This window comes from Streptomyces sp. RK62 (assembly GCF_018070255.1).
GTDB lineage: Bacteria > Actinomycetota > Actinomycetes > Streptomycetales > Streptomycetaceae > Streptomyces > Streptomyces nigra.
This window is the reverse complement of the sequence record NZ_JAGPYD010000006.1, coordinates 57672-115342: the sequence shown is the minus strand read 5'-3', so window position 1 is coordinate 115342 and position 57671 is coordinate 57672. Positions and strand designations below refer to the sequence as shown.

Sequence of the window (57671 nt, the reverse complement as noted above, 5' to 3'; positions counted from 1 at the left end):
GCCCGCCGGGGCAGCCGCCTCGAACTCGTCGTCACCGTGACCGCCCAGGACGTGCCCAACTGGGGCATGTTCCTGCCCCGGCTGAACCGGGTCGACCTGATCCGCGGCGCGGTGGACGTCTCCCACGCGACGTCTGATCGCGACAAGCTGACGGCGCCGGCCACCAAGGTAGTCAAGCAGACCGACACGTCGGGTCGCACCGGCACGTACACCCTGCGGTACGACCTGGGCACGCTGGACGAGCCGTTCTACGTCCGCCTGCGCGGCACCGACGGCAACCGGCAGCAGCCCGGCTACTACGGTGCGGCGATCGACCCGGCCGGTCCGGCGATCGACGTGGCCGGTGACGCCGACCCGTGGCGGGACCTGTGGTTCTACACGAACCCGATCTGGGTGCTACCGAGCCGATGACCGCGGAACCGACACCCGCCGCGTCCACGACCGCCCACGCGGTGGCCGTGGACACGGCAGCCCCGGGGCTCGCCGCCATCGAGCACCTGGTGCACCGAATCGACGAGGCGCTGACGGGTCTGCTCACGGAGGACGGCGCCGAGGGCTACGTCCTCAGCACCCATGTCGCCCGGGACCCGGCCGCCCGCTTCGCGGCCGTCGTGAGCTGGCGCGGCGGCCCGGAGCCGGAGCAGGTCACGGCCCGGCTCCTCACCGCCCTCCCAGAGCTGATCACAGTGGATGGGGCGCTGGTCACCGAGGCGGCGCTGGCATCCGGCGCACATGCCGCGGCCGAGGAGGCCCTGCGGCGGTCGGCGGGCAGGCTGGCCCGCTACCCCGGCCGGACCGCGGTCGAGCGGCGCACAACGCCCGCCGCCGCGGTAGCCGCGAGCTGCCTCGACGCCGTCAAGGGCCTGGCCGGAGTCCCGCTCACCCCGGACGCCGTCCTGGACGCGACCGGCTTCGCCCGCCCCACCTGGGGGGACGGCCGCTGCACGCTGCTGGTGCAGCAGGGCACGGGCGGCGTTCTGGTGCCGTTCGAGGTCCGCGACCAGATCGCGTGCTGCTCGTCCCACTGAGGCGACTGCCCGGCACTGGATCCGGCTGGAAGGAGGCGCGTGCCCTCCTTCCGGCCGGTCTCCACCGTCGTCCGGACGAAGTCCCGTCCGGCGAGCAGCAGCAGATCATGGGATCCGACAGGCACGGTCCAGCCGGCCAGAGCTGAGCCAGTGGCTTGGCTCGGATGGTTGACCCGGTAATTGATCGGCTGTCGGTCTGCGGGCAGGCTGCTCCAGGGCTTGATCTTGGAGGTGGTTGTGGGGGCGTCGTCCGGAAGTGTTCGTCCGGGGACTTGCGGCACCAGGGTGGAAGGATCGCGGAGGAGAACCGAGCATGAGGCGCGTCACACGGCACGGCCGAGCCCCCCCCGGCCCACGGCCGGGGGCCCGCGGGTAGGTGCGGCGTTACGAGGTGGTGCGGTAGGCCCGGTGGATCGTCTGCTTCAGCGTGTTCCCGTCCGCGTCCGTGAGCGCGACGCGCAGCGAGACGGTACCGGGGCCGGCGGGGTGGCGCAGTTCGAGCCGCTTGCGGTCGGTGTTCGCCATGTTCGAGATCTCGGGTTTCCTGCCCCTGGAATCGATCGACCCGATCCGTATCCGCGAGGGGTACTACCTCGCTCCCGACGGGCAGGTGGCCTCGAAACCGTACAAGCTGCTGGTCGAAGCCCTGGGCAGGTCATCGAAGGTGGCGGTCGCGCGCTATGCCTGGTCGGGCCGCGAGCGTCTCGGCCTCGTACGGGTGCGCGGCGACGTCCTGGTCCCGCATGCCGTGCGCTGGCCCGACGAAATCCGCTCACCGCAAGAGCTGCTGCCCCCGCCCGTCGAGGTCACCGACGAGGAGATCGAGGGCGCGGTCGCGCTGATGGAGTCGATGAGCCGGGACGACCTCGAAGGCGCCGAGTTCCGCGACACCTGCACGGACGCCCTCGCCGAGGACGTGCCGGTCGGCGAGAAGGTCATCCCGGCCGGCGACGAGCTGATCGTGTCGTACGGCGCCCTCGGTCGCGACGAGGAGGCGCACGGGCCGAGCGCCGGGGAGTTCGACATCACGCGGGAGACCAAAAACCGTCACATCTGCTTCGGTCACGGCCCGCACGTCTGCCCCGGCGCGGCACTGTCCCGGCTGGAGGCGGGGGTGGCGCTGCCCGCGCTGTACGCCCGTTTCCCGCACCTGGACCTGGCGGTCCCGGCGGCCGAGCTGCGCCACAAGCCGGTGGTCACCCAGAACGACCTGTTCGAGCTTCCGGTCCGCCTGAACGGGTGACTTGACTTCGAGCGCGCTTCAGCTCGTAGCGTCGCAGGCGCTTCGATGCCCGGTGTCCCTCACGGGATGCCGGGCGGCCAGATCCGTCGCTAGATGGATGAAGGGGCCCGAAGTCGTCCGACGTGACGATCGAGTGCGAGCGAAAGGCTGGAACAGCACATGCGACAGCGCAGTCTGCGGGACCTGCAAGTGTCGGCGATCGGCCTGGGTTGTATGGGCATGTCGGCTTTCTACGGGACGGCGGACCAGGACGAGGGCGTGGAGACCATCCGGCGCGCCCGCGAGCTGGGCATCAACTTCCTCGACACGGCCCAGATGTACGGGCCGCTCACCAACGAGTCCCTGGTCGGCGAGGCGATCCGGGGCCACCGTGACGAGTACGTGCTGGCCACCAAGTTCAACTACCGGATGGACGACGCGGTACCGGGCGACATGTCCAGCGTGGGCCCTCAGGACGGCTCCGCCGAGCATGTCCGGGCCTCGGTGGAGGGCTCGCTCCAGCGGCTCGGCACCGACCACATCGACCTGTACTACCAGCACCGGGTCGACCCGGACGTGCCGATCGAGGAGACGGTGGGCGCGATGGCCGAGCTGGTCGCCGAGGGCAAGATCGGGCACATCGGGCTGAGCGAGGCGAGCGCGGAGACGCTGCGCCGGGGCAACGCGGTCCACCCGATCACGGCCGTGCAGAGCGAGTACTCGCTGTGGTCGCGGGACGTGGAGGCGGAGGTGCTGCCGACCTGCCGTGAGCTGGGCATCGGCTTCGTCGCCTACTCGCCGCTGGGCCGGGGCTTCCTCGCCGGCCGCTTCTCCTCCCCCGACGAGCTGGACGAGAACGACTACCGCCGCAACAGCCCTCGCTTCACCGACGAGCACCTGAAGGCCAACCTGCGCCTGGCGGCCAAGGTCAAGGAGATCGCCGAGAGGAAGGGCGTCACCCCCGCCCAGCTCGCGCTCGCCTGGGTCCTCGCCCAGGGCGACCACATCGTCCCCATCCCCGGCACCAAGCGCCGCTCCTACCTCGAACAGAACGCCGCCGCGGTGGACATCGTCCTCACCCCTGAGGAACTCTCCCAGATCGACGCGGAACTGCCCGAGGTCTCGGGCGAACGCTACGACGAGGCGGGCATGCGAGCCGTGAACCGCTGACCCGACTGCCCCGGTCGGGGTCCGCGCCGCATGCCGGGTCCCGGCCGGACGACGTCAGGGCGCGCCGTCCGGCGAGGGTGAGGTCGGCATGGGCGCGGTGCATGAACTCGGCCACGGGCCGTTCGCGGTTCCAGGGAGTCAGGGCAACGGTGACGTCTACGACAGGGAGCCCGGGTCACCATGGTGTCGCCGCGGTCCCCGAAGCGACAGGAGCCGCATCGTGCACAAGAATCAAGACCCGGACATCTCGCTCGCCGACCCGCGCAGCGCGTTCGTCACCGAGGTCATCGCCCTTGCCAGGAAGCACAGGAACGCCGTCCGGGCCCAGGCCGTCACGAAGAGCGGCCACACCGTGCTGCTCACCGGCATGTGGGGGAAAGCGTCGGCGCGATCGACATCACCGCCCCGGACGGCTTCGAGGTCCGCCGCGCCGACGACTGGAAGATCAGCAAGACCGCGGAGGTTGCCGCGTTCCTGTGGGACGTGATGGAGCAGGATAGGTCCAGGGCAGCCGAGCGCGCACACCTGCCGGGACCCGGCCCGGAGAACAGCAACGGCCGGTACATGCCATTGACCCCGCGGATGGCAGCACAGACGCAGCAGGCACTTCAGGCAGCCAGCGACTGGCGGCTGGAGCACGACGCCGACATCGCTCTGTGGCCCACCAACAGAGAGCGGATGCGCCCTCCGGGATCTTCCGGCGGATGTCACTCAGGGCCCCCTTCGTGTCGCAGAGGGGCGACGCTTCTAAGGGTGGCCCAGGAGGCCTGGTGGCGGGCATTTGGCCTGTATGGGTGGGGTGTTGAGGGCCGAGCCGGTGTGGGTGGAGACGTTCACCGGGTTGCACATGGGGCGGTTCGAGAAGCTGCTGCGCGTGGTGCGCGAGCGGGGCGGAAAGGGCCCCGGTGGTGGCCGGCCGTGGTGCCTTCCGCTGGCCGAGCGGGTGCTGACGGTGGCCGTGTACTACCGGACGAACCTCACCATGCGGCAGCTCGCTCCGCTCTTCGGTTGCTCACCTGCCACCGTCTGCCGGGTCATCCAGCGCCTGGGTCCGCTGCTTGCACTGGAGTCGGCGCCCAGCTCGGTCCCGGGCGCCGACCGGCTATGGATCGTGGACGGCACCCTGATCCCGGTCCGTGACCGCAAGGTCGCGGCCTCTTCACGCAACTACCGATTCTCGGCGAACGTGCAGGTCATCATCGATGCCGACACCCGCCTGGTGGTGGCATCCGCCCGGCCGACACCCGGCAACAAGGCAGACGCACACGTCTGGCGCGAATCGGACCTGCCGACCCTGACCGCCGGAACGACGGTGATCGCGGACGGCGCCTACCTGGGCACCGGCCTGATCGTCCCGCACCGCAGACGAGCCGGACGGCCCCTCCTGCGCGGTCAGGAGGAAGACAACGCCCAACACCGGCGCGTCCGTGCCCGCGTCGAGCACACCTTCGCCCGGATGAAGAACTGGAAGATCCTGCGCGACTGCCGCCAGAGGGGCGACGGCCTCCACCACGCCGTCCAAGCGGTGGCCACCATGCACAACCTCGCCATGGCCAGGTGAAACAGCAGGTCAGCGATCACCCAGACACGCCGCCACCAGGCCTTCTGCAACACCCTTTAGACGCCGTTTCAGTTGGTGAGTCGGCGGTAGCTGATGAGGGCTGCGGCGATGCCGACAAAGGCCAGGAAGTGCTCGGCCTTTCGCTCATAGCGGCGGTACAGACGGCGGCACCCGGCCAGCCAGGAGACCGTTCTCTCGACGACCCAGCGGTGGCGGCCCAGCCGCGTGGAGGACTCGATACCTTTGCGGGCGATGCGGTGGCGGATGCGACGCTCGCGAAGCCATTTCCGCAGGTGGTCGTAGTCGTAGCCCTTGTCGGCGTGGAGCTTGGCCGGGCGCCGGCGGCGCGGTCCGCGGCGGGAGCGGATGGGCGGGATCCCGCGCACGAGCGGCTGCAGGCCGAGGCTGTCGTGCGTGTTGGCGCCGGAGATGCCCAGCGACAGGGGCAGTCCGTTGCGGTCGGTGATCAGGTGGATTTTCGATCCCGGCTTGCCGCGGTCGGTCGGATTCGGTCCGGTGAGTGGCCCCCTTTTGCCGCCCGGACGCTGACGGAGTCGATGGCGCATCGCGACCAGTCCAGCTCGCCCCGAGCGCTGAGTTCGTCGAGGAGCACCCGGTGCAGCCTGGCCCACACCCGCTCTCGGCTCCACTGGGCGAAGCGTCGGTAGACGGTGGGCCAGGCTGGTCCGAACACCGGCGGCAACTGCCGCCAGGTGCAGCCCGATGTGGCCACGAAGATGATCGCCGCCAAACATTCGCGGTCCCCGGCTCGTCGGCGGCCGCCGCCCTGCGGGCGTATGACCTCCGTCGGCGGGACCACCCGCCGGAACAGCGTCCACAACTCGTCCGGCACCAACCGCTCGATCAGATCCGTCATGTGCGGCTCAACGAGCGATCCCACCATCAGAAACGACGTCTTAGACGCCGGCCGCTCGACCCTCGGTGCGGTGCTCCAGCTTCCCGTCGCATGATCGCCCGGACCTGGCCTAGTGCTGTGACCAGATTGGTTCGCCGGGTTGGCGGTATTGTCCGCACATGGATCAGCTCCCGTGCACTTTGGAAGCCCTTGTTGTGCGCACTGATTTCTCAGCAGGCGGTGCCTGGGACGCTCTGCGGGCGGCGCTGTGTTCGCCCAGCAGGGACGGCTTCTTGGCCAACGTCGCACTTGTCGATGACCGGAGATACAAGGGCTTAACGCCCGAGTCGGCCCTCGACCTTATCCCTGCGGAGTATCAGCATCCACTTCTTGTCCTTGCAGACCTGTAGCTGTCGCCTCGACTGACCTGCCGCTTCTCGTAGTGGACCTGCGTCGTGAGCGTGGGCGGTGTGTCCGCGTTGTGGCATCCGAGCTGTGGAGCATCGAGAACAACCTCTTGGAGGCGAACATGGACTTCGAGGAGTTCACCGCCGCCGTCGACGACGGCGGCGTATTTCGAGGCTTCTGAGTCCTGACCGCCAGGCGGTGTTCACGCTGCGGTGTTGAGGGGGCGTCCGCCCCAGCGGATGCCCTTTTCGCTGCGGATGCGGCCACGTTCCTTGCGTTGGGCGGCGAGTACATCCGGGTGGCGGGCGTTGGTCTCTGCGTACACGGACAGGCTCAGGCACCGCGCCTCCAGCGGTCGAATGGACGTCACCGCACATCCAACCGTCACGACCACCCACCCGGCGAACCTTGCCGGTCACAGCACTAGCACTGGCCTGACAGTGCACGTCGTCCATTGCGACCTCGAACGGAAGGCGTCCACCGATGCATCCCGGCGAACGCTATCTAGAAGTGGTCGGGCAACCAGGGTTCGTACTCTGTGGTGCACATCAGTCTCTTGAGCGCAGCCTCGGACCTGGCGTCCACTCCGGCCAGGCGCGCTGCGGTCGCAGTCCGGTAGCCTCCGGCGTACCAGACGGTTAGTTGCCGGCGGGTGAGCCGGACTTCACCTGCGGTGTGCGCCTTGGCGATCTGCGCGGCGCCGCCTTTCACTTCGAGCAGGTACTGGTCCCAGGTCTCACCGTTCTCGCTTTCGATGTCAACGGGAATAGCGATGTCAACGTGATCCGGCCAGCCCCGCGGCCGCACCGCTTCCTGCAGGTCGAGGATGCGGAACATCCACGGGTGCCACGCCTCCGCCGTCAGCCGGTACCAATCTGACCAGTGACGTATGGTGCGGGTCGGAGATCGCTTCCCGAATGGTGAGTGATCGTTTCCCGGAAACCGAGTCGTCAAGTCAGCCCTTGATCAGCAAGTCGTAAGGCTCATTCGCAGGTGTGAAGATCAGGACGAACTCTTTGCCCTCCTCGGTGGCGACCTTGCGTAGGCGGGCAAGGACCTCGGCCTCAGTGGGAAGGGCGAGGCTGAGAGCGGCTGCCGCGCGGTCCCGCCGAACCGCCAGGTCGGGCATGTCCTCCAGATACTCGGCAGTCAACTCGGCGCTCTCCTCAGCAGTGAACGCGCGGCAGTCGCGCCACCAGGGCGCGACCAGTAGGAGCCGAAGGAGTTCCGGCATGCCGATGGCGACGAGAGCGGCACCGCCTTCGGAGTCTGCGTACAGGACCGGGCGTTCCTCGCCGCCGTTTCCGCAGAAGAAGTAGGTGCCCCCGGCGCCGTCGCCTGCGAAGCCTTCCAACGCCGCACCGGATGCCAGGTGGACTTCCTCGACGTGGTCGCTTTGGTCCAGGTCGAAGTCACCCGGCCATGCCAGGAAGCCGGCAGCGTCGTCGTTTTCGCGGATGGTGGTGATCAGCGGTCGCAGCATGCATCGCACCGTAGTGGCAAGGGCCGACACTGCTCGCGGGTCCGGCTCCGGATAGCGGATGGTGAAGGCGTCGTTGGGGAGCTCCTCGCCGGTGGCTTCCTGGTGGGCGGTCCAGGCGATACTCAGGGCGTCTTCGCACTCGATGTCGATCCCGTCTGCGGCGAAGGCGCGGACTGCGGGGAGATCGGCGAGCATGTCGGGATCGGCGATGACGCGCTCGAACGTCTCGCGGCCCTGGGTGATCAGCCAGCCGCGAAAGTAGTCGAATCCGTCGTCGGAGCATCCCCCGTTGATCATGTAGGCGGCGCCCCAGACTGGAGCTCGATAGAGTCGGCCATCAAGCCACAGAGGGCCTGCTGGGCGGCGACGATCTCCTGGACCGGGCGACGGGCGAGTAGTGTGGCCGCCCGCTCGGCGACGGCGTCACCGTTGTCCGGGGGCCGGCACCTGCGAGCGGGCTTCCTCGATCAGCTTCCAGAACTGCTTGGTGTTCGTGCGTGGCCGCTGAGAATGCCACCGCGCTCTGACAGAGCGGTCCAGATTTTGGAGGCGCCGCCGCTGATGTCAGTGGCAGGCAGTTGAATGAGGGATCATGACTGTCCACGCGCTGGTGGCCTCGCTGCCCGACCCCGATGTTCTGCTCGCCCGCTGTCGGGCTCTGGCACTGCTCGACGCCATCCTCGACGCGGACGCTCCCACCCACTCGTTCGTCTCCGACTGGCGCGAAGGCGTCGGCCTGGCATTCATGGACAACGGCTCCGGTGACCAGTACGCCGTCGTGTTCGATGCGTCCGGGGTGTTCCTCTACGGTTTCGATCACGAGAGTGATGCCACTCCATGGCGAGAGTTCCCCCGCGCGCATTGGCCTGGCCTCCTCGATGGTCTGCCCCTGTCGCTCGCGCACTATCCGGCGGCACCCGAGTTCCAGTTCGACGGGTTCTTCGACGCGACGGTGTGCGTGTGGCGCGAGAAGGATGCTGAGGCGTGGCAGTGCGGTCAGGTCGAGTTCGGCGACGACGAGTCAGACGGGAGTGATTGGTTGTTCGATCTTCTCACCGACGGCAGCACGGAAGCGTACGTCAGCTTTGCCGAGGACTACTTTGAACGGACCATCGACCGTGACGCCGTCGCGGCGATCCTGGCTCGGGAGCCGCTGAGCCAAGGGACGGTGACTTCGCTGTCCTCCACGGCCGACTTCGAAGCAGTGGCTGTGCAGGCCCGCACGCTGGGCTATGCCGTCCAGGATCAGCCTGCAGTCTGACCCCATGGAGATTGCCCCCTGTCCGACGTGCGACGGCTGGCGTCCGACCATTCGTCGCTGTTCCACATGACGGGCATGGCACCGACGGGCTCGAACCGAATCTGCGGGTCGTTACTCTGGACCAGGCAGATCAGGCGGCGGCGAAGTACGGCCGCTTGGCGGGCCTGGTCGGCGATGATGTCCAGGACGACCTGGGCCGCTCTGGGGCAGATCGTCGTGAACCGGTCGTAGTCGGTGAAGACGAGGACCAGCCCGGCGCCTTCGGGAGCGTCGTGGTAGCCGCCGTAGCAGGCCACGTCGCCGAGGCAGTCGTTGAGCGCGTCCAGGTTGTGGCCGTAGTAGTCGGGGAAGTCCAGGGCCGCGGCCATGGCGCGGTGCATGTCTCGCTCCGTGTCCCATTGGCCGGCTTCCAGGCGGATGACGCGGAAGCCGCGGTCTTCGAGACGTTCGGTCGCCTGTGTGAGGAGACGCTTACGCCAGAAGAGGGTGACGAACGTGTTGATCATGTACTCGATGCCGGGAAGCCGAGTGGTCGTGTCGATTGGCTCCGGATTCTGCGCCGCGTATCTCCGGTAGGCATCGAGGAGACGGAAGAACTCTTCGACGGGGGTTGAGCCGTCGGGGGTGCTGCGTTCGATCTCGGCCGCCCAGGTGAGAGAGCTGTCGATGCCGCGATTTTCATGGAGCCAGCGGCTGAAGTCCTCTTCGGGCCAGATAGCCCAGGGTTCGTCGACGCCGTGCAGGCCGAGTGCGACCCGGTAGCCGGTGAGCATGGACTGCAGATGCTGGAGTGAGCCGCCGGGCAACCACATGCCGGGCCGAAGACGGATCTGGTCCAGGAAGCTGTACACGTCCGTGCAGTCCTGCCAGTGCTTGGCGGTGGGCCCCGGCATGTCTTCGGTCGGCATGTTCCGACCCTACGGTGCGAACGGGTGCTGTCGTCGCGCCGGGACTGGCGCGAGGGCGGCGAGGCGGGAGTCCTGTCGAAGGGGTCGCCGGCAGACCTCGACTCAGTGAAGCCCAGATCGCCAGGCTGGAGCAGGAGTTGTGCGTGGTCCACTGGCTCACGGCTGGGCGGACCAGCGATGGACCCTGGCACGGATCAAGACGCTGATCGGCCGGCTCTTCCACGTCTCCTACACGGTTGAGGGCACCTGGCGGCTGCTGAAGCGCCACGGCTGGAGCTGGCAGAAACCCACTCGACGGGCGATCGAGCGCGATGACGACGCGGTCGAGGTGTGGAAGAAGGCGACCTGGCCGCGGGTAAGAGCACCGCGGCGGAGCGCAACGCCTGGATCGTCTTTGAGGACGAAGCCGGACAGTCGATGACTCCGCCTCGCGCCAGGACCTGGGGCCGGATCGGCCAGACCCCGGTCGTGAGAGTGAGGGGCCGGGGCTCGGGGCGGGTATCGATGGCGAGGATGGCCTGCTACAAACCGGGCCAGCGGCCCCGGCTGATCTGGGACAAAGTCCGCCTGCACCTGGCGGCCGGCATGCGCGACTTCATCGACGCGAACGCCGAGTGGCTCACCGTGTTCCAGCTGCCCACCTATGCCCCGGACCTCAACCCGACCGAGGGCGTCTGGTCGGTGGCCAAGGGGGACATCGGCAACCTCGCCGCGACCGACCTCGGCCAGATCACCCGCGCCGTGAAGCGCAAACTGAAGATGCTGCAGTACCGACCTGAGGCCATCGACGGCTGCCTCGCCGGCACCGAACTGGCCCTGGACCTGTGAGCGTGGGGTCGACCGACCCGAAATTGTTCGAAGCCCAAAGCTGCTGGTCAGCTACGGTGGCGGCATGACTGACAGCCTGCCCGAGGACGTAGCCGACGTGCTTGACCTCGTCCTGAATCCGGACGAGCCCGTTCACGTCGCCCTCCGACGGCAGGTGCCTCAACTCAGAGTGCAATTCCGCTGTAAGTGCGGTTGCGGCACTGCCTACTTCGGCCTTGACGCCGACGCGGTGGAGCCCGCGCCAACGGGCCCCGGCACCGTCGTGGCTGCCGACGTGCAGCTGTTCACCGAAACCGGCGAGTGCCCTGGCGAGGTCCTGGTCTTCGCGCAAGGCGGCTACCTCTCATGGCTGGAGGTCTGCTCTTGGAGCGATGACGTCGAGGTGAATCTCGCCGCGGCGCGGCGCTGGCTACAGCCACCGTCCTGAGCCCGAGCCGGTAACAGCAGGCGCTCTCGGACCTGACGCCGTCACCACGAGTCGACCGACATCACGAGTTCAAGTTCAGTTGTGTCCCGCCGAGGAACCAGGAGTCACAGGGGAAGCGTCTGCTCGTGCATCCCGAGTTGAGAGGTCACATGCCCAGTTCGCGTCCGCGCTTACGTATAAGGCAGTTGCCATCCCGCCCACCGATCCGCCAACGATCTACAACACCCCAGGCAGAGCCCGCGTCCTGGATACGTAGAGCACTGCACACCTTCCGTGCTTGGTATCAGAGGGTGGACTGGGCCAAACACACGACGGTCTTCGCGGCGCTGGTGGCTGCTGCAGGACTCGGTGTAACCGCGTGGGGAACGGTGAAGTCCGCGGAGGTGGCCAACGATCAACTGGCCCAGTCCCGGAACAATCAAGACAGGACGGAGAAGGCCCAGGCTCAGGCCGTGACCATGTGGCTTGACTGGAACAAGGACCAGGTCGGAACGGTGACAGTGTCGAATCGCTCGCTTGCTCCGATATCTGTAGCGCTCTGGGGGGCCGATGGACTCAAGGGGTGGAAGGGGTATGAGAATAGTCCTGTCTACTCCTATCTCGGGGTTCTCCCCCCGTGCACTCGAGCCACCTTCACACGCAGTCAGATCAACCAAGCCACGATGCCTAAGACCGTCGATCTATGGATCGCTGGGCTTCTGTACAGGGACTCAGCCGGCGTGAAGTGGCAACGATCGTCGAGTGGCCACCTCGCCAGGACGGAAAAATCTCCGCCCTTTCTCGACCTGGTGGAAGCCGGGCCTTTCGCTAGACCTGCGATGCGAGAAGCCGTGCGCGCCCCGGAGGAAGAATGCGGAACTAGCTAGCAAGATCATTCTTTAAAATCGACTCTTTTGCGGGTACTCCCGACCGTCGTGTGACAGGTACTCGCGCGGCACCGCGAGGAGGGATGCCCATCTTCTCCGGCCACGGTCGTTATGGGCCGGTCGGCGACAAGGCGATGGTCTCGCCCTGGTGGAGGTCGCGAGGGGCCGCTGCCTGGTACTCCCTGATCGCCCGGTGGTGCCCGCCCAGTGATCTGGACGGTGTAGGTCGCACCGTCGTCGAACGCGCCGTGACGGTGAACACCGCACACGGAATCGTCCTGGCTGGTCATAGACCGTCGGCTCCTCGGCGGTTGCGCGGAACCAGCTCACCGCGACAGGACTCAGATGCATCATGCTTCCCAGGGATCAATGAGCACACCCGTCATTCCGCTCGGAGCGCGAACTGAGCCGTCTGGGGTTGGTGGGGGAGTGGGGCTGGTCAGTGGGTGGCGCGGATCATCACGGTGAGTATGGGTGAGGCTGGTGATGGTTGGCTCTGTCCGATGTCTTGGTACCCCCACGACTTGTAGAGCGCGTGGACCTTTCCGTCGCCGGCGGCGGGGTTGACCATGAGGGTGACGTACGGCTCGTCGCGCATGGTGAGGAGGGCGTCGTGCATACGGCGGGCGGTGCCGGTCTTCCGCCAGGCCGGCCGGACGCCGATCTCTTTCAGGGCCACGGCAGGACGCTCGGTGTACTTCCTCGCGAGCGTAGGGCTGGTGCGCTGCCAGTAGCGGTCACCGTGTTCGATGGCGTTGCCGTAGGCGTAGCCGACCGCGTGCTCGTCCGCGTAGGCGATAACGGCCGTGAATCCCGGTTCGGTGCAGTGGCGGTCGAGGCGTTCGCCGAATGCGGTGACCGCGTAGTTCGGCAGGTGGAGGAGGGGGGCGCGCACGTCGGCGTACACATCGAGGAGGTCGCCGCGGACGGTGTCGAGGGTGGTGTAGGTGCGTAGTTCGATAGCGGGCGCCGTGGTCATGCGGCCATCCTCCAGCGGGCGGTGTGCTCGGTCCACCTCTGCGCGCTGGAGCTGGCCGGCGCGGTGGCGCGCAGTGCTGCGCCGAACTCCTGGAGCATGCGTGTGACCCGGGCGTGTTGGGTGGCGGCTTCGGCGGGGACCTTCATGGCGGTGGCTGTGGCGGCGTCGGGGGCGCCCTGGGCGAGCTGGGCGTGGGCGAGCCGCGTGGTGGTGATGGCCCGGGAGCGGAGCATGTGGGGCCGCAGGACGGCCAGGCAGCGGTGGGCGTGGTATTCGGCAGTGGAGTAGTCGCCGAGGGCCAAGTGCGCGGAGAGGGCCAGGGAATCCAGTTCGGCCTGGTCGTAGAAGGCGAGCATCCATACTGGCCGGTAGTCGGCGGGGTCGGCGCGCAGCATGGCGTCCTGCGCCTGTTCGAAGGCCCGGAGGGTGGCGGTGCGGTCCTGTGCCGCGCCGTGGATGGCGCCCTGGCGGGCCAGGCCGAGGGAGGCGAACAGGGGGTCGCGGCGGGTGAGGTGCAGGTTGCGGGCGACGTCGTTGGCGGCGAACGCGTCGGCGGGGCGGCCCATGTGGCGGTACATGGCGCCCGCGTGGGGTCGTCCTGCTCCCCGCACCCGCGGGGATGGTCCCCACGGCCGCGGTCGCGAAACTGATCGCGGAAACCCTGGAGAAGCCCAGGACGCCGACATCGACACCGTCTCCGGCGCCACCATCACCAGCGACGGCTACAAGGAGTCGCTCCAGGCCGCGATCGACGCGAAGGGCTGACCATGCACAGAGTCGAACACGTCATGGGCTTCCCGGTCTCGCTGCGGGTCGACGACGAGCACGTCGGCGAGGAGACGGCCGACGCCGTGTTCGCGTGGCTGCGCGAGGTCGACGCCCGGTTCAGCCCGTTCAGGGCGGACAGCGAAGTCTGCCGGCTCGACCGGGGCGAGATCGCGCGCCGCGATGTCAGCGTCGGTCTGGACGAGGTGCTGCCGCTGTGCGAGGAGTACCGGCTCGCCACCGGCGGCGCCTTCGACGTACGGCTGCCCGGACGTGGCCTCGACCTGTGCGCGGTGGTGAAGGGCTGGTCCGTGCAGCGGGCGGCGGAGCTGCTGAGGGCGGCCGATGCGCGGCGTTTCGTCCTCAACGCCGGTGGTGACGTGGTCGCCTCCGGCGGGCCCTGGCGGGTGGGGTACGGGAGCTGTGCACCGTGCTGGAACTGACGGAGGGCGCGGTCGCCACGTCCGCCCGGTACGAGCGCGGCGACCACATAGTCGACGGCCGCACCGGGCGTCCGGCGACGGGTCTGCTGTCCCTGTCCGTCGTGGCGTCCTCCCTGACGCTGGCGGACCGGGAGGGCTGCGAGGTGTTCGCCGTGGACGCCGGGCGGAATGTCATGCGTACGGAAGGCTTTCCGACGGTGCCGGCGGAGGCCCAGGCGGCGTGACGGATCGGACGCGGGGCAGCGGACGGCACAGACAAATCAGATGCGGGGCAGCTGACGGCTCAAAAGGTCGCGCAGCCGCTCCGCGTCCTGCTCGGTCTGCAGCCCTCGCTTGGGCAGGAATTCCACGAGCAGGATGTTCGGGTCCCGGCTGAGCAGGACCACGTGGTCGCGGGCCTCGCGGTAGCCGCGGAAAATGGACCAGCGCTGGACGAGGGTCGTGTGCACGGTCTCGGTCGCGATCCCCGTCTCGCTCACGGTCGTCCGGTACTCGCCCTGCCAGGAGACGGTGCGCAGGACGTGGTGGGCCTGGAGGCGCGGGATCGACCAGATCATGGCGGCGCAGAAGAGGGCGAGCACCCCTGACACTGCGGAGCCGTTCGATGCGGTCATCGCCAGTACGGCGGCGGCCCCGAACAGCCCGGTGAGTCCCCAGCGGACCAGAAACAGACCCCGACGGCGCTCACGCACCAGAATGCCCGCGAGAATGTCGGCGCGTGTCGGCCGGTAGACCAGTTCGACCGCTTCGACCGTGTCCATCACTTCAACGCCTCCGGCAGTGAGACGGTCCCGTTGTACGTCCCCGAGGTCCGCTCCGTCACATCCTGCTCGTACCGGATGCGCTGTCCGTCGTAGGGGATCAGGAAGGTGCACTTGAAGGTGTGCCCGGTGATCCGGTACGTGGCGGCGTCGAGGACGAGCGTCTCCTCGACGCCGCCGACGCTGATCTCGCTCTCGGGCGCGGCGACCCCGGCAGCGCGCAACTGGTTTAGGGTCGGGGCGAGTTCGCGAAGGGCCTTTCGTACGACGCCCCGGTCCCGAACTCCGGTCAGGGGGGCGGAAGTCGTGCGGGCGCGCAGTTCGACGCGGCCGTCCGGTGTGGCGAGGGTGACCTCGTCGCCGTACCGCCGGAACGCGTCGAGTGCGGCGAGGGGGTCCTCCACCCGGTCCGCGAACTCCGGGTCGGTGACGGGCCCTTCTTCCCATTCCTCGGTGCCCGTCTTGACGTAAGCGGTCCCGTCGGCGACATAGATCTCCTCGGGCTTGCTAACGCCCTTGCTCGAGGTGGCGCCGGTGGAGTGCAGGGCCCAGCGGTCGCCCGTGGTCCGGCGCACGGTGGCCGTGTAGGTCGCGGCGCTCTCCTGCCCCGGCAGGACCAGCCCCTCGCGGCCCCGCACCGCGAACGTCCACCCCTGGTGCCCGCCCATCGCCTCCTCGGCGCGGGCGAGGAACTCGGCGGCGGTGCGCGGCGGTTCGGCCTCGGCGGGGGCGGCCTGGGTGCGTTGGGCGGTGGGCTGTGCGGACCCCGCGGGCTTCCCCTCGTCTGCAGGGTCCGCACAGCCGGTCAGCACGGCGGCGAGCAGCACCGCCGGCAGGACGGAGGTCCGCCTCACGCGACGACCCTCCTGGCCCGACCGTGCAGCGTCAGATAGAAGGTCTGGAGGGATTCTCCGGGTCCACCGAGCTCGAAGCGGTTGCGGACCTTTCCGAGCGGGTTCCACACCCGGCCGTCCGGCATCCGTACGCCGACCGTCTGCCCGAAGTAGGCGCGCTGGTCGGCGTCGAAGTCCACCCACACCGCGCCCGCGCGACGCACGAGCACCTCACCGACGTAGGCACCGAGCCCGAACAGCGTGTCCCGCACCTGCTCGCGTCCGGTACCGCCCTTGCGCAGCCCGTCGATCAGGAAGTCCACGACGCGAAGGCTGGCCACGGAGTAGTCCAGCGGCAACCGGTTGCGGGCGGTGACGCGGGCGACGAACTCCGCCGCACACGACCGCATGTTCCTGGTGCCCGTGCCACGCCCGTCCTGCGGACTCATGGGACCCCCACCCCTCTGCTCGATCAGTCGGGAGACCTGCTTCCGGTACTCCCGATCGATCAAGCGGATGCCGCCTCACGAACATCACGGGTCACGGGCGTGACGATGCGCACACAAGTAAGTCACAGCAGATGTAGAACCTTTGGGGCGTTGGTTCGTCAGCGGCGACGGGACCGTTGGTTCGCGTGCCAGGGTTGCGGTGACAGGATGTCCGATCATGGACTAGCACCCGGGAGATCCCATGAACGATCAAGGCACCCCTGGCTCCGCGGAAGGCTTCAGCGCCTTCGCCGTCGACGCCAACTGGCCGGAGTCGCGGCAGGTCATGGGACACGGCTACGACGAGGCCACCGGCGAGATCTATGTGCGCCTGTGGTTCGGCTCCCAGTACTACGACCCGCAGGTCGAGCACGTCACGGTCTTCAGCGCCTCCGCCGGCAGCGCAGAGGCCGTCGATACCTTGGAGCGGGCTCTGGACATGTACCACCACCCCGGCCACGAAAACCCGGCCAGCCTCCCGACCTCCGAACCCGTCACCATCACCACAGACGGGAAACCCATGCCGTTCGAACTCTGGCGCAACAGCAACAACCGTTACTGGGTCGCACGGGGATGTGTCGAGCGCACTGAACTGGTCCTGAACGGCTACGAGATCGAACCCAGCGAGCTCAGCCTGGTCCGGGTGAGCGACCTGACCTCGTTCTGGAACCCGTCCGGGCCCCTTGGGTAACGGCACTGCACGGCGGGCCCAGGGCTCATGGCCGGTTACTCGGTCTCGTCGGGCCAGGGGTCCTGGCTCGACGCCTTGATACGCCGTTCCTCAGCTTCCGTCAGGAAACGCGGGCCGGCCGCACCCCACTCCATCACCCCGGACAGCGAATCGTCCTCGTCCTCGGTGTTGAGGGTCCGGTACAGAAACTCGACCACTCCACAGTCGGCGACGATCCAGGCGTCGTCGCCCCGGTTGTACAAGGCAACCGGCCAGTCGGCCGGTGAGTCATCGCTCGTCAGCCAGCACAGGAGATCCGCCGTGCCGTCGCAGCCCCAGGCCAGCACCTGCTCGGCCGGGACCTCGAGCCCGTCCGGTCTAGGCGGTTTCGTTTGGATCACCGGCGGACCAGAGGAAGATGCCAGCGATGTGGAGTCCGGCCAGGTAGGTGGTGGCTGTCTTCTCGTAGCGGGTGGCGATGCCTCACCACTGTTTGAGGCGGTTGATGCACCGCTCGACGGTGTTGCGCTGCTTGTAGGTCTCGCGGTCGAAGGCCGACGGTCTGCCGCCCCGGCGGCCGCGTCGCAGTCGGTGGCCACGCTGATCCGCCGGGACAGGGATCACGGCACGGATGCCGCGTCGGCGCAGGTGGTCGCAGATCGCACGGGATGAATAGGCTTTGTCCGCCAGGACCACGTCCGGTCTGGTGCGCGGCCGGCCACGTTGCCGGGGCACACGCAGGCGGGCCATGACGTCGGCGAAGGCCGGTGCATCGCCGGCCTGTCCGGCGGTGAGAACGAAAGCGAGGCCGGCAGCGGGCATCGGCAGCCAGGTGGATCTTGGTTGTCAGCCCACCGCGGGACCGTCCGATGGCATGGTCGTCGGGTTCGCTGGCCGGGGCCCCTTTTTGCGGGCCCCGGCCGCATGCTGGTGGGCTCGCACGATGGTGGAGTAGACCGAGACCGCCCAGCCGAGGTCCTCATCGGCGTCGGCCTGGGCCATCAGAGCGGTGAACACCCGCTCCCAGGTGCCATCAACGGCCCACACGACCGGCGACACCACAGCGCACCGCAGTCCGCACGATGCGCCCTCGGTCTCGGGCCAACCGCGAGAACGACGGAGCCCTTCCTTGGCCTCCGCCGCAAAGAAAAGTGCCCCCGGTTCCGTGACGATCCGATCCAGGATCGGACCATCGCAGGCCAGGGGTCACCTTCTAGTGCCTCAAGGCTGGTTGATCACCGTGTGGCAGAAGTAATACAGCGAATCCTCTGCCCCGTTCACATAGCGCGCGAAGGCTTTGCCCAACGGATTCCAGAGTTGCCCGGTCGATGTCGCCACGCCAAAGGCGTGCCCGAACAACTGACGCGCGGAATCGTCGAAATCCACCCACTGGGCGTCTGTGTGACGAACCAGCACTTCACCGACGTACGCCCCGAAGCCGAACAGTGTTTCCGCCACTGCGTCGACCGGTGGGCCGTCGCCACGTATGCCTTCGATCACCTCGTCCACCTGGGCCAGGCTGGCCACCGAGTAGTCAAGGTCGACCTGTGACACCTCCCGCGCGGCCACCACGATGTCGGCCGCGAACTTCGGGCCGCTCGCGGCGGCCGGCGGGTACTTCAGCGACAGCCTCATGTTCACCACCTGGAGCGATTCATGGGGACCGGAAGCTTGTCGAGGGCTCCCGCCCGCCGCAGCCGCGCATCCAGGGACACGACATCTTCCACCGTGACGAATCCACCACCGACAGCAGGCAGAACGATCACCAAGCCGTCGTCTCGCGTGGGAGTTCTGTCCCCGGGGAAATCGGCCGGAACCAGTGCGCGCCGACCCGACGAGAGATAAACCGCGTAGCCGCAGCGTGGATCCGAGCGTCGAATGCCGTTCGAAGTCTGCACTGCCTTGCGGGTCACCTCGTCCGAGACATCACCCCAGTCCGGCTCCCACTCTTCGGCTAGAGCCACAAGAGCGCTCCACGCCATCCCGGCCAGGCCTGCCGGGGACGCGTCCCCGGCAGGCTGTACGGTGACGACGATCCGGTTTCCGGTGTACTCGGCGGTACCACCCACAGTGGTCGACACTTCCACCCTCATGACGCCTGCTTGCTGCGCCCACAGGGAGGTCGTGTAGCCCATGTGCTCGGCATCACTCTCCGGATTGGCGGCGACGATGTAATCGGCGAGGACCTCCGAGTCCAGCGCGATATCACCATCCTCGGCCGTGTGCCAATCGATGAGTGTCCCTCCGGAGATTTCCTGCAGCCTGCGCAGAAAGCCCTCCAGACGTCCGGCCAAGCCGAGCGGGGCCTCTTTCCTGGGCCCCCAGAACCCTCGCACCGTCAGGTCCATGAAGACCTCATTCCCATACCTGCTTCTCCACGCGCACGACGACGTCCAGGCCCTCCTTGTCGAAGACCTTCTCCGCGGCGTCGGCAACGTCCTGCCGTGAGAAGACCCACTCTACCGTTTTGCCACCCGCCGCTTCGATCTGCCGTGTGGCCTGCCTGATCCACTTGTTGGCCTGCACGGACAGCAGATCTCCTGCGTCGTCAAGCATCTTCCCGTAGCCCAGTTTGGCCTCGAGGAAGGTGCTACGCGCGGCGTCGTATCCGTCGTATTCGACCGCTTTTTCACCAGTGGTCGGGTGATCCACGATGTATTCGTTTCCACGCTTTACTCCGGTTACCTGCTCCTGGTACCGCTGCCAGGCTTCAGCATTCTTTCCGACGGGATTACGCGGCTTCGGCTGCCACGAGCCCGGACCGTTCTCACTCCCGGACGGCGTTTTCAGCTTGTCGCGCCAGGAGCTCGACCCACCGGCCCCGTTGTCGGAGTTACGGAAAGTGACGTCGGACAGCCGGTCCGCACCATGCTGGCTGATCATGAGGCCGGCACCCAACGCGCCCGCGCCGGCGGCGGCGATGGCCAGTCCGGCTCCGCAGGATGTGCCGAACGACGGAATGGCGAGCGCAACACAGGCGGCTCCGCCACCGACGATCATGACTCCACCCAGGCCGCCCAGCATGGCGCCGCCGAGCATCTCCGCGGTGGCGGATGCGGCGTCGACCAAGGAGTCGGCGTTGTCGCCGACCCAGTCCGCGGCGTCGTCCAGCCAGTTGTGGCCGTCGAACTCGACGCGGTTGATGGGGTTGCCCCCGGTGAAGGCGTACCGGTTGCCGGTGTACGGGTCGGCGCCGAGGCTCATGTCGGCGAGGGCGCCGTTGTACATGTCCCGGGTCGTGAAGCGGTTCAGGCCCGGGTTGTAGTCGCGGAAGCCCATGTCGTACGTGCCGGACTGGGCGTCCCACCGCTTGGCGTTGTAGCGGTAGGCGTTGTAGGCCTCCTGGCTCGGGTCGGAGGCATCGGGCTTGTCGATGCCGGTGAACTCGGACTCGTCGTCCGAGCCGTAGGCCGTGTAGCCGTAGGTGGCCTTGGTGTCGCCGTTCGAGTCCGTGAGGGTTTCGACGTCGGTGTGGCCGTTGTAGCCGTAATAGCCGGCCTCGGTCGTGCCGTCGCTGTTGTGCTTGATCTGCGACAGGCGCTCACCCCACGGGCTGTACTGATACGACTTGGTCAGCTGGCCGGCGACCTCCTCGTTCAGGACCTCGCCGGACATGCCGAGGTAGTTGAAGGTGGTGGTCTTCCCGTCCGCGGACTTGGTGGCGGTGCGGTCCAGCGGGTCGAAGGTGTACTTCGTCGACTTCAGCGTTCCCGAGTCGTCCAGCGTCTGGGACTCGACGACGTGGTCGAAGCCGTCGTACACGCTCCGCTCGATGACCTGGCCACCCGAGGTGACCGACTCCTGGCGGCCGAACGGGTCGTAGTTGTAGTTGGCCGTGATCCCCGACGCCGTCATGGTCAGCAGGCGGTTGCGGTCGTAGGCGAACGTGCTGGTCTTGCCCTTGACCGTCTGGCTGATGACGTTTGAGTTGTCGTCGTGGACGTAGGTTTCCGTACCGGCGCCGTTGCCTGTCTTCACCGACTTCGCCAGCCGGTCGGCCGGGTCGTAGGTGTAGTCCGTGGTTGATTCGAGGTACGCCGTGTGGTTGTCGGCGTTCATCTTCTTCGCGACGTCCTGCGCCCTGTTGCCGTTCGGGTCGTAGACGTAGGTGTGCGAGCCGACGAGGGTGCCGCTGCCCTTCTTCTCCACCGAGGTCTTCAACGCGCGGTCGAGGTAGTAGGTGTAGTCGACTGTGTTGCCGTTGCCCTTGGTTTCCTGAAGCTTCTGGCCGCGGGCGGTGTAGGTGTACGACGTCACCTTCGGCGAGGGGTCCGTGGACGACTTGCCGACCGAAACCTTCTTGACCAGTTCGCGCAGGTCGTACGTGTACGCGGAGTACTGGTCGGGGTGGGTGACGGTCTCCGGCTGGCCATTGGCGTCGTACGTGAACGACGTGGCCTTCTTCTCCTGGCCGGCCAACGCCTCGGTGACGGAATTGACCTGGTTGAGTCCGGTGTAGGCGACCGTGTATGCGTCGATCCGGGCGCCCGAGGAGGTGTCGTCGATCGACGTCAGGTTGCCGTTGGCGTCGTAGCTGTAAGCGAAGGTCCGCTTCTCGTTGTCGGTCTCACCGATAGTGTCGCGGACCAGCTTGACCGCGTCGGCGACCGCTACGCCACCACTGTTCTGGTCCAGCTTCAGCTGGGCTGCCTCGCCCTGCTTGAGACTGTAGGTCCCCAGCTGCACCCAGGTGCCGGTATTGGCGGTCTGGTTCTTGGTGACCGAGGGCTCCGTCGTCGTCCCGTGCGTGAGGGTGTACTTCGCCGTTGTCGCGGCGCCCGTCACCTGCGGGTACTTCACGTACGCGGTGTACGTGCCGTCCTTGGGCATGTGGAGCGTCCAGGTGAAGGCGTCCGTACCTGTGCCCGCCGCGTGTGTGACGTGGTTGTAGCCCTGCTGGCCTGCGATGTCTCCCTTCGTCCAGGTACCGGTGGAGGATGTGTTCTGGGTGTCGGAGTTGTCGACGAGCACCACGCTCTTGCCAGCCGGGACACCGTCGTCCGACTTCGTCCTGAGCGCTCCGTCGGCGTAGTACGACCAGGTCATGGTGCGGTCGGCGTCACCGCCGGCGGACGTCAGCGTGCGCTTGGTCTGCTGACCCACGTCGTTGTAGTCGTAGGTCGTGGCGACGTCCCACGGGTCCGTCGCCTTGCGCACCCAGCCGTTGTCGAAATACTCGTAGGTGGTGTCATTGCGGGCGGTCTGCCCGTTCGACGGCGGCAGCGAGGTCCTCGCCACCCTGCCCACCTTGTCGTAGATGGTCTCCGTGTAGACGTTGGGGTTGTTGTAGCGGCTGTCCGCAGGGTCGTAGGGCAGGTACCGCTTGGCCGGGCGGTTCAGCGCGTCGTACTCCGTGCGCTGCGTGAACGCCGTGGTCGTCCCGGCAGCGACGGCCCGCGGGCTGATCACCTTGGTGGTGTTGCCGACCTGGTCGTACTCGTACTTCACCGTGCGATACGTGAGGGTCGACGTGCCGTCGTGCGGAACCTTGACCTCGGTCTGCTTGCCGCGCTCGTCGTAGGTGATGAGCGTGGTGTTGTCCTCCGCGTCCGTGGTCGAGACGACCAGCGAGTCCTTGTCGTAGCCCCGCCTGGTGGTCTTGCCTGCCGCGTCCGTGGCGGCCGTGACCCGGTGGATCAGGTCGTAGTCGGTCTTGGTCGTGTAGTCGGTCGCGTCGGCCGTCGCGTTCTTCTTCGGGTCGATGACCTTGGTGACGTTCCCGACGTTGTCGTACTCGTACGAGACCTTCTCGCCCTTCGCGTTGACCACGGAGGTGAGCTGGTAGATCTCGTCGTAGTGGTTCGTCGTGACGTAGTCGGACGGATCCGTCGTCGTCGCCGTGCCCTTGGGCTCCGTCGTCGTCTTGACGTTGCCGGCCTTGTCGTAGGTGTACGTCGTGGTGCGCGCAGCGGTCTGGTTGTTCGTCGGCGCCGTCGCCGACGTGAGCTGGTCCGCGTTGTCGTACACCGCTGTGGAGACGGCACCGTTGGGCGCCGTCGACTTCGTGATGTTGTCGTTGGCGTCGTACTCCGGCGCTACCGTAGTGATCAGGGCGCCTGCCGCCTGGTCCTTCGGCACCGTGTTGACCAGGGGACGACCGAACGTGTCGTACGTCTGCGTCGTGACCTTCTGGTCGGCGTCGGTGACCTTGGTGACCTTGCCTCGCTCGTCGTACTCGTACTTCGCCGAGAAGGTCTTGGCGTCCGTGATCGTCGTCGGGTAGCCGGTCGGGCCGAAGCCACCGAACGTCGTCGGATTGCCGTTGGCGTCGGTCGCCTTGGTCTGCTGCCCGTAGGCGTCGTACTCGTACTTCGTCGTGTAGTCATCCGGCACGGACGTCGTCGCGACGCCCTTGGGGTCGACGACCGTCTTCAGATTGCCGAACGAGTCATACCCGAACTGCCACTTGCGGCCCTCGGGCGACGTCTTGCGGAAGAGGTCCGCCGAGTAGCCGTCTGCCCGCGTCTGGTACTCGTACTTCGCCGCGCCAGCCGGCCACTTGGACGTGTCCGTCACGCACGTGGTCGTCTGGTCCGGGACACCGGTCTTGTTGTTCTCCGCGTCGCGCTGCCATAGCGGGTAACCGGTCTTCTGGTCGTAGCAGTACGCGGTCTTGGCGCCGTTGTCCTCCTCCAGGTAGGTGACGTTGTTGTCCGCATCCCAGCTCATCTTGGTGGTCTGGGACTTGGCGTTGGTGCTCTGTACCGGGCGGCCGAAGTCGTCCGTCACGTACTTCGTGGCGTGCGAGTCCGCGTCCGTGACCGTGGTGTCGGTGAACTTCGTGTTCGTGGCGTTCGCCGCGTACCCGAAGCCTGTGTCGTAGCCCAGCCGATCCTCGATCGTCTTGGTCCACCAGTGGTACTTCGGGTCGTCACCCGCCTGCGGCGCGTAGTACGCGAGCTGGGTGCCTTTCCCCCGCGGGTCGGTGGCCTTGACCAGCTTGACGTTCTTGTTGCCCTGGGTTGCGTCGTAGGTGAACTTGAAGACCTTCGGCTGGCTGGAGCCGTCGCCGTCGGTGAACTGACCGAGCAGGCCCTTCGTCGTGTAGAAGAAGGAGATCTTCCGGACCGGCAGGCCGGAGACGGACCCGGAGATGTCCGTGATCGACTTGACGTGGTCGTAGATCTTCGAGTTCGTCAGGTTCGAACCCGAGACCTTGGCGCCCGTGTCGTCGATGTATTCGTACGACGCGTCGCCCTTCTTGTAGTACTCGACCCGCAGGGACTGCCGGCCCGCCGGGTCGGTGATGTACGTGAGGAACTTGGTCGGCTTGTTGTTGGACTTGCGTTCCTCGTACGTGTACGTCTGCGTGTTGCCATTCTTGTCCACGACGGACGTCAGGTAGCCGTCGCAGCCGAAGAGGAACCGCGTGCCGTCCGGGCGCATCAGCGTCCAGGCGTCCGGGATCGGGTCCTTGTTCGGGGTGCAGTCCAAGCCCGCCTTCATGGTGATGCGGTAATGGACGCCCGCCGGGGCCTTCCACGTGCCGTCCGCCTGCTTGCGGAAGACATGCGTGGTGCCGTCACCGTCCGGGAGGCGGATCTCGGTCGCGTTGGAGTTGGGCTTGGGATGGAAGTCGAGCGGCGCGCCGAGGCGGATCGGCCCGGCCAGCTGCGCCGACCAGCCCGCACCGGTCACCGTGTCGGAGGTGTCCAGCGAGTTGTACGCGAACCGCGCGAACGTCGTAAGGCCACGTCCCGGGTTGGTGAACGCGTTGTAGGACCACACGCTGTTGCCCGAGGACAGGTTGTTCATCACCGTCGACCCGGCACCGGTGTTCTTGCCGGTGTAGGAGTAGAACTTCTCCAGCCCGAGGGCGTTGGACGTCGGGTCCTCCACCGCCACGTTCTGCTTCAGCGACGGGATCCCGCCGGTGCCGGCGGACAGCCAGCTGCCGTCGGAGATCTTCTTGATGTCCCAGCCGAGCACGTACTCGGTGCGCTTGCTGCCCGAGTCCGAGTTGATCGGCGTCTTGACCTGCGCCTGGACGGTCGCGGACTGGCCGGGGCTCAGGGGCGGAATCGCCGTGGAGAGCTGGTTGCCGCCGGTCGTCACGTCCGTGCCGTCGGGGAGCTTCCAGGTGTACGACAGCTGCCGCTCACCGCTCGCCCAGGCGGAGCTCGTGGTGTTCGTAACCGTGAAGTCCACCGTGTAGGTGGAGTTCGGGGTCATCCGGGCCGGGGTCTGCGGCGCGTAGTAGGTGTCCTCGGTGGTGGAGTCGACGTAGATCACCCGCATCAGCGGCCCGAGCTGGTGGTCGAATGCCTCCGAGGCCAGGAACAGGGTGCGTTCCTGCGGGCCGGTGGCGGATTCGTCTTTCAGCCTGACCATCGCGCCCTTGTTGCTGGTCGGCGTCTTGATCCAGCCCTGGGTGAGTGAGGTGGCGTCCCACCAGTGGCGTCCCACCTCCGAGACCTGCGCGACGGTGTCCGACACGGTCGCCGAGTAGTCACCGCCCGGCGTCGTCCACGCGGTGGTGGAGTTGGCGTTGTTCCAGGTGGCGGAGGTTTCGGCGAAGTCCCGGTTCAGGCCGTGCAGTTCGTAGATCGCACCGTTCGTGCCGGTGGTGGTCTCCGCACCCCACATGAACAGCCGCGACTCCAGCACCGTGGCCGTGGTCGGGATGTCGGAGGTGGTGAACTTCATCGCCGCCCGGGTCTTGCCGTACGTGGCGGAGTTGTTGCCCACGCTCAGCCACTTCTGCCCGACACCGAAGGACTGGATGGCGTCCTGGTTGGTGCTCGGCTGCGCGGACGACAGGGTCGTGTCCGTCACCCCGGACGTGCCCTGGATCAGCCGCATGGTGCGGCCCGCCTTCGGCACGCCCACGATGCGGGTGGGTGAGCCGAGCAGCTCGCCGCCCTTCGTCTTCACCGCCAGCTGGTAGTAGTACGAGCGGTCGATCTCGTTCGCCGAGGAGTCCGGAGTCGGCGTCGTGGTGGTGTCCGTGTAGCTGGTGGCCGTCTTGTCGACCGGTGCGACGAGCGTCGCGGCCGAGGGTGTGAACGCCTGCTGCGTGGAGCGGTGCAGCTGGTACTCGGCGATGTCCAGACTGCTGTGGCCAGTGGTGTTGGAGTACGCCTTCCACGACAGCTCCGGACCGGTGCCGTGGATCACCGACGGCGAGTCCAGGGTCGTCCCGACCTTGCCGTACGTCACGGTCAGCCGCGGAATCGTGGAGGTCTCGCCGCCGTAGTCGCCGTCACCGGACTCATAGCGCGGGCCGCCCGTCGGGGCGGTGGCCTCGTTGGTCGCCTTCAGCACGAAGCCGTGGTTGGTGGCGGTGCCGTCCAGCCACTGCTGGACCGTGTCGGTGACCGGGAACTTGTGCCACTGGTTGTACTCGCCGGTGTTCTTCACGATCGACGCCGGGTTCACCCAGCGCACCGCGTCCGCGATCACCGCCGTCGAGGCGTCCGTGTCGCCGAGGACGACCTTTCCGGCCGTGCCCTTGGCGAAGTCGATCTGCGAGCCGCCGTTGAGCGAAGCCCACACGCCGCCCGAGCCGGCCGTCTGGTCCACGGTGTAGGCGGCCGTGCCGTCCTGGCCGGTCACAGTGTACGGGGCGGTCGTGGAGCGGTCCGTGGCGGTCACATAGTGCGCGTCCACCCGGTACGAGGCCGTCTCCGGGATCTTCGGCTGCCAGGTGTAGGTGTCGGTGGTGATCGAGTCCTTGTTGTACAGGTAGTCGCCGTCGATCCCGGACGTCTGCGAGCCCGGCTTCCACGCGCCGACCGCCGCCGTCGTCCCGGAGTCCCCGTCGTCCACCTGCACACTCGTGCCGGACAGCTCGCCCACCAGCGCACTGGTCTTGTCCCAGGTCGCCGACAGCTCGTCCCAGGTGTTGGTGGCCCGGTACGCCCCGATGGTGACGTCGTTGGCGTTGGTGGTGTGCGCCTGGTCGAAGTACATCTCCAGCCGCGCGGTGTCGATCTTCGTGCCCGACGGGATCTCACTGAGCGGGAACTTGATCAGGGAGCGGGCGGTACCTGTGTCGGTCTTGCCCGCCGACAGCTTCCAGGTGGTGTTGAAGTTGGTGGTCGGCTGGTCCGACAGAACCATCGTGTCCTGGGAGTCGGTCGGCGACGGCGCGATGGTGATCGTCGGGTCGATGACCACCGGGTACTGCCGCTCCTTGGCCGCCAGCCACTTCGCGTCCGGCGCGACTGTCAGCTTCCAGGAGTCACCGTCCTTGGTGAGCTTCTGGGTGACCTTGGTGCTGTAGGTCCGGCCGAAGACTGACTTCTCCGCCTTCTTCGCGTCCGTCATGTACGGCGCCGGGATCACCAGCTCCGGTGTGTGCGGCAACTCGCCGTACAACGCGATCGAGCCGTCCTTGCGCGCCTTCGGTATCAGCCCGTCGGTGTCAAGGGTGAAGGTGAACTTCAGCGGACCTTCGGGCCGTTCGGCCAGGGTGATGTTCTCCTTCACCCGGCCCGGACCGACGACGTACTGAAGGTCCGCTCCCTGTGTCGCGTCCTTGTACGTGACCGTGGAGCCCTTCGCCGTCGGCCTGAGGTCCTCGTCCTTCACGCCGTCGAGGCCGAGGGTCACCGAACGACCGCTCGGCGACTGGAAACGCACGAGGCGGTCGGCGTCCTCACCGAACCAGCTGCGCCCGTTGTTCGTGGTGTTGGCGAACTCGAAGCCCTTGGTCTTCGTGCCCCGCACCGTGGTGTCGACGGACTTCCAGGCCACCTTCTTGCCGGTGCCGGAACGGTACGACGTCGGCACCGCCGACAGTTCCGCCTCCACCCGGCCATCGGAAAGCTGCCAGAAGCGGGCGTTTGCCGTGCGCTGCTTCGTCAGCTCCTTGACCCGCTTGGCTTTCGGGGCGTTCTTGCCCTTCGGCAGCTTCTGCCGGTCCGCCACATCCAATTCGTCATGCGACGGAGGCGCCGCCAATTTCCCGCTGTCGTCATCCGCGAACCAGCCCTTGACGGTGTCGACAATACCCTTGTCGTCACCGTCATCAGCGGGCGCCGCATACGCGACCTGGGGCAACGCGGTGCTTGTCACCGCGCCTACCACCAGGCACGCTATCAGCCTGCCCAGTCTGGGTTTCACGCCAAACCTTTCCTCGTGCGTCAAGGCATAAACATGCCGCCAGAATTACTCCCCCGACCACGGGAAACGACTCCATAGACAGGGGCGCCGGGTTTCTATTCATTCCGATGACGCGCTGTCAAGCGCCCGGACATTGCGGACTATTGACGCTGAATAGGTCGCCGAGTGTCCGATATTTCCCCTCACTGGCAATCGATGGATCTCGTCGTGTATAACCCCGCTCGGTTCAATCCCGACCAGTCGACATTACGAAGGGGGAGCCTTCATGGGCGCCACAACACCCGAATCCGAAAAGCCAGGGCCGGAGCCCGAAGAGTCGGACACCCCGACCAGCGAGGAACCGGTGGCGGCCGCGTCATCGTTCTTCCGGCGCGCGGACCGCTCGGGCCTGATCGCGGCCGGCGCGGCGCTGGCCGTCTGCGGCGGACTCGTTCTCTACGGGATCCTCGACCCGGGTCAGAGCGACAAGAAGCCGGAACACCGCACTCCCACCGCCTCAGTCACCTACGAGGTGACCGGCCAGGGCGCCGCCGACATCACCTTCCAGGACCGCAGCGAGGCGGGAAAAGCCACCGTCGTCAAAGCCGCCGCCCTGCCCTGGCGCAAGATGGTCGACGTCCCCCTCGGCAGGGACCCGATCGTCAGCATCACCCTCGGCGAGAAGGGCGGGCAGGCCCGCTGCACCCTCGCGATCCGCGGCCGGCACGTCCAGAGCGCCACCGCCACCGGCACGTTCGGACGGGCCACCTGCACCGGTGCCCTGCCCGCCGAGCCCGCGACCGCGAGCTGAACCCACCCGCCTTAGCGCCCCAGCAAGGAGTTCCCCGTGCAAGCCCTTCCCCGGCAGGTTCTGATCACCGCCGCAGCCTTCAGCGCCCTGGCGATGACCTCCGCCTGCGCCGGGCAGGACGACCAGCAGACCCCGGCCGCCGGCTCGGTCGAGGTGTCACGGTCACCCGAGGAGGCCCCCACCCGCACCGCGTCGCCCAGCGCTTCCGGCTCCTCCTCCACCGGCCCCTCCGCATCGGCCTCCGGCCGCGTATCCGCCTCGCCCTCGGCGTCCGCCTCCGCATCTGACAGCGCCACCGGCGAGACCGCCGGTGGGGCCAGTGGCTCCCCTGCCACGGCGGCCGCACCGGCCCCTGCCGCACCCGACTTCCCGGTGCCGGTCGAGACCGGCGACGCCACCCAGCTCATCACGGTCGAGGCCGGCGGCTCCTACGCCACCGTCACCGCCTGGGCCAAGAGATCCTCGGGCTGGAAGGCACAGTTCAGCACCAGTGCCGCCCGTGTCGGGTCCAACGGCGTGACCGACGGGGCCACCCGCCGACAGGGCACGTACACCACGCCCACCGGCACCTACACCATCACCGAAGGCTTCGGCAACGAGGCGGGCGGCACCGCCATGCCGTACCACCGGGTCACGAACGACGACTGGTGGGTGGAGGACCCGGAGTCGAAGTTCTACAACTCCATGCACGGCGAAGCCGGCGCGGACTTCCCGCTCACCGAGTCCGGCGACCTCGGCAGCGAGCACCTGGTCAACTACCCGGTCCAGTACGCCAAGGCCCTCGTCATCAACTTCAACCGGTGGCCCGCCACGCCCGGCCGCGGCGCCGGCATATTCCTCCACGTCAACGGCAGCGGCGCCACCGCCGGCTGCGTCTCCGTGCCCCGGGCCACCATGGACCGCATCATGAGCTGGATGACGCCCGCGGCCCACCCCCGGATCGCCATCGGCTGACCGCGAGCAGCGCCGCCGAGCCGCCGAAAAGCACCGCCGTGATCAGCAGCCAGCGGGGCAGGAAGACGTCCGTGGACATGCCCGTGCCGCGGGCGTAGCGGTCCGCCACCCGGCCGGGAGGGTCACGAGGCCACCGGCGCGCAGTACATCGGCCGCCTTCTCGATGTCACTGGTTCCTGCCATCACCCTCGCCATCCTAGTACTCCAGCCGTAGATCGTGATCTTCATGTCTGGGATGCGGCTTGTCGCCGGTAATGGCTGATGCGGGACCGGGCTTGATGGCGGCGTCGCCAGTCGGACCAGCCGAGCCAGTGGGTTGCGTCGTGGACCGGCCGGACGATGAGCGTGATGAACAGGCGCTGGATCTCGTTGCAGGACAGCGGGACCATGTCGGCCGGTGCGGGGCGGTGTGTGTGTTCGTCGGCGCGGACGACGGCGAGGAAGGTGTGCGCGAGCATGCCGAGAGTGACCCAGCGGGCCCAGGAAGAGTAGCGGCGGACCTGGTGCTCGTCGAGTCCGGCCAGTCCCTTCTCGGCCTGGAAGGTCTCCTCCACCCGCCATCTCGATCCGGCGACCCGGACCAGCTCGGTGAGCGGCACCGGCAGGGGTGAGAAGCAGCGGTAGTAGGCGAGTTCGCCCGTGGTGCGGTTGCGGCGGAGCAGCAGCTGATGGTGGCTCGGACCGGGGTCGGCCAGGTCGATGACCGCCCAGTCGTAGAAACGGTGCCCCTTGGCTCCTCTCCCGGCGGACACCTTCTGCCAGGCCCGCTTCGGCAGCCGCTTGACCAGGCGGTCTGCCCGGAACTTGCCACCTTTGGTGGGGACTTCGGCCGAGCAGGCCACGGCGAGGACGTAGCCAATGCCGCGCTCCTCCAGAGCCGCCCGCAGTGTCGGGTTGCCGCCGTAGACCTCGTCACCGGTGACCCAGCCCATGCGGGCCAGGTCCGGCTTGGTCGCGAAGGGGGTGTCCTCGCCGAGCCCCGCTGCCCGGCAGCGGTCCGGGTCGCCCGTCCAGGAGCGCGGGATGAACAGCTCCCGGTCCACCGCCGCGTGTCCCCGCTCGCCCGCGTAGACGAGGTAGACGGCGACCTGGGCGTTCTCGATCCGGCCCGCGGTACCGGTGTACTGGCGCTGGACGGCGACGGTGTGGATGCCCTTCTTCACGTCGCCGGTCTCGTCGACGACCAGCACCGCGGCCTCGTCATGGAGGTGCTCGACGACGTATTCGCGCACGTCATCACGGACGGCGTCGGCGTCCCAGACGGCCCGGGACAACAGATGCTGCATGCCGTGCGGGCCGGCCTCCCCGGCCCACTCGGCGATCGTCCAGCAGTTCTTGCGCCTCAGGTCCGACAGCAGACCCAGCACCAAGTCCCTCACCCGGCGCCGGGGCTCAACCCGTGCGAACCGGCCCGCGATCCGGCCCATGGCCACCTCGAACGCTTCCCGCCACCGGACGGGATCTATGCTGTGACCTGCGGCCACCACATGATCGTTTGACTTCACACGCCGATGATCAACGGTGGCCGCACTTTTATCTCAGCCGCCCGGCAGATCTGGTCGTTGATGACGGTTCGAATGTCTCCTCGCTGCACCGCTCGTGCCTGCGGTGTGCCGTCGCCACGGCGTTAGCGTCGATGGCACCAGGTAGCTTGCCGGGCGTGAGTATGTGGATCTACTTTCAAGGATTCGAACCCTCCGGGCTGCCCGGGGACGTGGCGGGCTTTGAGGCCCTATTCGATGTGGAGTTCGACGAGCTGCGCCGACGGGTCCGGGCAGGAGACTCAGTATGGCTGGAGAGCGGCTTCTTCCAGCTGAACGAGCTTTACTGGCCCCGGTCGGAGCCGGGTGGCGACCGGGAGCTCCCTGTCTTCGGTGGCCGGCACATACCGGACCCCGGCGGCGGCCCGGGCCATGCGGTGCTCGGGCCACCGGAGGTGGCGCGAGCGGCGGCGTACCTGGAGGGGGTCTCGTTCCCGGACCGGTGGCAGGAGTGGCGGCAGCTGCCCTCGTCCCAGTCGGATGAGGAGATGCGGGAGCGCCTGGCTCAGTACCACGAGGACCTACGAGCCTTCTACGGCAGGTCGGCGGAGCAGGGCTGGGCGGTGGTCAAGCACTTCTCGTTCTGACCCGCCCGGGATTCCAGGTCAGTGGCCGCTCATCTGGCCAACTGAAGCACCCAATCTCCCCCATCACCAGCAAGATCACGATCTACGGCTGTAGTACTAGATGGTCGGCGACCAGCGACCGTCCTGATCGTTTTCGGCGCCGACCACGGTTCCGGTGATCCCCGGAGCTGGTCACGATCGACTGGTGGTGCTGTCGGCCGTGCCACAGATCCCTATAGGGACTGTCTCTTTGAACTGTCCGCGAGATTGCCGTGCTCGTGATCGAGTCCTGGGTGATCAATGACGACAGTCCTGTGAGTGTCTCGTCCGAGATGGTGCTGGGGGCACTTCGGTCGAGGATCGATCGACAGCAGGCAGGCGTGAGACATGGCTGACCAGTTCGTCTGGACGATCGCTGGCTTTCGTGACGAATGCCGAGCGCGCGATGGTGGTGCTGCTCGAAGAGGAAGGCGATCCCGGCGAGCACGCCGTGGACCCCGGCGCTGAGGGCTCGAGCGACGGGTATCGTCCTCTGCAACGGGCAGGACGACGTGCCCACCTTGAACGGGCTGCCCTCCACGGCCCTGACCACGACGCTCCGTTCGCCGAGAGAGCGCAGCGTCTTAAAGAGCGTTTTGTCCTGGCCAGGGCGTTTGATAACTGGCGCGATGTTGGCCGCTTTGGTCGGCCCGTGCCGGCGTGTGAGGATCCGCCCGTGGAGTGTGATGTGTGCGGGCGGTCGATGTGGCGGTGGCCGGTGCCACCGACGGTCTGGGAAGTGGAGATCTGGTCCTGTTCCTAGTGCCATGCGGCCACCCATGTGGGCGGCGAGTGGTTCGAGATTTCGCGACCGCCGTATCTGCCTCTGGGGATGCGCTGGGAGAAGGCCGTCGCGGATGGCCTTGCCTCTGGTGTCTGCCACGCGTTCGGCATTTTCGACACGACGCTGTGCGGCATTCAGGAAGCCGGCATGTCACCGTCCGACTACTTGTGGCTGCCGGAACGGGAAGATGCGTGCGGCGCCTGTCGGAAAGCGGCGAGTCTCATCGATAGCCGCTGGCCGCGGTCGATGAGGAGTGAGGATGCGCGGGTCAGCGTGGCCCGGCGGCTATGAGTCCTTCCAGTTCGGAGTCGACTCTCGGGTGAGCCTGCGGCTCATCAGATCGATCATCGCGAGGTGGACCATCGCTTCGGAGCGATGGGGGTGGGTTTCGTAGTCGTGGGCGAGGCGACGGTGGTGCATGAGCCATCCGAAGGTCCGCTCGACGACCCAACGTCGCGGAATCACCTTGAAGCCCTTGTGAGCGGGGTCGCGGCGGGTGATTTCGACGTCGATGCCGAGGCGGGCGCCGTGGTCGATGACCTTGGTGCGGTAGCCCGTGTCGGCCCACGCCTTCGTGGCACGCGGATGGTCTGCGGCGATGCTCGAGAGAACCTGAATGCCGCCGACGTTGTCGGAGACGTTGGCGGCTGTGACCAGCACGGCCAGGAGGAGGCCGAGCGTGTCAACGCCGATGTGCCGTTTGCGGCCCGCGATCTTCTTGCCCGCGTCGATGCCCTGGCCGGCCGCGGGCACATTGGCCGAGGTCTTGATGCTCTGGGCGTCCAGGACGCAGGCGCTCGGCTCGGCGTCGCGGCCTTCGGCCTCTCGGACCAGTCGCCGCAGGAGACCGTTGAGCTGGTCGAAGACCTCGTCCTTCTGCCAGGCGGCGAAGTAGCCGTAAACCGTCTCCCATGGGGCGAAGTCGTGCGGTAGGTACCGCCAGGGGATCCCGGTCCGGTCGACGTAGAGGATGGCGTCCATGATCCGGCGCAGGTTGTGTTCGGGCGGTCGGCCGATGTCCAGGCCCTTCCCTCTTCGATTGGCCCGCCATGCTGTCAGAGTTGGTTCCAGCAGTTCCCAACGGGCATCGGACAGGTCACTCGGGTACGGCCGCTGTCGGCGAGGCATGTTTCGGTAGTACCGATGCCAGCCGTCCCGCCACAGGGCGCAAACAGGCGTGACCGGGGGCGTGTTGGGATCAGACAGGAGCGAAGGGACCGAAACGGCCCCTCGAAGGCCGTCACCCGTCCCATCTGCCACAACAAGCGTCTACCGCCTCAGCCGGCCCGAAGCGGTCCGTCACCTGAACTGCAATGAAGCACCCCCGTCGGGACAAAACGCTCTTTTAGGCGGTGTTTTAGAACTTGCTGATCCGCCTGGTTGGCCGTCCGGGGAAGTCGTGGGCGGCCATCCAGATGGTGAGGTCGCGGGCGATGTCGTTGATGCTGGTCACCGTGGTGACCTCGTGCTCGTTACAGGTGGTGTGGCGGCGGATGATCTCGTAGCCGCCTTCGTCCAAGACGGCCACTGAAGCGAATCAGACGGGGTCGTCCTCGTCGGGCTGGACGACGACGACCGACCGCTGGCTGTACCTGGCCGACGCCCCGTCCGTCTCGCCGACGCCGACGCCGACGCCGTGCCCACCGAACGCGCCCCGTCAGCCGGCCCGGCGTGCTGTTGTGCCGTACCAATGTCGGCGTCATGGTCCAACTACTGTCCGGCGGACACCGGGTCGCGCTGGCCGGGGGAGAAGACAGCCTGCCCGCTCTGGCGCTGGCAGCCCGCGACCTCAAAGAAGGAAGCTGCACCACCCACCCCGACTTGGTGCTGTCACCACCTGGGACGATCTGCAGGACGACCCTGCCGACCGCGATCTGCAAGCCCTGGTCGACGTGGTCGACACTTACGGCGCGGATGCCATCCTGGCCGCCGTGGCGCATCTCGCGCCCGAAGACCAGTGCGAGGTAACCGTCTCCACCGCGCACCAGGCCAAAGGCCGGGAATGGGCACAGATGAAGATCGCCGACGACTTGACCCCACCCTCCGACGGGCCGCCGGACGGTACGGGGCAGGCAACCGTCCGCCGGATCGACGACAAGGAGGCCTGCTTGGCCTACGTAGCCGTCACCCGTACCCGGCACCGCCTCGACATCGGCGGCCTGTCCTGGGGTCAAGGAGCATCCGGAAGGAGCATCGGCCGGTTCTCAGCCTCCGCGGTGATGCCCGGGGCGGGTTCCTGGCTTCGGAGGCTCCGCGTGGAAGATGCACGGGGAGCAGCGGTACGGAATCGCAAGGGACGGGCGGCTGCCGCTGTCGGTGACGGCGCATGCGAGAAGCCCTCAATGGCAGCCCGCTGTCCACAGGAGGCCCCCAGCAGGCTTCTTGAGCTATGGACATCAGCTCGCCGGGTCCGGCTGGGGTTGCGCTGCAGGTGGCTGTCAGGTGCGGGCGCTCACGAGGAGAGTGCCGATGTAACCGTTCTTCGGGGCGTCCACGATCACGGCTGTGGCCGTGGTGAATCCGGCGCGGAGCAGGTGCCGCTCCCATACGGCGGGTTTGTAGCTGTAGCGGTAGGTGAACATCGCTCTACCTGCGAGCCCGCCCTTGTACATGCCTTGAGGGCCGTAGGCGCCCGGAATGGCCGGCGGCTGAGAGAACACGAACTGCCCGCCAGGGCTGAGGCGTTCACGGACCAGCGGGAAGAGACGGGACGGGTCGGTGAACCAGGCCGCGCCGAAAATGGAGTACACGGCGTCGTAGTGCGCCTGGGCGGCGGCGAGCCAGTCGAGGACTTCGGCCTGTTCGATGCGGACGCCGAGCGGTGCCCACCGCTGGCCGGCCAGCTCCACCATGCGGGGCGAGAGGTCCACTCCGGTGGCCTTCACCCCCTGCTGGGCGAGGTGGGCCAGGGCCCGGCCGGTGCCGCAGCCGATCTCCAGCACCGAACCGGGTGCGCCCAGGAGTTCAGGGCCTGGGCCGTGGCCGGCGTACTGCGTCCAGCTAAACGACGGTTCGGCCGCGGCGTCGAACACGCTGGCGGCGTAGGTGTCCCACAGCTCGGTCTCGGCGGGGATGTCGTGGGGTACGGGCACGGCTGGTCCTCTGGCCGCGGGTACGAGGGAGCCCCTGCCCAAGGGATGAGAGGGCAGGGGCAGACAGTAGCGGGGTCAGTGACTGTCGGGGACCTTGTTGTCGCACGGCGAGCAGTTCGCACCGCCGATCGCCCACAGTTCCTCATCGATGTCCCAGCCCTGGGAAGTGAGGAAGTCGCTGGTGCGCAGGCACAGGCCGTCGTTGCGACGCTCGATGAACAGGGCGTGGTGCTTGTAGCGGCCGCCGTTGCACAGGTGGCACAGACCCCACCAGACGGGTGTGTCGAGGATGAGCTAGTGGACGCCGATGTCGACGAGCTTGCCGACGCCGAGGTGGACGTCGGGGTTCTCGATGGAGCCCATGACATACATGACAGCGTTGCCGAGGATACGTTCGGCCATGTCGCGGACCATGGTGTTCTCGCGCAGGAACGCCTTGGTGGTTGCCGCGCTCTTGGGCACTGGAGTGCGTACGGTGCGCCGCCACGGGTGGCTGCCATCGCCCGGGCTCGCCATTGCCGTGGGTGGCGGCCACGGCCCGGCTCCGGCTGCGCCGCCGTGTCGTGGATCTCGTGTGCCTGTCGTGTCTGTCCGGTCGTGCGGTGGAACAGGCGCGTCGGGTGAATGGGGAAGCCCGGCGTGCGGCCCGACGGCTTCCCCATGATTCCGGCGGCATGGATCGCTGACACCGCGCCCCCGAGAACCTTCAGTTCCCGCCGAACACTGAAAGCTTTTCTACATTTTTGATAGTGAAAAGCTGACGTGGATGCGGAAGTTGCATGGATATCAGGTAGGATGGTGGCATGGGATTGCGCTTGGAGGAGTCGCTGCGGCTGACGGTGGCCGCGTTGATGCAGGTAACGGGTGAATCGCAGCGGTCGGTGGCGGGGGTGCTGGGGCTGACGCAGACACAGGTGTCGCGCCGTCAGTCGGGTGCCGTCTCCTGGAGCTTGCGCGACGTCGATGTCCTGGCCGAGCACTACGGCATCGGTGCGCTGGATCTTCTGGCGGGCCCGACCAGAGCGTGCGAGGCGCTGCCCGCAGCCAGGCGCCGTACGGTGCGCGCCGAAGCAAGGGGGACGGACCGGTGAGCGACTTCGACGCGATCGATTCGCTCCTTGACGCCGTTGGCCCGCAGGCCGAACTCCCGCCCTGCAACGTGCGCCGCGAGCTACGCGAGCGCGCCCGGCTGTCCAAGGCACAGGTGGCACGCGCGCTCGGCGTGAGCCCCTCAACCCTCAGCGGTTGGGAAAGCGGCCGGGACCCAGCCGGCGAGATCCGCACCAAGTACGCCTACCTGCTGGACGGTCTGAACGCCAAGCTCGCCACCGAGACCGCCACCGAGACCGCCACCGAGTCGGTCACCGAGACCGAGTCGGCGCCGGCTGCGGAGCAGCCCGACACGTCAGGCACGGCCGCGACCGTCACCCCCTTGTCCTCGCCCGACCTCGGCCAGGACGAGGACAAGGACGGGGACGGGGAGGACGTGGAGCTGCTCGTCGCCCCCGAGCCCTGTGTGCTGTGCGGCCGTCCGGCCGGACAACGCGTGGCGGGGTTCGCTCAGCACCTGACCCCAGCCGACTGCCGGCCCACCGCCACCGGGGCCCCGGCTGCCCCGCCGGCCGGACAGCCCACCGCGCACACCTCGAAGGCGCCACCGCGCACGACACGTCCGGCGCGTGCGACCAAAGGTTCCACGCGTGCGACCAAGGGTTCCAAGGGCCCGGCCCGCCACGCGTTCCAGGAGCCGTCCGGCCCGGTCGACCTGATCCGCGATGCCGTGCAGGGTGCGCTTGCCGAGCACCGGGGCGATGTCGACGCAGCCACAGCGGTGCTGGTGAAGCGGGCCATCCCCGACGCGATGCGATGCGACTTCTCATCTCGACGTCACCGATAGTTCGCATCTCGATGTCATGCATCTTTGCTGGTCAGGGCACAGAAAAGTAGGGACATCAAGTGAGAAGCCTTGGTGACATCATGTGAGAAGCTCCAGCGCACTTAAATGAGAAGGCCACAAGGAATGGAGCTCTGACCTGCAGCTCTGCTGTTTGATCTTAGGGTGAGCGCTTTGGGCGGTGCATGAGGCGCGCCTCGGTGCGAGTGATCGGACACAAAACCCGCCTCATTGACCGACCCCCACGCAGGTAGGGGAGTGTGATGCGGCTGGACGACGAGGAGGTGTCACCGCGGACCGAACGTGCGTCCGGAATGGTTTACTCATTGGCGTATTTAGAGATCAGCAGGTCATTCTTGGCTCGCTTCATGTGAGTTGTCCGTGCTAGTGAGAGCCGATAGGGGCGACTGAAGGCCGACGGCTTGCGGTTCCGAGCTGTCGGATGCAACGTCTGAGCACGGTTCGAGCGCCTTTGTCGGCTGTCTAGTCGGTGGGTACCTCCTTGATCTTCTGACGTCGGCTGAACAGGCCGCGGCTTTCCACGTCGTAGCCGAGTCGACGCATGGTGCGGTTGGCTGGGCCTTCCAGCTTGGTCCAGCGCTGTGACGCAGCTACCACGGCATCCCGCAGAGCCTTGCGCGTCCCGGTGGGGACAGGGTCGGCAAGCTTCCCCATGGACTGAAGTGCAGATTGGGCTGCGGTCTGGCCTGTCGCCAGTAGCGGCAGCATCACTCTCTCCACGAGGCGTCGACGGCAAGGGCTGCTGCTGATATGAGCCTCCTCCCACAGCAACAGCACGGCGTCGCGTGCGCCTTGATTGGTGGATCCTTCAAACCGGGCGATCAGCACGTCGGCTGCCGCGGAATCCGGAAGCCGTGCCCAGCCCAGGTCGTCGAGTACGGTGCGGGAAGGGGTGCCTGGACCGGATGTTCCAAGCAGCGTCTGCCAGAAATAGGCCCTGTCACCGGCCGGCAGCTGATTGAGCTGCCCACCCGCTATGCGAACCATGGCCCGGTCGGGAGCGGGGTGCCCGCTGCGCGTCAGCGGCTTCAGGATCGTGATCAGATCTGCGGCAGACGGACGGCTCAGTTGGATCCACGCCGCCAGGGCGGGTCCCTCATGAGCGGGATGCGCGAGGGCGAAGGCGTGCATCGACTGGGCATCCGGCAGGGGACGGAGTTTTGTGCCGCTGGGCAGCTCCCGGATGCTGTGGCGGGCGGTGAGGCTGAGCAAGGTCCGGTTGGGCTCGGCAATCCAGGAGCATTCGTCGAGGGAAGTGAGAAGCGTCTGGACCTGTTCCTGAGACAACGGATGCCGACCATGACGGTCGAAGCCGTCAAGACACTCGACGATCATTGCGTTGAGGTAATGCTGCAACGGTGATCCGGAAGCCGGGCTGTCGACGTCGCCGGACCGGAGCGTGTGGACGAGAGCTGCGGCCTCGTGGCGCAACACGGCGGCGTTGTCCAGCAATCCGTTGTCGGCGAAGGGCCGAGCCGCTGACAGGATGCTGCGCCGCTCGTCGGCTTCGTCGTCGGTCTCGGCGAACCCTTCCAGGTCATGGATGACCACTTGAGTGAGGTCATAGCGGTTGTCCGCTGGCCGATCGCCAATGACCCGCAGACAGCTGGCAGCGATGGCGTCGACGTGCTCACCGGCCTGGGGCTCGCTTCCTCTGGCGTCCTGCCACAGGATCTCCAGCAGGGGAGTGAGGCCGGAAGCCAGGGCGCCCGTGGTCAGCGCAGAATCCAGCGCCCCCAGCCACCGGGGCCATGTGGAGAAGGGACGGCGGGCCGTGCGGGAGAGCATAGTCACGGCCAGGGTGTCTTCGCGGACGACTGGGAGTTCCTCCAAGACATCCTCGATGAGCTGGTCGATGCGCGTCTTGTCGAGGTGCAGCAGCAGGTCAAGCACGCCGTGGGCGGCATGGGGGGCGTGTGCTGACCACGTTTGGAGAAGAGCCCGCAATTCCAGCAGCGCATCGTCTGGCCACACTGTTTCGGGGACACTGGCAAGAGCATCGTCGCCCGTTGTCGCTACAGCCGGCATCGTCCCGCCATCGGCTTGAGCGGCCTCTTCCGCGGCGTCGATGATCGTGCGCAACTCTTTGTTCAGCGCGGGAGCCAGTGCCGCCATCAACTGCTCAGCGTCGTCGGCCTCCAGACTCGACAGAGCCGCCCTTGCCTGTGCTGCGGCGCCTGACAAAAGGTGCCCACACAGAAGGTCTGCCACCCGCTCGGTATCCGCGGCCAGCGCAGTCGGCACGTCCTGCAAAATCGTCGCCACCAGCTCCGCATCCTCGTCTAGCGCCGGGTGGCGCAGTACCCGAGCTGCCAGCTGCCCCGCCGCGGCACCGCTGCCGGCCAGAGCAAGGCGCCACGCCCCACCGAGAACCCGCGCCGGCAGCTCATGCGGAATCTGCCTGAGTACGGGCGTGACCACTCCGAGAGCGGAGTCAGCGCGCTCCTGCAAGGCGATGCCGTCGACAGCGCAGGCGAGGAGAACCGACTGCGCCACGTTCCAGGCCTCCACCCCCATTGCCGCGCGGACTTGTTGAATGAGGAGAGAGAAAGCCGCAGACCGCTCCTCGGGTGACAGATCCGCCAACAACTCGTGCAACTGCCCCAACGCGGCGTTCTGTGCATGCTGCTCCAGCGCTTCGGCCGAGGCCGACGCCAGACCGACGACGCTGCCGGTCGTCTGCATGAAGATCAAATCCCTCTGCGGTCCAGCAACAATGCTGGTCCGGCCCAGATAGTCCAGCAACTGCTGGCCCTGGGCGATGCGCACCGCCTGCGCGTCCTCGGGATTCTGCGAGCCGTCGACGAGAGATTGGTCCACCGGCGTCTGCTGCCCGGCGTAGCCCAACGCCGCCTCACGCACAGATGGGGGGACATGAGAGCCTAGATCTGCATCATGATCTTCCGCCAGTGCGAGGACGAACTGCGGCATCCTGTGATCCAGCGTCAGTTCCCGCGCGAACAGTGGGAACTCCACCCGCAGGCACACCAGTCGGGCGATCTCGTCCGCCCGGGCGGCCACATCAGTCTCCAGCAGACCGGAAGCCTGCCTCAATTGTGCGAGCCGGTAGGTCAGAGCGAAGGCGTTGAGGAGCGCCTTCACCCGCCTAGGACTACGAACATGGGACGGGACGAGGATGCTCACGATGAGATCGACATCCACCTCTCCCCACATTCCGCCCCGCTTCGACACCAGATCCGCGGCGAAACGTGTCACCTGCGGCACCAGCAGGGGAGGCATGTTCACCTGGTACTGGAACACCTTGTCCAGATACCCGCTGCCGCTGCTGTAGTAGGGGTTGACAACGTCGGCTGGCGTCGCCTGCTCCAGGGCCTCGGTCAGAGCCCGTTCCAACACCTGTTGATCGGCCGCCACCACAAAGACGCAGCGGCGCACACCCAGAAAGGTCCGCAGTGCATCGAGAGTAGCCACCACATCTTTCGGCGCGCAGCGGTCCACCTCGTCGACGAATACCACCAACCGCTCTACCCGGGAGCGACTGACGAGCTTGTCGAAGATCCGCTCGAACTCCTCATCGCTGCGTGCCGCGTCGACTTTGTGCTCCGTCGTCAACGTCCGAGACACCAGGACACCGAGGGATGTCAGCAGAGCCGCCGGAGCTAGCCCTGCCCGGATCGCCTCGCCGGCCATAGAGGTAAACCCTGGCCAGAACGGGCCTTTCCTCAACTCCGCCAACAGAGCCACAGTCACCAACGACACCCCGCACACGAGGGCGAACATCCGCAGGTACATCCACAACAACTGACGCGCATGCTTCGCTGTGAACGAGAACTCCGCCGTGACCTTCCCGCTGTATAGGTGCGCATGGAACTGCGGGTCGGAAATACCGAGTTCGGTAGCAACAGCAGTGATGAAGTTCCGCCTGAGAGGGTTCTCGGCGTACTTGAAGGCGTCAAACCGAACGAACCGGATGCGGTCGCGGCGATCGATACGCTGTTTGAGCAGATTGGCGACTCCGCTCTTACCGGACCCCCAAGGGCCCCACACAGCAACGTTCGTGGGCGTCGGGACAGACAGCACAAGGTGCTGCAGTTGCTCAGCCACATGTAGGTGCGCGAGCCGGTCGTCCGCAGGGACGCTCACCTCGCTGTCCTGGATGAGATCTGCTTGACTGAGCCAGTCACCCATCGGTGTTGCCATCGTGCCCTCGATCCTTCTCACGCAGCACAACAGCCAACAGGAAACGCCTCAGGCGCCCCAAGTGGCCTTACAGCACCATAAGGCCACCCACCGACAGTCGGTTCCCTTGCGACCGTGCCACCCCCGCCCTGCCCCCGGGATCTGCGCCCAAGGCAGATCCCGGCACATCCGGCAGCCTCGGGACAGAGTCACCCGGCCCCGAGAGTGCCGAACACGTTGCGGCAGCTCTCGGCCTTGGCCCACAGGAACGAGGACAAACCCCGATGGGCAAGCCATCCGGGGGGCGTCGCCTGTACCCGTAGCTAGACCTCGAGCGCGTGAGGAAGACCACCGGGAACTGGGCGTCGTCGAGGCGGCAGGCCGACGCCTGGAAGAGCTCCTGCTCGGACCAGCTTCCGCGCACCTGGGCGCCGGTCCTCTCGTGGTCGTACCCCCTGCCCGGCTGCACCGCGTGCCCTGGGCACTGCTGCCTTCGCTGCGGGAACGAGTGCTGAGCGTGTCACCGTCGGCGAGCAGCTGGCTGCGTGCTCGCGCGACCGAGCCCCCGCTCAACGGCCGGCACGTCTTCGTCCGCGGCCCCGGACTGGCCACTATCGGCACTGAGGTGACCGACCTGGCCGACCGCTACGGCACCACCGCCTTGGAAAACGACGCGGCACGCGTCCCACGCATCCTGGAAGAACTTGACGGAGCCACGCTGGCCCACATCGCCGCGCACGGGACGTTCCGCGCCGACAGCCCGCTGTTCTCCTCACTTAGACGGTGTCTCGATTGGTGATCGATGCGGAGTCACAGCTCCCACCACTCACCCAGCTCGCCAGGCTCCCTGGTCTGGACGAAGGTGCGAATGAGGGCCCAGGCGCGATCGACAGCGACGACGCAGTCGCCACTGAACACGGCCAGGTGGTCCATGATTGGCACTTCCACGACCGCATCCGCTGCGGCGGTGCCATCGCCGACGAGTAGGAACGACTTCTCAGCAGCGTCGAATAGGTGGATGACTGCTTGATCGTCTTGGAAGCCCAGAGTCAGCAGGGGAAACTCGTCGCCCGGCAGGCGGACTTCTAGATATCCCTGGCCATGCGAGCGCAGCGCGGTGAAGCGATCGGTCAGATCCGCAATGTCGGAGCTTCGCTCAGTCGGGGAGAACTGTCGCGATTTGGGGTCCGTTGCTGTCCACGAGACGTCCACCCCTGCAACCTCCTGTTGCCTAGCATCCTGCTGGGCACTCTACGAATGTGCTGATCGGCGAAGGCGCCGGTAGCAGATCAGGGCACTGGCGATGCCAACGAAGGCGAGGAAGTGGCCGGCCTTGCGCTCGTAGCGGCGGTGCAGTCGACGGCATCCGTTCAGCCAGGACATCGTCCGCTCGACCACCCAGCGGTGCGGGCCCAGGCGGTTGGAGTTCTCCACCCCGCGGCGGGCGATGCGCGGCACGATCTGCCGACGGCGCAACCAACCTCGCAAGTGGTCGAAGTCGTAGCCCTTGTCCGCATGCAGCCTGGCTGGGCGCCGGCGCCGGGGGCCAAAACGGGAGCGGACTGGCGGGATGCCGCGCATCAACGGGATCAGTGCCTGGCTGTCGTGGAGGTTGGCACCGGAGACGCCGACCGAGAGTGGTAGCCCGTTGCGGTCGCAGATCAGGTGAATCTTCGACCCGAGCTTGCCGCGATCGGTCGGATTCGGTCCGGTCAGAGGCCCCCTTTGACCGCCCGGACACTGACCGAATCGATTGCGCAGCGCGACCAGTCCAGCTCGCCGTTCATGCCAAGTCGGTCGAGGACCACACGGTGCAGCTTGGCCCACACCCGCGCCGTGGACCAGTCCGTGAATCGCCGGTGCACCGTCTGCCAAGAAGCGCCGAAGACCGGCGGCAGCTACCGCCAAGCGCAGCCTGAGGTGGCGACGAAGATGATCGCGGCCAAGACCGCGCGGTCATCGCACCGCCGCCGGCCTCCACCTTGGACGCGTACCGGTGGCTCCGGCGCCACGTCCTGGAAGATCTCCCACAGCCCGTCCGGCACCAGTCGCTCAACTATGTCCATGCCCGGAGCAACGAGCTATCGCCAATCAAGACACCGTCTTAGAATGGCGGACGGCCCGCTCATCGCCCACGACTTCGACCGCCTGGACCGCAGCCCATATCGGATCGTCCTCTCCAGCTGCGACGCCGCACGCTTCGCGCCGGTCGGTGCGGACGAACTCCTCGGCCTGGTCACCGCGCTGCTGCCGCTCGGCACGGCGGGCATAGTGGCCAGCAGCGCACCGGTCAACGACAACGCCGCGGTTGATCTAATGCTGGCCCTGCACAAGGGTCTTGCCACAGGCCTGCCCCTGGCCCAAGCACTGCGTGACGCCCGCTTTGCCCTGCCGCAAGGCGCCACCCACCAAGCCGCCGGCTGGGCCTTCACAGCGTTCGGTGCGACGTGACGACAGCCGGGTAGGACGCCCCGGCTGAAGGCTGGTGCCAGAGCTGGGTGATCCAGACACCGCCACGGGGACGCAGCCGACGGCCTATCCAGTGAGGACGAGGGCTTCCAGGCCGCACAGTGGCCACCCCGGTCAGGAAGCGAAGCGGGCGGGTACCTCGCGTCCCGCCAGGAGCCGAAGGCTTCGGTCGACTGGGGTGGGTCGGGTTGCGGTCGTTGAGGCAGGGATGATGGGGGCGAGTGTGTTGTAGGGGAGGGGGTTTCGTTGTATCTGAGTCGTGTGAAGGTGTCCGGTCTGAGAGCCAGCGCCGAGGGGGAGATCGACTGCAAGATACCCGGCCGCTTCAGTGTCCTCATCGGAGCCAACGGGGCAGGCAAGACCACGGTCACCGACGCTCTCTACCTGGCCCACACCAGTCGCTTCCCGCTACTGCCGCGAATGAGTGCCGCCGTATTGCCCAGCGGCGGAACGCCCGGCATCGACGTGCAGTACAACCTCGAGGCGTCAGCCGATCGTGAGGGCCCCCTCGGCCAGTCCCTGTATCACCCGGGCCGCAGCAGCGCTGACGGCTCCGTCCAGCGGTGGTTTGCGGGCCTGCAGCGCCACCTCGGCACGGTCCGTGCCCGGGTCGAGTACAGCCAGATCCAAAACCCGGGACTGGGCACGGAGCCGTTCAAGTTCATCTACTTGCCGGCCTGGCGGCACCCCCTGGACGAGCTGGCCCGCCGCGAAACCCGCATTCTGATCGAGCTGCTGCGTGCTCAGCAGGAACGGCTGGACGGCAGCCGCAACTTGGTGTCCCTACGGGTGAAGGCGTCCCGTCTGCTGGAGGACCTGGCCAAGCACAGTCTCATCGAGACGGTCGAGGAACGCATCAGCAGCCACCTCGCCGCGCTCACCTCCGGCGTGCAACAGCAGTGGCCCTACGTGCGCGGTCAGGTCATCGACGACGCCTACCTCGCCCGTGTGCTGGAGCTGATGCTGGCCGTTATCGAAGGCCGCAGTGCCGCCCGCCCTCTGGAAGTCTCCGGCCTGGGCTATGTCAACCTGCTGCACATGGCCGTGACGTTGGCCGCGATACCCGACTCCACCCGGCGCGGCACACCGTCCACGCCTGCCTCTCCGGCCGAGACCGACGCCGAGGATGGCGATCTGACGGAAGCGGATGAGGAGCGGCTGGCACGTGAACACCAGGCACAGGCCGTCGCTGAGGCCGAGTCCGAGGCGGACTCATTTTTCCCCAGCACCCCCTTCCACGCCACTGTCGTCATCGAGGAACCCGAAGCCCACCTCCACCCCCAGCTGCAGCACGCCCTCGTGCGCTACCTGCGCAGGACCGTCCGGGAACGCCCGGAGCTGCAGATCGTGCTGTCCAGCCACGCCACCGACATCATCACCTCTTGCAATCCCGAAGACCTCGTCGTACTGCGGCGCACGGCAGACGGCCGTCGCGTGTGCCGGCAGATCGCCGCCATCCCGATGGTCGACCGTAAGCGGACCCTGCGCATGGCCCGCCTCCACATGGACGCCAGCCGCTCCGCAGCCCTGTTCGCCGAGCACCTGGTCGTCGTCGAAGGCGTCACCGAAGCGGCCATCCTGCGCGACTTCGGCCGTGCCTGGGCCGTCGGCGACCCCGCCAAGCAGTCCTTCATCGAGGCGTTGAGCATCATGTATGTAGGGACGAAGGTCGGAGCGTGGACATCCCGGTTCCTGGCCACCCGCAGGCATGAGATCTGCGCCCGGCTGGCGGTGCTGCGCGACAGCGACAAGCCGTTCGATCAGGACTACTCCCTGCCAGACTGGCTGAACCAGCACGACCCCGAGGTCGTGCAGGTCTTCATCAGCCACCCCACGCTGGAGCCGTCCATCACGGAAGGCAACGAGGAGCTCATCGCGGCCGCCCTGGCCGACATCGACGCCGATCCACTGCCCGACCCGCTCACCCCTGAAGCCGTGCACGAATTGTTCAAGAGCGCCCGCAAAGCCAAGGGGGAGATACCGGCCGTCCAGGCAGGACCGCACGCCGGCGACAAGGCGGCCTTCGCCGACGCTCTCGCCGTACACATCGCAGACGCCATCGAGGAAGGGCGACCCGTCCACGTCCCCGACCATCTGAGGCGTCTGTTCGACTTCCTCTATCCGCAGCCGCCCACCACCCCGGAGGAAGCGGCCGCGTCCGGCCAGGAGCCGGAAGCCACCCACGACAAGGCCGAGCCGGCCGATCTCCACGAAGACACCACGCCACCCCAGACGCCCGTACACGACGACCCGGCCCCGTCCGCCACCCCCCTGACCGACGGCGCTCAGCCCGCTCACCCGCCGGTCGCCCCAGGGCCCCGGCCGTGACCGCCACCGACAACACCACGGGAGGCCTCACCCGCGAACAGCTGATCGCCGCCGGAACACCGCTGCGGCGTCTCTACATCGAAGCTGCGCCCGGCTCCGGCAAAACCACCGTGGCCGCCCAGCGCTTCGGCATCCAGCGCTTCCGCAGCCCCAATGACCCGCGCGCCGTCATCGCCGTCAGCTTCACCCGCTCCGCGACCGCCGAACTCCGTGACCGCGTCCTCAGCCATTGGGGCCCCGCCGCCCTGGCATGGCCCCATCGCATCGTCACCCTCGACACCATCGTCTGCGACCTACTGACCCACCTGCTCCACACCGGTCACGTGCAATGGCCAGCAGGCCACCGCCAGCTCACCGTCATCGACCACTGGCGTGTACTCCTGGACACCTCGTGGACCCGGCGCGAACCCCTCGTCGTCCTGGACGGCCGGCAGGTCGTCACCCGCACCGTCACGCGAGTCCGCAACGAAAACCGTCCCGCCACCGCTGCGGTGAACCAGGCCCTCACCGAAGGCCTGTGCACCCACCAGGACGCCCGCCATCTGCTGGAAACAGCTCTCGACGACTCCGACATCCACGACGTGCTGCGCTCCCACCTCGCCGACACCGCACGCACACTCATCGTCGATGAAATCTTCGACGCCAACGCCCTGGACCTCGCCCTGGTCCGGCTCGCCGCCTCCGCCGGACTGGACGTCACCGTGGTCGGTGACCCTTGGCAGGCCCTGTACGGCTTCCGCGGCGCACAGCCCGACCAGGTCCCCTCCCTCATCACGCAAGCCGGCTTCATGCAGCGTGACCTGCGCACCTCATTCCGCTGGAAGAGTACCCAACAACAGCTCCTGGCAGATCAGCTCAGACAAGGGCACGGCGTCACCCTCAACCAGGGACATGCTGCGGATATTGACGTCCTGCTCGCCCTGCAATGGAGCCATCTGTGGGACGCTGGCCCTCTTGTACTGCCCCTGGCCTTCAGCTCAAACACCGGCCAGGCCCAGGAAGCAGCCTGCACACTCCTGCTCAGCGAACTCACCCAACGCACCTTCGGCGACCACGCAACATTTCACAATGACGCCCTGACCACCCTCGGCATCGACCAACAGGTGCTGGAGCGCATGCGACCACGCCTGAACGGCCTGCTCGATGACCTCTCCGGCACCCGAGAGCTCAACGCGCTGCTGACCGAGCTCACCGCGACCATCAAAGAAGAGACAGGCCGCCAACTGCCCCGACGCCATCCCACCCACATCGCTCGCCTGCAACACCTGCGCACCCGGCTCCAAACACCCAGCAGCCGTCTCGTGCCCGGACTCACAGCTCACCAGGCCAAGGGCCGCGAATGGGACCATGTCGGCGTACGCCTCACCCCCGCTGAGCAAGGAACCCTGCGCCAAGGACTCGACTCGCACAACGAGGACCACCGCAAGCTCTACGTGGCCCTCACCCGGGCCAAACGTACGACGGTATTGCTGCAGCCCGGCCCATCCTGACCCACCGCTCACGGAGCGGCAGACCGCGCCATATCGGCCCGGCCAGCACCTTTCCGCGGCAGCCGCACCCACCCCCTTGGGCGTCCTGCTCACGACGTCCTGGAGCAAGAACACCGCGTAGGCCTGCCGTTGCGGCGCCCAGATTCCCGTCCCGCCACCCCTAACAGCGTCATCGGGTCACCGGGACGCCCCGGTGGTGGAGGCCGGTCGAGGAACAAGGCGTCGCGGTGGACCTCTTCCCACGGCTACGTCACCTCGGACCGCCGGATGCCGGCACCTTGCCTACCGGCTGGACGGACCCTCACGTGTGTGGGGAAGGCTGCTCATGCACCTCGGGTCGAGGTACTCCCGCGGCTAGACCTCCATGCGTGTGGGGAAGACAGGCAAGCCATAGGGCTCCTGCGGCGGATGGCGGACAGACCCCCATGCGTGTGGGGAGGACCCTTAGCGACCTGCGTTTTTGATGATGGTCAGGCTGTACTTTACCCACCTTGGCTGAGCTGTAGTTCATCCTCGTTTGTGGAGTTGCCCGATGCGTGGGGGTGTGGCCGGACTCGGACGGCCTTCCGGCGCTCGGCCCACTCCGGTCAGGAATCCATGCGGAACTCGAGGCGCTGGGTGTAAGCGCGGGCAGGATGGACGCGGCGTTCATCCAGCCACCATGCGCAGGCCACCACCGGATCTTCCTCGGCAGGCGTCGCTTCGGAGGGAACGTAGGAGACAGCGAGCCGGCTTCGGCCGCGTGCAGCCTGCAGCGGGACCGGCACCCGCGGCCAGGTCGCTCGCCAGCCGTTCGCACCGCTGGGCACCCACACTCACCTGCTGCTCCAGCCATGTCCACAATGCCTCGTGAAGCGGATCGTCGGCATCCAGGCACTCCTGCAGCTCTTCCGCACGCACCAGGGCAGCCTGGCGGTGTGCCCGCTCCGCGTCCATCTCCGCTCGCGGCAGCAGCTTGTGCGCACGCATCAGATGCGCCAGCCAACCCCCATGGCCTGCGCCCAGGAACGGGAAGAGCCCGGCCGTAGGCGTGGCCTGCTGGTGTGTTGCTCCACCCGGTCAGCAATCTTCTCCAGGCGATCGGCTCCGGCCGTCAGCCGACGGGCAGACGGATCCGTCCCGCCGACACCGGCGATCACGCCGGGCAGTCCACCACGCAGCTCAGGCGGGCCTGCATCATCAGTCGTGCTGGGAGCAGAAGCCGTCCAGCCCGTCGGGCTGGTGCACGGCCACCGGCCAGGCGGGCGCGGGCTCGGGCCACGGCGAGGTGTCGATCTGCGCACCGGTGGGTTCTAGCATGGGCTGCAGCACTTCTCGGTAGTCGTCGTAGGCGGGCACCGGCAGCAGCTGGTCGTGTATTTGCCGGGCCAGGGTGTGTCTCCGACAAGCGTTTGCCTGGTGGGACCCCCACGTCGGTGGGGAGAACAGATGGGTCTTGAGGGCGGAGAGATAGGCGCCTGGCAGACCCCCACGGCACGTGGGGAAGCCTCATCCGCTTGCGGCTGGTAGTCGATCACGCCGGAAAGACCCCCACGCGTGTGGGGAGGGCATCGCTGGTATCCCGTCTTTCCCCGCATGCTGGACAGACCCCCACGAGTGTGGGGAAGGCTGGCCGGATTCGACGATGGTGGCGGGGATCCGCGGCAGATCCCCACACGTGTGGGGAGGGCGTTGGCCTCGTCGTCATCATGATCCAGAAGGGCACACCCTTATACGCCTTGTAGGGAAGGCCGCGTATCGCCCAGCTGGCCGCCCTGCTGCACGACTGATCCCCACGCGTGTGGGGAAAAAGACAGGCCCCTGAGTGACTCACGATGACCAGCAGGGGCGCACCCTCACGGGATGAGGAAACCGGCGAAACCCGGATCGTAGGCTACACCCTGCCTCGCCAACAACGTGTGTCATGGGGGCTCTGCATGCGGCAGGATGTGCAGCAACCTTCCTGATCCCAGGGGTGGTTGGCGCATGGCGGGAGGGTTCGGTGGGGGTGCGGGAGGATGCCCGGCGCGGCGGGATCGATGTGTCGCCGTGGGGGAAGTTCGACCGCGGGGCGTGGGCGGTGTATCCACTGCTGTTTCATCTGCTGGATGTCGCGGCGCTCGCGGGCGTGGTCTGGGACCGGTACCTGACGCGTGGTCAGCGTCGGATGATCGCCGCCGGGCTGGGGCTCACGGTGGCCGAGGCGCGCTGCCTGGTGATGCTCATCGCCGGCCTGCACGATCTCGGCAAGTTGTCGGCGTTCCAGGAGCAGGAGGCGTATCCCTGGGCCCGGGTCAGCGACACTCTGCGCGCGGACACTTGTGACTGGCAGCGTATGCCGCATGAGCGGGCGTCCATGCACAGTGTGCTGCAGCTGCTGGCCGAGGCCGGCTATCCGGCAGACACCTCCGACAGCCCCGGAGTGCTCGTCGCCCAAATTCTGGGCGGCCACCACGGCCGGTTCCTGCAGGTCGACATCGACGGCGCGGCCAAAGCCTCCCGGGTCAACCTCGCCCTGGGCGGGCCGGCCTGGCAGGATCTGCGCCGCCGCTACTTCGCCCTGCTGCGCCACCTGACCGGCGCCACTACGGTGCCTGCGGACGTGTCGGTGCCGGCGGCCGTGCTGATCACCGGAATCGGCATCATCGCGGACCGGCTGGCCAGCCAGCGCCACTACTGGCTGCCCAAGGCCCAGGCGCCCGCCTTCGGCGCCGGCGAGCACTACGCCCAGGCCGTCCGGGACGCCCCCGCCGTGGTCGAGGAGTCTGGGCTGTCCCGGATCACCCTGCCGCAGGTGCCGTTCACCCAGGCCCACAACGGCCTGGAGCGGCCGAACGCCCTGCAGGCCTCGGTGATCGAGCAACTCGCTACGGTGGTGGGGGAGAAGGGGCCCGGCATCCTGGTGGTCACCGACGCCACCGGAGGCGGAAAGAGCATCACCGCGCTGGAAGCAGCACGCATCTTCAACGCCTCCGGGGACACGGCCGGCATCCTGTGGCTGCTGCCGACCATGGCCACCACTGACGCCGCCTACGACCTCCTCGAGGCCTACGTCGCGGCCCACCGTCCCGAGCACGCCCCGGTCTCCCTGGTCCACAGCCACAGCTACGACAACACCGCCTACACCGACCACCGCCTGGCCGCCCACGAACCCTCCACCAATGACGGCTACTGGCCCGACAGCGACGATGACGGGGGCGGGCCGGCTGCAGGGGAGCGGCCCGAGGAGCGCGTGACGGTGCCCGACGGCTGGCTGCGCGGCTGGGACAGGGCCCTGCTGGCCCAGTTCACCGTCGCCACCCATGACCAGGCCCTCATGGCCGCCCTGCCGGTCCGCTTCAGCGCCCTGCGCATGTTGGCCCTGTGCGGGCGGACCGTCATCGTCGACGAAGTCCACGCCCTGCCCCCGTTCATGCGGCAGACACTGTCTCGGCTGCTGCACTGGCTCGGCGCCCTGGGCTGCCCCGTTGTGCTGCTGTCCGCGACCCTGCCCGGCCACATCAGCAGCCAGCTCGTCCGCAGCTATCTCGACGGCGCCGGCCACCCGCCCCCCGCAACAGCCCACCTGGACTGCCGGCCCACCTATCCGGGCTGGCTCTACGCCGCCGCCTCGGACGCCTCCCTCACCCGCATCGACCCGGCCGCGGCCGGCGCCCACGCCGACCGCCACCGCCGCCGCGCCACCCTCCGTCTCCACCCGGTGCGCCACCCTTCCTGCACCGACCCCGAAGACACGCCCGCCCGGGAGAGCCGCTTGGAGCGGATCACTCAGGAGATCGCCCCTGTCGCCCGCTCGGGCGGCTGCGCGTCGGTGTACTGCGCCACCGTGGCCGACGCCCAGACCACCTACACGCATCTGCGTACCGCTCTCGACTGGCCGGACGGCGGCTCTGACGGTCAGCTGCTCCTGCTGCACGCACGCCTGCCCGGCCACCAACGCGAGGCCCTCACCCGCCGAATCCGCACCGCCCTCGCCTCGGCCGGCGAGCGCCCCGGGCGGCTGGTGGTCGTCACCACCACCCTGCTGGACATGAGCCTCGACATCGACGTCGACGTCATGGTCAGCGACCTGGCGCCCCTGCACACCCTCCTGCAACGCCTGGGCCGCCTGTGGCGCTTCGACCACATCAAGCGCCCCGACTGGCTGTCCGGCGACCACCCCCGCCTGATCGTCCTCGAACCCACCGACCACCGCGGCCGCACCCTCCTGCCACCCGCCTGGCGCCCGTTGGACTCCCCGTTCCTGCCGCTCGCCACCGCCGCCTACCTCGCCCGACGCCCCGAGCAGCCGCTCACCCTGCCCGACGACGTGCAACAGCTCGTGGAAGCCGTGCACGGAGACGCCGACGCCCTGGCCCGCACCGACGCCGCCCTGCGCCGCAGCCACACCCTGCACCAGACCCGCACCCGCACCGAGGAACACCACAGCGCCCTGCACCTGGTCCCTGCCTGGCACGACACCCTCTCGCTGTCCGACCTGCACCGCCAGAACCTGCACCCCCGTGAGGCCGCCACCCGCCTGGGCGCCATGCCCCGCCGCCTCCTGCCCGTCTACCGCATGCCCGACGGCCGCCTCACCTTGGACGCGGCCGGCACCCAGCCTCTGCCCGAGCACCGCAAACCGACCACCACCCAAATCCGTACGATCCTCCAGCACACCCTGCCCGTCCCCGCCGCCTGGGTCGCCGGCCGCACAAGAGACCACCACATCCCCGCCTCCTGGCGCAGCCACGCCCTCCTCGCCGATCTCGTCCTGCTCCCGCAGGACACCGGCGATCCCTCCCGGCCGGTGCGCTTCGGCCGGCACCGTCTGCACCTCGACGACACCCTGGGACTGGTCCACGCCGAGGACTGAGCCCGCTTCCCCACCCCGAGCCGCCCGCCTGAACTCCCTTCGCTGGCAGCGCCGTTGGAAGGAGGGCCGGATCTTCCTGCCCGAGGCACGCAGCGGCGCGGGGCCAGAAGGCGGAAGACCGCGACCTCTCATTCCAGGACCAGGGCTTCTCATCCGATGACACCTGCCGCGGGCTGGGACAGGAATGCCTGACATCCGAGCGAAAACCGACAGTGACATCGAATGAGAAGTGACCGTCGCCGAACCGTCGGCACGGATTAAGGAGTGCAGTCCGGAAATGACTTCAAAAAAGGGGCACCGACCGGTAATTTCCGGCTGAACTATGTGGTTCGGAAGCTGCTTGTCTATAGATAATATGGAGACGCGGAGCCGGACTCGTAATCGCGTCCGGTCTCGCGCGCCCTGCCTGCTGCGCTGTGTGCACCGCACCCTTGGTGTCCTTGTGCAGTGGGGGTGGCACGTCGGCGTGGCCTGACCCGGGCCGCGCGCCCTGACCGCCCGCCCCCTTCCTCTTCCTTCCTGCCGCCCTAGTGCGCTCCTTGCGTCATGGCCTGCGCAGAAATCCCGCTCCGGCGCGCGAATCTTCCCCGAAATCCATCTCTTGTTCGCACCCGGTAATGGATCCTGTGTGTCTTCCCCGCATTTTGAGACCGACAAAGAACCGTGCATTCCCGTCCTCTTCCCGGACGGACACCAGGAGGAGCTGGGGTGGCGGGACGTGCTGCTGCGCGCCCACCTCATCAAGGACCTGGCGCTTCCCCTCCCGCCGGCGGCATCAGCCGTCCTGCGTCTGCTCGTTGTGATGGCCGCACGGGTCAGCGGCCTGGACGCACGAGGACAGCCGCGCATGACGGCACGTCAGTGGGCCGCACGACGAAGGGAGTTACTGGCGCATCCCGCCGGGTTCGGCCCCGACGCCGTTCACGCCTACTTCGACGCCTACATCTGGGACCTGTTCCACCCGGTGCGGCCGTTCCTGCAAGACCCGAGACTGGCCGTCCAGTGCCCGCAACGCGCAGGCGTCAACAAGCTGGTCTTCGGCCGCCCCGAGGGCAACAACCTTTCCTGGCTCAGCCCGCACTCCGACACCGACCCGCAGCCGGTGCCCAGCGCCCAGGCGCTGTGGCACATGCTCATCCACCACTACTACGGCGCGGCCGGGCAGTGGTCCGTGCGCACGGTCGAGGGACGCTCCCTCAACCGGGCGAAAGCCGGCCCACTGCGCTCGAGCCTGTCCTTCCACCCCCTGGGCCGGACCCTGTACGAGACCCTCCTGGCCGGCATCCCCAAGCCCGACCCGTCCTGGCCGGACCAAGTGGACCACTGCCCGTGGGAGGAACCGCTGCCCCACCCGGACCCTGACGACGACCTTGACCCCGCAGAGGATCCCGACCCCGATGCCGCCCCACCGCCGGTGTCCTCACCAGGCCGTCTGCTGACCGGCCGCTCGCGTCACGCCGTCCTGCTCATTCCGGCGCCGGACGGGCGCCACGTGGTCGACGCCTACCTGACCTGGGCCACCCAGAAGAAGCTCCCCGCTCTCGACCCGTACCTCATCCATCACATCCATGCGGACGAGCCCGTCACCCGACGCCACCGACCACGCCGGGCGGACGCCGACCGGGCCGTGTGGCGGGACCTGGACGCGCTGCTGCTGGCGGGTGACGAGGACGACCGCAAAGGCACCCAGGCCAAGAACGGAAAGGGCCGCTACACCGTCCAGCGGCCCGACGCCTTCACGACCCTCAACGACCTGCCTCCTGACCTGCGCGCTGCCCTGCGGGTGCGGGTCTACGGATTCGACCAGGACGGCAAGACCAACAACCGCACCTGGTACACGGCTCTGACCCCGCCGATCTGGCCCTGGATGCAGGAGTGCGACCCGGCCGCGGCCGAGCGGGTCGCCCAATGCCGCAAGGCCGCCGAGGAGATCGGCGCCCACCTCGACCGCCTCTCCCAGGACGCCTGGAAGCAGACCACCAACTCCGCCAGCCCCCGGCACCTGCCATCCTGGACCCGCAGCGCCCGCACCCTGTACTGGCCCCGGGCCGAAGCCACCTTCTTCAACCTGCTGAAGGAACCCGACCGCAGCGCCCGTGCCGCGTTCGCCGCGGACGCCATCGGCGCCCTGCGCACCGCCACCCGCCCGGCGATCGCCCAGCACTTCCGCGCGGCCGAAGCCGTTGCCACCGCCCTGGCCCAGCTACGCCTGTGCAGCCGCTGATCCTGCCTCACCACATCCCTCTCTGCCCACTCGTTCTCGCCGCCCTGTCGGAGGCTGCCGCCCTATGCCCGTCACCACCGTGCAACGCCGCGCCCACTACGACGACTTCGTCCACCAGGTCATCACCCTGTGCGCGGTCAACGGCATCCGAGCCGACCTCAAGTCGGGCTTCGGACGGCCCGTCGCAGAGTGCCCCCGGATGCCAGAGCACCTCACCCGGCACATCGCCGGTTTCGGAGCACGCCGCGCCCACTACACCGTGGCCTCACTCATCGCCCTGCACCGCGACCTGCCCCACCAGCAAGGCCCCTACACGCCGGAGCAGCCCGCCGCCGGAAGGGACCAGGACGCCACCGCACCGACTGCGAACACAGCCCCGCAATCCGGCCCGCCGGGTTCGCCGACGGTGGCGAGCACGGCTGAGCGGCCCTGGCGCCGCCGCCCCGATCTCGGCACCCACCTCGCCATCGCCGTGGCCCGCTACGGCTTCAAGGAAGCCACCATGACCAGCCGCGTCAAAACTCTCACCCGACTCGACACCTCGCTGCTGCACCCCAGGCTGTGGACCCTGACCGGTCACCTCAACAGCCGCGGCGCCGCCCGCCTCGACTTCGCCGTCCTGCTGGAGGACCTGGCCTGGTGGGACGACGACCAGCCCGAGATCGCGGCCCGCTGGCGCGAGAACTACTTCCTCACCCTGAACACCGCGACCTCCAAGGAGCAGTGACATGGCCGCCTACGCCCCCGCCCGCTACGCCGACTTCCACATCCTGCACCCGCTGCCCGCATCCCTCCTCAACCGGGGAGAGGACGACCTGCCCAAGACATTGCTGCTGGGCGGCATGGTCCGCGCCCTGGTGTCCTCCCAGTCCTGGAAGCGGGCCGTGCGCCTGCGCCTGGAGGACGTCCTGGACGAGCATGCCGCCCGCACCCGCATGCTGCCCCTGCGGGTAGCCGACGCCCTGTGCGGGGCCGGCTGGCCCACCGACCTGGCCGCCTTCGCCGGAACCCAGATCGTGCGCTCGGCCACCACGGAGGGCCTCAAGACCGAGGAAAACCAGCGTGGCATCACCTCGGCGACCCTCTACCTGCCGCGCGACGTCCTCGACGACCTCACCGACCTGTGCAGCGAGCACCGCCCGCACCTCGAGGAAGCCCTCGCCAAGGAAACCGCCGCACACGCCACCCCGGCCAAGGGCGCCCGCAAGAAGCCCAAGGCGGAGGCCGTTCTGCCCACGCCCAGGGTGGCTTCCGTGATCCGCCGGCGCACCGCGACCATCAATCTCTTCGGACGCATGCTCGCCGAGGTCCCCGACGCCCACGTCGACGGCGCCGTGCAGATGGCACCCGCCTTCACCGTCCATGCCAGTTCACCCCAGCCCGACTATTTCACCGCCGTCGAGGACTGGGCCGCCCCGAACGAGAGCGGCAGTGCCCATCTGCAGACCGCGTTCTTCACCACCGGCCTGCTCTACCGCTACGCCACGGTCAACCTCACCGAACTGACCCGCAACCTGAACGGCGACCACGACCAGGCCCTGCACCTGCTGCGGCTGTTCGCCGACGCCTTCATCGACGTCATGCCGGGCGCGAAGAAGACCTCCACCGCCCCGCACACCTACCCCCACCTGGTCCACTACGCGATCCGTGACCGCCGCCCCGTCTCCTACGCCGGCGCTTTCGAACAGCCCGTCAAGCACGCCCCCGGAGGCGGCTACACCACTCCCGCCATCGCAGCCCTGTCCCAGCATGCCGCCGGGCTGAACCGGCTGCTGGGCACCCGCCGCCTCCTCGGCTGCGGCTACGCCACCCTGCACCCCGACCCCGTCGACCACCTCGGCACCGCCCACGCCGGCCTCGACGATCTCATCGACGCCCTCACCGAAACCGCGGCCGCGCCCACCGGGGCCCTCGTATGAACGGCATCCTGCTGCGCCTGGCCGCACCGCTGATGTCGTTCGGGGAACACGCCGCCTTCCACTACCGCGACACCCTCCCCTTCCCCTCCCGCTCGGCCCTCATCGGCCTGTTCGCCGCCGCCGACGCACGCCCCCGCAGCGAAGCCCTCGCCCCCGACCCGGCCACCGGCCATAACCCCTACACGGACCTGACGTTCACCGTCCGCATAGACCGGCCCGGCACCCGGCACACCGACTACCACACCGTGGGCGGCGGCCGCCCGCACCGTCAAGGCCTGCGCACCAGCAGAGGCGCCTACCGCCCCCGCGAGAAGTCCACCCTCATCACCGAACGGGTCTACCTCGCCGACGCCGTCTTCACCCTCGCCGTCCAAGGACCCGACCCATTCCTGGAACACCTCCTGAAGCGGCTCGAACAACCCGCCTTCGGCCCCTACCTCGGCCGCCGCGCCTGCCTGCCCAACGAACCCCTCGTCCTCGGCGCCCTACACCCCGACCCCATCGGTGAACTCCTCCACCACGTCCCCCTCAGCCTCACCACACCACCGCGCACCGGCCAGGC

General features: G+C 67.7%; 44 protein-coding genes and 10 pseudogenes (2 of these 54 cut by a window edge). 29 read left to right on the top strand and 25 right to left on the bottom strand.

Annotation, left to right across the window (positions count from 1 at the left end; translation table 11 throughout):
- Nucleotides 1–411: the 3' end of a histidinol-phosphatase gene (locus KBY32_RS13220; RefSeq protein WP_308293719.1), read on the top strand. It extends 1146 nt beyond the left edge of the window; 411 of the gene's 1557 nt are visible here — the last part of the coding sequence; its start codon lies off the left edge, out of view; its stop codon occupies nt 409–411.
- Complete coding sequence (locus KBY32_RS13215) at nt 408–1028, top strand: hypothetical protein (RefSeq protein WP_210980118.1); 621 nt, start codon at nt 408–410, stop codon at nt 1026–1028. Before KBY32_RS13220 ends, KBY32_RS13215 begins: the two co-directional genes overlap by 4 nt.
- Nucleotides 1029–1412: 384 nt before the next feature.
- Here the strand turns inward: KBY32_RS13215 and KBY32_RS13210 are convergent, their stop codons facing one another.
- Nucleotides 1413–1553: a hypothetical protein gene (locus tag KBY32_RS13210; RefSeq protein ID WP_210980117.1), complete on the bottom strand. Its 141-nt coding sequence runs from the start codon at nt 1551–1553 to the stop codon at nt 1413–1415.
- A 4-nt stretch (nt 1554–1557) separates the two neighbouring features.
- Between KBY32_RS13210 and KBY32_RS35375 the strand changes: the two are divergent.
- Nucleotides 1558–2271, top strand: a pseudogene (locus tag KBY32_RS35375) (cytochrome P450); the annotation flags it as partial.
- Nucleotides 2272–2430: 159 nt separating this feature from the next.
- A complete protein-coding gene (locus KBY32_RS13195; RefSeq protein WP_210980116.1) occupies nt 2431–3420 on the top strand; it encodes an aldo/keto reductase in 990 nt (329 codons plus the stop codon).
- Nucleotides 3421–3651: 231 nt separating this feature from the next.
- Here KBY32_RS13195 and KBY32_RS13190 read toward each other — a convergent pair whose 3' ends face one another.
- On the bottom strand, nt 3652–3789 hold the full coding sequence (locus tag KBY32_RS13190) for a hypothetical protein (RefSeq protein ID WP_210980115.1): 138 nt from the start codon (nt 3787–3789) through the stop codon (nt 3652–3654).
- A 421-nt stretch (nt 3790–4210) separates the two neighbouring features.
- On the opposite strand from KBY32_RS13190, the gene KBY32_RS13185 reads away from it, so the two are divergent.
- Nucleotides 4211–4981: a transposase gene (locus KBY32_RS13185; protein WP_210980114.1), complete on the top strand. Its 771-nt coding sequence runs from the start codon at nt 4211–4213 to the stop codon at nt 4979–4981.
- 68 nt (nt 4982–5049) lie between these two features.
- Here KBY32_RS13185 and KBY32_RS13180 read toward each other — a convergent pair.
- Nucleotides 5050–5858, bottom strand: a protein-coding gene (locus KBY32_RS13180) for an IS5 family transposase (RefSeq protein ID WP_374224934.1) whose coding sequence is annotated in 2 segments (ribosomal slippage) — nt 5050–5508 and nt 5511–5858 — 807 coding nt in all. Because the reading frame shifts where the segments join, the coding sequence is not laid out codon by codon here.
- A gap of 158 nt (nt 5859–6016) precedes the next feature.
- Here KBY32_RS13180 and KBY32_RS35965 point away from each other — a divergent pair.
- Nucleotides 6017–6247: a hypothetical protein gene (locus tag KBY32_RS35965; protein WP_374224933.1), complete on the top strand. Its 231-nt coding sequence runs from the start codon at nt 6017–6019 to the stop codon at nt 6245–6247.
- Nucleotides 6163–6426: a hypothetical protein gene (locus tag KBY32_RS35960; protein WP_374224939.1), complete on the top strand. Its 264-nt coding sequence runs from the start codon at nt 6163–6165 to the stop codon at nt 6424–6426. Before KBY32_RS35965 ends, KBY32_RS35960 begins: the two co-directional genes overlap by 85 nt.
- 21 nt (nt 6427–6447) lie before the next feature.
- Here the strand turns inward: KBY32_RS35960 and KBY32_RS13175 are convergent.
- From KBY32_RS13175 to KBY32_RS35840, 3 genes and pseudogenes are all read right to left on the bottom strand, one after another.
- Nucleotides 6448–6555: pseudogene (locus KBY32_RS13175) on the bottom strand (IS630 family transposase); the annotation flags it as partial.
- Between the two features lie 194 nt (nt 6556–6749).
- Nucleotides 6750–7082, bottom strand: coding sequence for a sterol carrier protein domain-containing protein (locus tag KBY32_RS13170; protein ID WP_210980112.1), 333 nt, complete (start codon nt 7080–7082; stop codon nt 6750–6752).
- A 118-nt stretch (nt 7083–7200) separates the two neighbouring features.
- Nucleotides 7201–8025 (bottom strand): DUF4240 domain-containing protein, encoded by an 825-nt coding sequence (locus KBY32_RS35840; RefSeq protein WP_308293718.1) that lies wholly within the window; start codon nt 8023–8025, stop codon nt 7201–7203.
- Nucleotides 8026–8320: 295 nt separating this feature from the next.
- Here KBY32_RS35840 and KBY32_RS13155 point away from each other — a divergent pair, with 295 nt between their 5' ends.
- Nucleotides 8321–8989, top strand: a complete 669-nt coding sequence (locus KBY32_RS13155) for a hypothetical protein (protein ID WP_210980111.1) — start codon at nt 8321–8323, stop codon at nt 8987–8989.
- Here the strand turns inward: KBY32_RS13155 and KBY32_RS13150 are convergent.
- Complete coding sequence (locus KBY32_RS13150; protein WP_210980110.1) at nt 8974–9897, bottom strand: barstar family protein; 924 nt, start codon at nt 9895–9897, stop codon at nt 8974–8976. The two genes, KBY32_RS13155 and KBY32_RS13150, sit on opposite strands and share 16 nt — an antisense overlap.
- A gap of 139 nt (nt 9898–10036) precedes the next feature.
- Between KBY32_RS13150 and KBY32_RS13145 the strand changes: the two genes are divergently transcribed.
- The 3 genes from KBY32_RS13145 to KBY32_RS13135 all read left to right on the top strand — a co-directional run bounded on the left by KBY32_RS13145 (nt 10037) and on the right by KBY32_RS13135 (nt 11152).
- Nucleotides 10037–10318, top strand: a complete 282-nt coding sequence (locus KBY32_RS13145; protein ID WP_374224932.1) for a winged helix-turn-helix domain-containing protein — start codon at nt 10037–10039, stop codon at nt 10316–10318.
- Between the two features lie 83 nt (nt 10319–10401).
- A complete protein-coding gene (locus tag KBY32_RS13140; protein ID WP_308293717.1) occupies nt 10402–10725 on the top strand; it encodes a transposase in 324 nt (107 codons plus the stop codon).
- A 64-nt stretch (nt 10726–10789) separates the two neighbouring features.
- The gene (locus tag KBY32_RS13135) at nt 10790–11152 is read left to right on the top strand and encodes a hypothetical protein (protein WP_210980108.1); all 363 of its coding nucleotides are present in this window, start codon (nt 10790–10792) and stop codon (nt 11150–11152) included.
- A 1305-nt stretch (nt 11153–12457) separates the two neighbouring features.
- Here the strand turns inward: KBY32_RS13135 and KBY32_RS13130 are convergent.
- Together KBY32_RS13130 and KBY32_RS13125 are read right to left on the bottom strand one after the other, a co-directional pair.
- Nucleotides 12458–12997 (bottom strand): GNAT family N-acetyltransferase, encoded by a 540-nt coding sequence (locus KBY32_RS13130; RefSeq protein ID WP_210980107.1) that lies wholly within the window; start codon nt 12995–12997, stop codon nt 12458–12460.
- Nucleotides 12994–13587 (bottom strand): annotated as a pseudogene (locus KBY32_RS13125) (hypothetical protein); the annotation flags it as partial. The pseudogene KBY32_RS13125 and the gene KBY32_RS13130, both read right to left, overlap by 4 nt.
- On the opposite strand from KBY32_RS13125, the gene KBY32_RS13120 reads away from it, so the two are divergent.
- Nucleotides 13562–13762, top strand: a complete 201-nt coding sequence (locus tag KBY32_RS13120) for an FMN-binding protein (RefSeq protein WP_308293716.1) — start codon at nt 13562–13564, stop codon at nt 13760–13762. The pseudogene KBY32_RS13125 and the gene KBY32_RS13120 sit on opposite strands and share 26 nt — an antisense overlap.
- A gap of 2 nt (nt 13763–13764) precedes the next feature.
- Nucleotides 13765–14429: pseudogene (locus KBY32_RS13115) on the top strand (FAD:protein FMN transferase).
- Between the two features lie 36 nt (nt 14430–14465).
- On the opposite strand, the gene KBY32_RS13110 reads toward KBY32_RS13115, so the two are convergent.
- Genes KBY32_RS13110 through KBY32_RS13100 form a run of 3 tightly spaced genes read right to left on the bottom strand, consistent with a single transcriptional unit; the run spans nt 14466 to nt 16248 of the window.
- On the bottom strand, nt 14466–14966 hold the full coding sequence (locus KBY32_RS13110) for a YcxB family protein (protein WP_210980106.1): 501 nt from the start codon (nt 14964–14966) through the stop codon (nt 14466–14468).
- Nucleotides 14966–15820 (bottom strand): hypothetical protein, encoded by an 855-nt coding sequence (locus tag KBY32_RS13105; RefSeq protein WP_210980105.1) that lies wholly within the window; start codon nt 15818–15820, stop codon nt 14966–14968. Before KBY32_RS13105 ends, KBY32_RS13110 begins: the two co-directional genes overlap by 1 nt.
- Nucleotides 15817–16248 (bottom strand): hypothetical protein, encoded by a 432-nt coding sequence (locus tag KBY32_RS13100; RefSeq protein ID WP_247689419.1) that lies wholly within the window; start codon nt 16246–16248, stop codon nt 15817–15819. The genes KBY32_RS13105 and KBY32_RS13100 overlap by 4 nt, the downstream gene beginning before the upstream one ends.
- 241 nt (nt 16249–16489) lie before the next feature.
- Here KBY32_RS13100 and KBY32_RS13095 point away from each other — a divergent pair, with 241 nt between their 5' ends.
- Nucleotides 16490–16978, top strand: coding sequence for a hypothetical protein (locus KBY32_RS13095; protein ID WP_210980104.1), 489 nt, complete (start codon nt 16490–16492; stop codon nt 16976–16978).
- A 35-nt stretch (nt 16979–17013) separates the two neighbouring features.
- On the opposite strand, the gene KBY32_RS13090 is transcribed toward KBY32_RS13095, so the two are convergent.
- From KBY32_RS13090 to KBY32_RS13070, 5 genes and pseudogenes are all read right to left on the bottom strand, one after another.
- On the bottom strand, nt 17014–17358 hold the full coding sequence (locus KBY32_RS13090; protein ID WP_210980103.1) for a hypothetical protein: 345 nt from the start codon (nt 17356–17358) through the stop codon (nt 17014–17016).
- Nucleotides 17336–17828: pseudogene (locus KBY32_RS13085) on the bottom strand (IS5 family transposase); the annotation flags it as partial. The pseudogene KBY32_RS13085 and the gene KBY32_RS13090, both read right to left, overlap by 23 nt.
- Nucleotides 17829–18178: 350 nt before the next feature.
- On the bottom strand, nt 18179–18592 hold the full coding sequence (locus KBY32_RS13080) for a hypothetical protein (protein WP_210980102.1): 414 nt from the start codon (nt 18590–18592) through the stop codon (nt 18179–18181).
- Nucleotides 18593–18594: 2 nt separating this feature from the next.
- Nucleotides 18595–19305: an Imm52 family immunity protein gene (locus tag KBY32_RS13075; RefSeq protein WP_210980101.1), complete on the bottom strand. Its 711-nt coding sequence runs from the start codon at nt 19303–19305 to the stop codon at nt 18595–18597.
- 7 nt (nt 19306–19312) lie between these two features.
- Nucleotides 19313–27019, bottom strand: coding sequence for a DNRLRE domain-containing protein (locus KBY32_RS13070; protein ID WP_247689450.1), 7707 nt, complete (start codon nt 27017–27019; stop codon nt 19313–19315).
- A gap of 1270 nt (nt 27020–28289) precedes the next feature.
- On the opposite strand from KBY32_RS13070, the gene KBY32_RS13065 reads away from it, so the two are divergent.
- A complete protein-coding gene (locus tag KBY32_RS13065; protein WP_247689418.1) occupies nt 28290–28814 on the top strand; it encodes a hypothetical protein in 525 nt (174 codons plus the stop codon).
- Nucleotides 28815–28850: 36 nt separating this feature from the next.
- Nucleotides 28851–29768 carry a L,D-transpeptidase family protein gene (locus tag KBY32_RS13060; RefSeq protein ID WP_308293715.1) on the top strand — a complete coding sequence of 306 codons (918 nt, stop codon included), beginning with the start codon at nt 28851–28853 and terminating at the stop codon, nt 29766–29768.
- A gap of 224 nt (nt 29769–29992) precedes the next feature.
- Here KBY32_RS13060 and KBY32_RS13055 read toward each other — a convergent pair whose 3' ends face one another.
- Nucleotides 29993–31195 carry an IS701 family transposase gene (locus KBY32_RS13055; protein WP_210980332.1) on the bottom strand — a complete coding sequence of 401 codons (1203 nt, stop codon included), beginning with the start codon at nt 31193–31195 and terminating at the stop codon, nt 29993–29995.
- A 233-nt stretch (nt 31196–31428) separates the two neighbouring features.
- Here KBY32_RS13055 and KBY32_RS13050 point away from each other — a divergent pair, with 233 nt between their 5' ends.
- Both KBY32_RS13050 and KBY32_RS13045 read left to right on the top strand, forming a co-directional pair.
- Nucleotides 31429–31896, top strand: a complete 468-nt coding sequence (locus KBY32_RS13050; RefSeq protein WP_210980099.1) for a DUF1877 family protein — start codon at nt 31429–31431, stop codon at nt 31894–31896.
- Nucleotides 31897–32746: 850 nt separating this feature from the next.
- Complete coding sequence (locus tag KBY32_RS13045) at nt 32747–32989, top strand: hypothetical protein (protein ID WP_247689417.1); 243 nt, start codon at nt 32747–32749, stop codon at nt 32987–32989.
- Here the strand turns inward: KBY32_RS13045 and KBY32_RS13040 are convergent.
- The 4 genes and pseudogenes from KBY32_RS13040 to KBY32_RS13025 all read right to left on the bottom strand — a co-directional run.
- Nucleotides 32984–33826, bottom strand: coding sequence for an IS5 family transposase (locus KBY32_RS13040; protein ID WP_210980098.1), 843 nt, complete (start codon nt 33824–33826; stop codon nt 32984–32986). The two genes, KBY32_RS13045 and KBY32_RS13040, sit on opposite strands and share 6 nt — an antisense overlap.
- A gap of 229 nt (nt 33827–34055) precedes the next feature.
- Nucleotides 34056–34286, bottom strand: a pseudogene (locus KBY32_RS13035) (hypothetical protein); the annotation flags it as partial.
- 850 nt (nt 34287–35136) lie between these two features.
- Nucleotides 35137–35790: a bifunctional 2-polyprenyl-6-hydroxyphenol methylase/3-demethylubiquinol 3-O-methyltransferase UbiG gene (locus tag KBY32_RS13030; RefSeq protein ID WP_210980097.1), complete on the bottom strand. Its 654-nt coding sequence runs from the start codon at nt 35788–35790 to the stop codon at nt 35137–35139.
- Nucleotides 35791–35865: 75 nt separating this feature from the next.
- A pseudogene (locus KBY32_RS13025) lies at nt 35866–36219 on the bottom strand (hypothetical protein); the annotation flags it as partial.
- Between the two features lie 374 nt (nt 36220–36593).
- On the opposite strand from KBY32_RS13025, the gene KBY32_RS13020 reads away from it, so the two are divergent.
- Nucleotides 36594–36881, top strand: coding sequence for a helix-turn-helix domain-containing protein (locus tag KBY32_RS13020; RefSeq protein WP_210980096.1), 288 nt, complete (start codon nt 36594–36596; stop codon nt 36879–36881).
- On the top strand, nt 36878–37687 hold the full coding sequence (locus KBY32_RS13015; RefSeq protein ID WP_308293714.1) for a helix-turn-helix transcriptional regulator: 810 nt from the start codon (nt 36878–36880) through the stop codon (nt 37685–37687). Before KBY32_RS13020 ends, KBY32_RS13015 begins: the two co-directional genes overlap by 4 nt.
- Before the next feature lie 480 nt (nt 37688–38167).
- Here KBY32_RS13015 and KBY32_RS13010 read toward each other — a convergent pair whose 3' ends face one another.
- The gene (locus tag KBY32_RS13010; protein ID WP_210980095.1) at nt 38168–41866 is read right to left on the bottom strand and encodes a P-loop NTPase fold protein; all 3699 of its coding nucleotides are present in this window, start codon (nt 41864–41866) and stop codon (nt 38168–38170) included.
- Nucleotides 41867–42203: 337 nt separating this feature from the next.
- Here KBY32_RS13010 and KBY32_RS13005 point away from each other — a divergent pair.
- Nucleotides 42204–42626 (top strand): annotated as a pseudogene (locus KBY32_RS13005) (CHAT domain-containing protein); the annotation flags it as partial.
- 29 nt (nt 42627–42655) lie between these two features.
- On the opposite strand, the gene KBY32_RS13000 reads toward KBY32_RS13005, so the two are convergent.
- Nucleotides 42656–43057, bottom strand: coding sequence for a hypothetical protein (locus KBY32_RS13000; protein ID WP_210980094.1), 402 nt, complete (start codon nt 43055–43057; stop codon nt 42656–42658).
- 39 nt (nt 43058–43096) lie between these two features.
- Nucleotides 43097–43911, bottom strand: a pseudogene (locus KBY32_RS12995) (IS5 family transposase).
- A 37-nt stretch (nt 43912–43948) separates the two neighbouring features.
- Here KBY32_RS12995 and KBY32_RS12990 point away from each other — a divergent pair.
- The 8 genes and pseudogenes from KBY32_RS12990 to cas5e form a co-directional block, all read left to right on the top strand.
- Nucleotides 43949–44296: pseudogene (locus KBY32_RS12990) on the top strand (CHAT domain-containing protein); the annotation flags it as partial.
- A 279-nt stretch (nt 44297–44575) separates the two neighbouring features.
- Nucleotides 44576–46642, top strand: a complete 2067-nt coding sequence (locus KBY32_RS12985) for an ATP-dependent endonuclease (RefSeq protein ID WP_210980093.1) — start codon at nt 44576–44578, stop codon at nt 46640–46642.
- Nucleotides 46639–48132 carry a UvrD-helicase domain-containing protein gene (locus KBY32_RS35835; protein WP_210980092.1) on the top strand — a complete coding sequence of 498 codons (1494 nt, stop codon included), beginning with the start codon at nt 46639–46641 and terminating at the stop codon, nt 48130–48132. The genes KBY32_RS12985 and KBY32_RS35835 overlap by 4 nt, the downstream gene beginning before the upstream one ends.
- Before the next feature lie 1987 nt (nt 48133–50119).
- Complete coding sequence (cas3, locus tag KBY32_RS12975; protein WP_308293713.1) at nt 50120–52966, top strand: CRISPR-associated helicase Cas3'; 2847 nt, start codon at nt 50120–50122, stop codon at nt 52964–52966.
- Between the two features lie 628 nt (nt 52967–53594).
- On the top strand, nt 53595–55190 hold the full coding sequence (gene casA / locus KBY32_RS12970; protein WP_308293712.1) for a type I-E CRISPR-associated protein Cse1/CasA: 1596 nt from the start codon (nt 53595–53597) through the stop codon (nt 55188–55190).
- 64 nt (nt 55191–55254) lie between these two features.
- Nucleotides 55255–55917 carry a type I-E CRISPR-associated protein Cse2/CasB gene (locus tag KBY32_RS12965; protein WP_210980090.1) on the top strand — a complete coding sequence of 221 codons (663 nt, stop codon included), beginning with the start codon at nt 55255–55257 and terminating at the stop codon, nt 55915–55917.
- 1 nt (nt 55918) lies between these two features.
- Nucleotides 55919–57109, top strand: coding sequence for a type I-E CRISPR-associated protein Cas7/Cse4/CasC (gene cas7e / locus KBY32_RS12960; RefSeq protein WP_210980089.1), 1191 nt, complete (start codon nt 55919–55921; stop codon nt 57107–57109).
- Nucleotides 57106–57671: the 5' portion of a type I-E CRISPR-associated protein Cas5/CasD gene (gene cas5e, locus KBY32_RS12955; protein WP_210980088.1), read on the top strand. It continues 226 nt past the right edge of the window; only the first 566 of its 792 coding nucleotides appear in the window; it begins with the start codon at nt 57106–57108; its stop codon lies beyond the right edge, outside the window. The genes cas7e and cas5e overlap by 4 nt, the downstream gene beginning before the upstream one ends.

Excerpts from the sequence above, each read along its gene's own strand:
- KBY32_RS13130 (WP_210980107.1), bottom strand. The coding sequence starts at position 12,997 with ATGACCACGGCGCCCGCTATCGAACTACGCACCTACACCACCCTCGAC.
- KBY32_RS13010 (WP_210980095.1), bottom strand. The coding sequence starts at position 41,866 with ATGGCAACACCGATGGGTGACTGGCTCAGTCAAGCAGATCTCATCCAG.
- KBY32_RS13170 (WP_210980112.1), bottom strand. The coding sequence starts at position 7,082 with ATGTTCCGCATCCTCGACCTGCAGGAAGCGGTGCGGCCGCGGGGCTGG.
- KBY32_RS13110 (WP_210980106.1), bottom strand. The coding sequence starts at position 14,966 with ATGGACACGGTCGAAGCGGTCGAACTGGTCTACCGGCCGACACGCGCC.
- KBY32_RS13195 (WP_210980116.1), top strand. The coding sequence starts at position 2,431 with ATGCGACAGCGCAGTCTGCGGGACCTGCAAGTGTCGGCGATCGGCCTG.
- KBY32_RS13080 (WP_210980102.1), bottom strand. The coding sequence starts at position 18,592 with ATGAGGCTGTCGCTGAAGTACCCGCCGGCCGCCGCGAGCGGCCCGAAG.
- KBY32_RS35840 (WP_308293718.1), bottom strand. The coding sequence starts at position 8,025 with ATGATCAACGGGGGATGCTCCGACGACGGATTCGACTACTTTCGCGGC.
- KBY32_RS12965 (WP_210980090.1), top strand. The coding sequence starts at position 55,255 with ATGCCCGTCACCACCGTGCAACGCCGCGCCCACTACGACGACTTCGTC.
- KBY32_RS13140 (WP_308293717.1), top strand. The coding sequence starts at position 10,402 with ATGGCGAGGATGGCCTGCTACAAACCGGGCCAGCGGCCCCGGCTGATC.
- KBY32_RS13135 (WP_210980108.1), top strand. The coding sequence starts at position 10,790 with ATGACTGACAGCCTGCCCGAGGACGTAGCCGACGTGCTTGACCTCGTC.
- KBY32_RS35965 (WP_374224933.1), top strand. The coding sequence starts at position 6,017 with ATGGATCAGCTCCCGTGCACTTTGGAAGCCCTTGTTGTGCGCACTGAT.
- KBY32_RS13020 (WP_210980096.1), top strand. The coding sequence starts at position 36,594 with ATGGGATTGCGCTTGGAGGAGTCGCTGCGGCTGACGGTGGCCGCGTTG.
- KBY32_RS13055 (WP_210980332.1), bottom strand. The coding sequence starts at position 31,195 with ATGGGCCGGATCGCGGGCCGGTTCGCACGGGTTGAGCCCCGGCGCCGG.
- KBY32_RS13040 (WP_210980098.1), bottom strand. The coding sequence starts at position 33,826 with ATGCCTCGCCGACAGCGGCCGTACCCGAGTGACCTGTCCGATGCCCGT.
- KBY32_RS13150 (WP_210980110.1), bottom strand. The coding sequence starts at position 9,897 with ATGCCGACCGAAGACATGCCGGGGCCCACCGCCAAGCACTGGCAGGAC.
- KBY32_RS13070 (WP_247689450.1), bottom strand. The coding sequence starts at position 27,019 with ATGGTTCTGTCGGACCAGCCGACCACCAACTTCAACACCACCTGGAAG.
- KBY32_RS13065 (WP_247689418.1), top strand. The coding sequence starts at position 28,290 with ATGGGCGCCACAACACCCGAATCCGAAAAGCCAGGGCCGGAGCCCGAA.
- KBY32_RS13190 (WP_210980115.1), bottom strand. The coding sequence starts at position 3,789 with ATGCCGGTGAGCAGCACGGTGTGGCCGCTCTTCGTGACGGCCTGGGCC.
- KBY32_RS13155 (WP_210980111.1), top strand. The coding sequence starts at position 8,321 with ATGACTGTCCACGCGCTGGTGGCCTCGCTGCCCGACCCCGATGTTCTG.
- KBY32_RS13045 (WP_247689417.1), top strand. The coding sequence starts at position 32,747 with ATGCGCTGGGAGAAGGCCGTCGCGGATGGCCTTGCCTCTGGTGTCTGC.
- KBY32_RS13185 (WP_210980114.1), top strand. The coding sequence starts at position 4,211 with ATGGGTGGGGTGTTGAGGGCCGAGCCGGTGTGGGTGGAGACGTTCACC.
- KBY32_RS13075 (WP_210980101.1), bottom strand. The coding sequence starts at position 19,305 with ATGGACCTGACGGTGCGAGGGTTCTGGGGGCCCAGGAAAGAGGCCCCG.
- cas7e (WP_210980089.1), top strand. The coding sequence starts at position 55,919 with ATGGCCGCCTACGCCCCCGCCCGCTACGCCGACTTCCACATCCTGCAC.
- KBY32_RS13100 (WP_247689419.1), bottom strand. The coding sequence starts at position 16,248 with ATGAGTCCGCAGGACGGGCGTGGCACGGGCACCAGGAACATGCGGTCG.
- KBY32_RS13215 (WP_210980118.1), top strand. The coding sequence starts at position 408 with ATGACCGCGGAACCGACACCCGCCGCGTCCACGACCGCCCACGCGGTG.
- KBY32_RS13120 (WP_308293716.1), top strand. The coding sequence starts at position 13,562 with ATGTGGCGGTACATGGCGCCCGCGTGGGGTCGTCCTGCTCCCCGCACC.
- KBY32_RS13210 (WP_210980117.1), bottom strand. The coding sequence starts at position 1,553 with ATGGCGAACACCGACCGCAAGCGGCTCGAACTGCGCCACCCCGCCGGC.
- KBY32_RS13095 (WP_210980104.1), top strand. The coding sequence starts at position 16,490 with ATGAACGATCAAGGCACCCCTGGCTCCGCGGAAGGCTTCAGCGCCTTC.